Source organism: Shewanella sp. SP1S2-4 (assembly GCF_031932075.1).
GTDB classification, from domain to species: domain Bacteria; phylum Pseudomonadota; class Gammaproteobacteria; order Enterobacterales; family Shewanellaceae; genus Shewanella; species Shewanella baltica.
In genome coordinates this window covers 115,343-173,013 of the sequence record NZ_JAUOET010000006.1, presented here as the reverse complement: position 1 = coordinate 173,013, position 57,671 = coordinate 115,343, and the positions used below count along the sequence as shown (strand labels likewise).

The 57,671-nt window shown below is 46.3% G+C and carries 47 protein-coding genes (1 of these 47 cut by a window edge); 37 read left to right on the top strand and 10 right to left on the bottom strand.

What is annotated here, in order from left to right:
• From Q4Q52_RS08815 to Q4Q52_RS08715, 21 genes are all read left to right on the top strand, one after another.
• Positions 1–465 carry the end of a type II secretion system F family protein gene (locus tag Q4Q52_RS08815; RefSeq protein WP_259511419.1) on the top strand. 756 nt of this gene lie to the left of the window's left edge, so 465 of the gene's 1,221 nt are visible here — the last part of the coding sequence; its start codon lies off the left edge, out of view; it ends in the stop codon at positions 463–465.
• Positions 466–515: 50 nt separating this feature from the next.
• Positions 516–1,010: an MSHA biogenesis protein MshF gene (locus tag Q4Q52_RS08810; protein ID WP_311990395.1), complete on the top strand. Its 495-nt coding sequence runs from the start codon at positions 516–518 to the stop codon at positions 1,008–1,010.
• 75 nt (positions 1,011–1,085) lie between these two features.
• Positions 1,086–1,703: a prepilin-type N-terminal cleavage/methylation domain-containing protein gene (locus Q4Q52_RS08805; protein WP_063883339.1), complete on the top strand. Its 618-nt coding sequence runs from the start codon at positions 1,086–1,088 to the stop codon at positions 1,701–1,703.
• Positions 1,704–1,814: 111 nt separating this feature from the next.
• A complete protein-coding gene (locus tag Q4Q52_RS08800) occupies positions 1,815–2,333 on the top strand; it encodes a prepilin-type N-terminal cleavage/methylation domain-containing protein (RefSeq protein ID WP_063883340.1) in 519 nt (172 codons plus the stop codon).
• Between the two features lie 169 nt (positions 2,334–2,502).
• The gene (locus Q4Q52_RS08795; protein ID WP_311990394.1) at positions 2,503–2,991 is read left to right on the top strand and encodes a type II secretion system protein; all 489 of its coding nucleotides are present in this window, start codon (positions 2,503–2,505) and stop codon (positions 2,989–2,991) included.
• Positions 2,981–3,535, top strand: a complete 555-nt coding sequence (locus tag Q4Q52_RS08790; RefSeq protein ID WP_063883342.1) for a type II secretion system protein — start codon at positions 2,981–2,983, stop codon at positions 3,533–3,535. Before Q4Q52_RS08795 ends, Q4Q52_RS08790 begins: the two co-directional genes overlap by 11 nt.
• Positions 3,535–4,383: a type II secretion system protein gene (locus tag Q4Q52_RS08785; RefSeq protein ID WP_311990392.1), complete on the top strand. Its 849-nt coding sequence runs from the start codon at positions 3,535–3,537 to the stop codon at positions 4,381–4,383. Before Q4Q52_RS08790 ends, Q4Q52_RS08785 begins: the two co-directional genes overlap by 1 nt.
• The gene (locus Q4Q52_RS08780) at positions 4,373–4,852 is read left to right on the top strand and encodes an MSHA biogenesis protein MshP (RefSeq protein WP_311990391.1); all 480 of its coding nucleotides are present in this window, start codon (positions 4,373–4,375) and stop codon (positions 4,850–4,852) included. The genes Q4Q52_RS08785 and Q4Q52_RS08780 overlap by 11 nt, the downstream gene beginning before the upstream one ends.
• A complete protein-coding gene (locus Q4Q52_RS08775; protein WP_311990390.1) occupies positions 4,842–9,473 on the top strand; it encodes a DUF6701 domain-containing protein in 4,632 nt (1,543 codons plus the stop codon). The genes Q4Q52_RS08780 and Q4Q52_RS08775 overlap by 11 nt, the downstream gene beginning before the upstream one ends.
• A gap of 340 nt (positions 9,474–9,813) precedes the next feature.
• Positions 9,814–10,863 (top strand): rod shape-determining protein, encoded by a 1,050-nt coding sequence (locus tag Q4Q52_RS08770; RefSeq protein ID WP_105251284.1) that lies wholly within the window; start codon positions 9,814–9,816, stop codon positions 10,861–10,863.
• Between the two features lie 44 nt (positions 10,864–10,907).
• Positions 10,908–11,918, top strand: coding sequence for a rod shape-determining protein MreC (gene mreC, locus Q4Q52_RS08765; RefSeq protein ID WP_311990389.1), 1,011 nt, complete (start codon positions 10,908–10,910; stop codon positions 11,916–11,918).
• The gene (gene mreD, locus Q4Q52_RS08760) at positions 11,915–12,403 is read left to right on the top strand and encodes a rod shape-determining protein MreD (protein ID WP_226059500.1); all 489 of its coding nucleotides are present in this window, start codon (positions 11,915–11,917) and stop codon (positions 12,401–12,403) included. The genes mreC and mreD overlap by 4 nt, the downstream gene beginning before the upstream one ends.
• 2 nt (positions 12,404–12,405) lie before the next feature.
• Positions 12,406–13,008: a Maf family protein gene (locus tag Q4Q52_RS08755; RefSeq protein WP_311990388.1), complete on the top strand. Its 603-nt coding sequence runs from the start codon at positions 12,406–12,408 to the stop codon at positions 13,006–13,008.
• 235 nt (positions 13,009–13,243) lie between these two features.
• Positions 13,244–14,710: a ribonuclease G gene (gene rng, locus Q4Q52_RS08750; RefSeq protein ID WP_198555671.1), complete on the top strand. Its 1,467-nt coding sequence runs from the start codon at positions 13,244–13,246 to the stop codon at positions 14,708–14,710.
• Positions 14,710–18,966 carry a YhdP family protein gene (locus Q4Q52_RS08745; RefSeq protein ID WP_311990387.1) on the top strand — a complete coding sequence of 1,419 codons (4,257 nt, stop codon included), beginning with the start codon at positions 14,710–14,712 and terminating at the stop codon, positions 18,964–18,966. Before rng ends, Q4Q52_RS08745 begins: the two co-directional genes overlap by 1 nt.
• The gene (locus tag Q4Q52_RS08740; RefSeq protein ID WP_311990386.1) at positions 18,890–19,720 is read left to right on the top strand and encodes a carbon-nitrogen hydrolase family protein; all 831 of its coding nucleotides are present in this window, start codon (positions 18,890–18,892) and stop codon (positions 19,718–19,720) included. The genes Q4Q52_RS08745 and Q4Q52_RS08740 overlap by 77 nt, the downstream gene beginning before the upstream one ends.
• 113 nt (positions 19,721–19,833) lie before the next feature.
• Positions 19,834–21,282, top strand: coding sequence for a metalloprotease TldD (gene tldD / locus Q4Q52_RS08735; RefSeq protein WP_006083249.1), 1,449 nt, complete (start codon positions 19,834–19,836; stop codon positions 21,280–21,282).
• Between the two features lie 267 nt (positions 21,283–21,549).
• A complete protein-coding gene (locus Q4Q52_RS08730; RefSeq protein ID WP_311990385.1) occupies positions 21,550–22,971 on the top strand; it encodes a TolC family protein in 1,422 nt (473 codons plus the stop codon).
• Positions 22,961–23,935 (top strand): efflux RND transporter periplasmic adaptor subunit, encoded by a 975-nt coding sequence (locus Q4Q52_RS08725; protein WP_311990384.1) that lies wholly within the window; start codon positions 22,961–22,963, stop codon positions 23,933–23,935. The genes Q4Q52_RS08730 and Q4Q52_RS08725 overlap by 11 nt, the downstream gene beginning before the upstream one ends.
• Before the next feature lie 80 nt (positions 23,936–24,015).
• On the top strand, positions 24,016–25,233 hold the full coding sequence (locus Q4Q52_RS08720; protein ID WP_311990421.1) for an ABC transporter permease: 1,218 nt from the start codon (positions 24,016–24,018) through the stop codon (positions 25,231–25,233).
• A 1-nt stretch (position 25,234) separates the two neighbouring features.
• Complete coding sequence (locus Q4Q52_RS08715) at positions 25,235–26,386, top strand: ABC transporter permease (protein WP_311990383.1); 1,152 nt, start codon at positions 25,235–25,237, stop codon at positions 26,384–26,386.
• A gap of 84 nt (positions 26,387–26,470) precedes the next feature.
• Here Q4Q52_RS08715 and Q4Q52_RS08710 read toward each other — a convergent pair whose 3' ends face one another.
• Positions 26,471–26,872 carry a hypothetical protein gene (locus Q4Q52_RS08710; protein ID WP_220776333.1) on the bottom strand — a complete coding sequence of 134 codons (402 nt, stop codon included), beginning with the start codon at positions 26,870–26,872 and terminating at the stop codon, positions 26,471–26,473.
• 388 nt (positions 26,873–27,260) lie between these two features.
• On the opposite strand from Q4Q52_RS08710, the gene Q4Q52_RS08705 reads away from it, so the two are divergent.
• Both Q4Q52_RS08705 and Q4Q52_RS08700 read left to right on the top strand, forming a co-directional pair.
• Complete coding sequence (locus tag Q4Q52_RS08705) at positions 27,261–27,416, top strand: hypothetical protein (protein WP_012586678.1); 156 nt, start codon at positions 27,261–27,263, stop codon at positions 27,414–27,416.
• Entirely contained in the window at positions 27,413–28,744 is a 1,332-nt protein-coding gene (locus Q4Q52_RS08700) for an APC family permease (RefSeq protein ID WP_311890618.1), read from the top strand. Before Q4Q52_RS08705 ends, Q4Q52_RS08700 begins: the two co-directional genes overlap by 4 nt.
• 137 nt (positions 28,745–28,881) lie before the next feature.
• Here the strand turns inward: Q4Q52_RS08700 and Q4Q52_RS08695 are convergent, their stop codons facing one another.
• The gene (locus Q4Q52_RS08695) at positions 28,882–31,392 is read right to left on the bottom strand and encodes an Ig-like domain-containing protein (RefSeq protein ID WP_311990382.1); all 2,511 of its coding nucleotides are present in this window, start codon (positions 31,390–31,392) and stop codon (positions 28,882–28,884) included.
• Between the two features lie 29 nt (positions 31,393–31,421).
• Positions 31,422–31,958: a ribosome biogenesis factor YjgA gene (gene yjgA / locus Q4Q52_RS08690; RefSeq protein WP_006083240.1), complete on the bottom strand. Its 537-nt coding sequence runs from the start codon at positions 31,956–31,958 to the stop codon at positions 31,422–31,424.
• A gap of 174 nt (positions 31,959–32,132) precedes the next feature.
• On the opposite strand from yjgA, the gene pmbA reads away from it, so the two are divergent.
• On the top strand, positions 32,133–33,476 hold the full coding sequence (gene pmbA / locus Q4Q52_RS08685; protein WP_311990381.1) for a metalloprotease PmbA: 1,344 nt from the start codon (positions 32,133–32,135) through the stop codon (positions 33,474–33,476).
• Positions 33,477–33,718: 242 nt separating this feature from the next.
• Here pmbA and Q4Q52_RS08680 read toward each other — a convergent pair whose 3' ends face one another.
• Both Q4Q52_RS08680 and Q4Q52_RS08675 read right to left on the bottom strand, forming a co-directional pair.
• A complete protein-coding gene (locus Q4Q52_RS08680; RefSeq protein WP_311990380.1) occupies positions 33,719–35,845 on the bottom strand; it encodes a TonB-dependent receptor domain-containing protein in 2,127 nt (708 codons plus the stop codon).
• A 268-nt stretch (positions 35,846–36,113) separates the two neighbouring features.
• Positions 36,114–36,962 carry a transporter substrate-binding domain-containing protein gene (locus tag Q4Q52_RS08675; protein WP_311990379.1) on the bottom strand — a complete coding sequence of 283 codons (849 nt, stop codon included), beginning with the start codon at positions 36,960–36,962 and terminating at the stop codon, positions 36,114–36,116.
• A gap of 274 nt (positions 36,963–37,236) precedes the next feature.
• Here Q4Q52_RS08675 and Q4Q52_RS08670 point away from each other — a divergent pair, with 274 nt between their 5' ends.
• Together Q4Q52_RS08670 and fumC are read left to right on the top strand one after the other, a co-directional pair.
• Positions 37,237–37,461: a ribosome alternative rescue factor ArfA gene (locus Q4Q52_RS08670; RefSeq protein ID WP_006087026.1), complete on the top strand. Its 225-nt coding sequence runs from the start codon at positions 37,237–37,239 to the stop codon at positions 37,459–37,461.
• A gap of 216 nt (positions 37,462–37,677) precedes the next feature.
• The gene (gene fumC, locus Q4Q52_RS08665) at positions 37,678–39,081 is read left to right on the top strand and encodes a class II fumarate hydratase (protein WP_311990378.1); all 1,404 of its coding nucleotides are present in this window, start codon (positions 37,678–37,680) and stop codon (positions 39,079–39,081) included.
• Positions 39,082–39,333: 252 nt separating this feature from the next.
• Here fumC and rimO read toward each other — a convergent pair whose 3' ends face one another.
• On the bottom strand, positions 39,334–40,752 hold the full coding sequence (rimO, locus tag Q4Q52_RS08660; RefSeq protein WP_311990377.1) for a 30S ribosomal protein S12 methylthiotransferase RimO: 1,419 nt from the start codon (positions 40,750–40,752) through the stop codon (positions 39,334–39,336).
• A 417-nt stretch (positions 40,753–41,169) separates the two neighbouring features.
• Between rimO and Q4Q52_RS08655 the strand changes: the two genes are divergently transcribed.
• Entirely contained in the window at positions 41,170–41,883 is a 714-nt protein-coding gene (locus Q4Q52_RS08655; RefSeq protein WP_063884277.1) for an oxidative stress defense protein, read from the top strand.
• A gap of 71 nt (positions 41,884–41,954) precedes the next feature.
• On the opposite strand, the gene Q4Q52_RS08650 is transcribed toward Q4Q52_RS08655, so the two are convergent.
• Positions 41,955–44,108 carry a TonB-dependent siderophore receptor gene (locus tag Q4Q52_RS08650; RefSeq protein WP_311990376.1) on the bottom strand — a complete coding sequence of 718 codons (2,154 nt, stop codon included), beginning with the start codon at positions 44,106–44,108 and terminating at the stop codon, positions 41,955–41,957.
• A gap of 293 nt (positions 44,109–44,401) precedes the next feature.
• On the opposite strand from Q4Q52_RS08650, the gene Q4Q52_RS08645 reads away from it, so the two are divergent.
• From Q4Q52_RS08645 to Q4Q52_RS08610, 8 genes are all read left to right on the top strand, one after another.
• Entirely contained in the window at positions 44,402–45,175 is a 774-nt protein-coding gene (locus Q4Q52_RS08645) for an EAL domain-containing protein (protein WP_311990375.1), read from the top strand.
• A 122-nt stretch (positions 45,176–45,297) separates the two neighbouring features.
• Positions 45,298–45,759 carry a hypothetical protein gene (locus Q4Q52_RS08640; protein ID WP_006087020.1) on the top strand — a complete coding sequence of 154 codons (462 nt, stop codon included), beginning with the start codon at positions 45,298–45,300 and terminating at the stop codon, positions 45,757–45,759.
• Positions 45,760–46,013: 254 nt separating this feature from the next.
• Positions 46,014–46,871: a class I SAM-dependent methyltransferase gene (locus tag Q4Q52_RS08635; protein WP_107402705.1), complete on the top strand. Its 858-nt coding sequence runs from the start codon at positions 46,014–46,016 to the stop codon at positions 46,869–46,871.
• 567 nt (positions 46,872–47,438) lie between these two features.
• Entirely contained in the window at positions 47,439–48,173 is a 735-nt protein-coding gene (gene pnuC, locus Q4Q52_RS08630) for a nicotinamide riboside transporter PnuC (protein ID WP_311990374.1), read from the top strand.
• On the top strand, positions 48,170–48,904 hold the full coding sequence (locus tag Q4Q52_RS08625) for a nucleoside phosphorylase (protein WP_311990373.1): 735 nt from the start codon (positions 48,170–48,172) through the stop codon (positions 48,902–48,904). Before pnuC ends, Q4Q52_RS08625 begins: the two co-directional genes overlap by 4 nt.
• Positions 48,905–49,030: 126 nt before the next feature.
• Positions 49,031–49,723: a Crp/Fnr family transcriptional regulator gene (locus Q4Q52_RS08620; protein ID WP_006083227.1), complete on the top strand. Its 693-nt coding sequence runs from the start codon at positions 49,031–49,033 to the stop codon at positions 49,721–49,723.
• 435 nt (positions 49,724–50,158) lie between these two features.
• The gene (locus Q4Q52_RS08615) at positions 50,159–50,854 is read left to right on the top strand and encodes a DUF4336 domain-containing protein (protein WP_259524327.1); all 696 of its coding nucleotides are present in this window, start codon (positions 50,159–50,161) and stop codon (positions 50,852–50,854) included.
• A 461-nt stretch (positions 50,855–51,315) separates the two neighbouring features.
• On the top strand, positions 51,316–51,894 hold the full coding sequence (locus Q4Q52_RS08610) for a porin family protein (protein ID WP_012088141.1): 579 nt from the start codon (positions 51,316–51,318) through the stop codon (positions 51,892–51,894).
• 463 nt (positions 51,895–52,357) lie between these two features.
• On the opposite strand, the gene Q4Q52_RS08605 is transcribed toward Q4Q52_RS08610, so the two are convergent.
• The 3 genes from Q4Q52_RS08605 to Q4Q52_RS08595 all read right to left on the bottom strand — a co-directional run bounded on the left by Q4Q52_RS08605 (position 52,358) and on the right by Q4Q52_RS08595 (position 56,315).
• Positions 52,358–54,346: an ATP-binding protein gene (locus tag Q4Q52_RS08605; RefSeq protein WP_311990372.1), complete on the bottom strand. Its 1,989-nt coding sequence runs from the start codon at positions 54,344–54,346 to the stop codon at positions 52,358–52,360.
• A gap of 450 nt (positions 54,347–54,796) precedes the next feature.
• Positions 54,797–55,900, bottom strand: coding sequence for a phosphoribosylaminoimidazolesuccinocarboxamide synthase (locus Q4Q52_RS08600; RefSeq protein ID WP_311990371.1), 1,104 nt, complete (start codon positions 55,898–55,900; stop codon positions 54,797–54,799).
• Positions 55,887–56,315: a hypothetical protein gene (locus tag Q4Q52_RS08595; protein ID WP_081248443.1), complete on the bottom strand. Its 429-nt coding sequence runs from the start codon at positions 56,313–56,315 to the stop codon at positions 55,887–55,889. Before Q4Q52_RS08595 ends, Q4Q52_RS08600 begins: the two co-directional genes overlap by 14 nt.
• A 78-nt stretch (positions 56,316–56,393) precedes the next feature.
• On the opposite strand from Q4Q52_RS08595, the gene Q4Q52_RS08590 reads away from it, so the two are divergent.
• Entirely contained in the window at positions 56,394–56,873 is a 480-nt protein-coding gene (locus Q4Q52_RS08590; RefSeq protein WP_063883875.1) for an SRPBCC family protein, read from the top strand.
• Between the two features lie 96 nt (positions 56,874–56,969).
• A complete protein-coding gene (locus Q4Q52_RS08585; RefSeq protein WP_212600083.1) occupies positions 56,970–57,632 on the top strand; it encodes a pentapeptide repeat-containing protein in 663 nt (220 codons plus the stop codon).
• Positions 57,633–57,671: the final 39 nt, after the last annotated feature.

Here is a 57,671-nt window from a genome sequence, read left to right as displayed (position 1 = left end):
TGGAAGTTACACATCCCTGCCGTGGGATCGATTATCGAGCGCTCGACGTTAGCTCGTTATTGTCGCAGTTTCTCTATGATGCTCAGCGCTGGCGTGCCGATGACGCAGGCCCTAAGTTTAGTGGCTGATGCGGTAGATAATGCCTACATGCACGACAAAATAGTCGGTATGCGCCGTGGGATTGAGTCTGGTGACTCTATGTTAAGGGTATCGAATCAGAGCAAGTTATTTACGCCACTAGTGCTGCAAATGGTGGCCGTGGGCGAAGAAACAGGGCAAATCGATCAATTACTCAATGATGCGGCAGACTTCTATGAGGGCGAAGTAGACTATGATTTAAAGAACCTCACCGCTAAATTGGAGCCTATTTTGATCGGTTTTGTGGCCGTGATTGTCCTCGTGTTGGCCTTAGGGATATACCTGCCCATGTGGGATATGCTCAATGTGGTCAAGGGCGGTAAATAATCGATATGGAAAATGTTTATCTCCTCTCTTATGTGTGGGGCTGAGGTTAAATGCAGACTCAGCAAAAGGCAGAAAGCGATCTATTACGCCTCTATGGGCGTATGATAACCATAGGGTTAGTGTTGGTTATCATGGCGGTGATTGGAGCTAAGTACTTTTTTACCCTACCGCAAATTGCGGCCCGTGGATTAGAAGTTGATCATGCGCGTTTTTTAAATGTGCTGGTGATGGCGCGCTCCCAATGGTTATCTTTGGGTAAGCCGCCGCAGATGCAGTTGAATTGGGAGGCGTTTGACAATTCCGCCAAGGAAACTGAGCCAAGTGTCGTTGATGTGAATGGTTTAGGTTGGCCGCAACCTAAACAGTTAAACGGCCAAGGTTGCCAAGATTTATGGCAGCAACTTATGGGCGCAGAAGTGGATAACGCAGGGCTGGTTGCAGATTACTTAGTTAAAGATAACAGCTGCCACTATCGGTCGCACAATGGCGATAGTTTAGGCTATCAACTGAACTCTGGCAGGGTCATTTTTTTGACTGCACCCTAAAATATTGTTAACTCAAAGGCTTTTTAAAATTGATTTAGCTGTTAGAATAAAATTTCTTAAGTATGGGGCATATATATGAAAACTAAGCAAACAGGTTTCTCATTAATAGAGCTTGTGATTGTGATTGTGATTTTAGGGCTACTCGCCGCAACCGCGATCCCACGATTTTTAAATGTCACCGATGATGCTGAAGACGCCAGTGTTGATGGTGTCGCGGGTGGTTTATCGACTGCCGTTAGCTTTGTGCGTTCACAGTGGGAAGTCGATGGACGCCAAAATAGCAGCGTGATCCTCGACGGCAACACAGTTAATGTCGATACACGTTTTGGCTATCCGACAGGAACTTCAGTAACGGATGTGACTGCTATGACGGATGCGAGTTGCCAACAAGTATTTAATACCGTGCTGCAGAGCGCTCCTCGTAATGTGCTCTACACTCAAGATGCACGTAATCAACGTTATACCGTGCGCGTGATTGATGGCGCAGGTGGTAGCGCTAATTCGATTACAGGTACTGTCGTTGCTGGTTTAGATTTATGTGTTTATCACCAAGTGGCTTCACTGGTGCTAAATCAAACAACTGGCGTACCGACTCCAACACCGGATTTATCAACAGCTGGTGCGAAAGGAATCGTGTATAACCCAGGTACAGGTAAGGTGCTAAGCTTTACTCAAACGCCATTTGTGCCATAGGCTGTAATTAACAGTTTTATTTTGTTCATGTTTTAAGTAACTTAGTTCAGAAGTGACTTAACTTAATTAGTACTCACACGAGTACTCACTGATAAAGAAAGGTAGTTTGATATGAAAAGACAACAAGGTTTTACCTTAATTGAATTAGTCGTAGTGATCATTATCTTAGGTATTCTTGCTGTCACAGCGGCACCTAAGTTTATTAATTTGCAAGGTGATGCGCGTGTTTCTGCATTGAATGGCTTAAAAGCATCAATCCAAGGTGCAAATAGCTTAGTTTATTCAAAAGCTGCATTAGCTGGTGAAGAAAAAAAAGCATTTGACGCAACAATTCCTCCTTCTGTAGATATAGGTACCGAAACCCCAGCGGTTACACATTTTGGTTATTTACAAGCTGACGAAGCAGAGCTTGAAAATGCTATCGATATTTCTTTCGATGCAGGAACCAGTGCTACAGATCCAACAGTTGTTACTAGTACTGGTGCAGATTGGATTATATTTGAAGGCACTGGTATTGTGACTATGTGGCAAAAAGGTGCTCCAGCAGAATGTCGTATCACCTATACACAAGCAACGAGTGCGACAGTAGCTCCTGTTTTATCCGCAGTTCCTGATGCTTCAGATTGTTAATATTAGTAAAATAAAAGGCCTGCCTAGCAGGCCTTTTTTTTAGGTAAAATGCGGTTCTTACAGGATTTCAAAAATGAGTCAGCCAAGAATTTACCGACATTTATTTGCGTTAATCATATCGTTGGCAGAAACTGAACCTAGCACTTGAAATCAGCAATTAACCCGAGCGATGCTTAACTTCTCTATGTCAAAACAGGCCGGATTTACCTTAGTTGAATTAGTGACGACCATCATCTTGATTTCAATTCTTGCTGTGGTTGTGCTGCCTCGCCTGTTTACCCAATCTTCTTACAGTGCCTATAGTTTACGTAATGAGTTCATTAGCGAGCTGCGTCAAGTACAGCAAAAAGCGCTCAATAATACTGACAGGTGTTTTCGTGTAACTGTTTCTGGCACTGGCTATCAAGTGAGTCAATTCCCTGCCCGAAATGGGGCGGTTTGTTCTGGTACTGCATTATCGCCAAACCCGCTTTATACCCAAGCTTTTCAAGGCGGTGCTCAATTAGTGTTAGTGAGCACTAACAGTAGCAACTTCAGCCTCGATTTCGATATCAATGGCCGACTTTTTCCAAGCTGTAATGGTGATTGTATTAGTGTGATTGCTAATGACACTGTGATGATTAATGTCTCTAGCGAGGGTTATATTTATGCGAATTAATCCTTTGCTGTTTTCAATAAAAAAATCAATAAAAGCATCCAAAAAAGCCAAACCACAGCAAGGTTTTACCCTTATCGAATTAGTGATTGGCATGCTGGTGATGGCCATTGCGATTGTGATGCTAACCAGCATGTTATTTCCACAGGCGGATCGTGCGGCTAAGACTTTGCATAGAGTGAAGAGTGCCGAGCTTGCTCATTCGGTGATGAATGAGATCTGGGGCAAGCGTTACGATCAAAACACTAATGCCAATGGTGGTACGCCAGCCTGCGGTAGTCCACTTGGAAGCAATTGTTCCATTTCCTTGGGTCCTGAGGTGGGTGAGAGTCGTAACGACTTTAACGATGTGGACGATTACAACGGCTTAAATGAAACCGCGACTATGCTCAACTCAACCCAAACCTATGCCGCTGCTTATCCTAACTATAGTTTAAGTGTCACTGTCGCCTATGGGCCTGCGCCCAATACTAAGCTAGTCACGATTAATGTGACGACGCCGGACAATGAAGTAATTACTTACAATCTGGTGAGGAGCAATTACTAATGAGCTCTTTTTCAGCCAAGCGTATGCAAACATCCAAACGGGGTTTTACCTTAGTCGAGATGGTCACAGTTATCTTGATTCTGGGGATTCTTGTGGTCGGGGTGAGTAGTTTTATTATTTTTGGTACGCGGATTTTTGTTGAGTCGAGTTCAGTCGATCAAGTACTAAGCCAGAGCCGTTTTGCCGTTGAGCGAATGACCCGTGAGCTGCGTAGTGCTTTGCCTAATAGTGTACGTCTAAATAGCGATTCGCTGACCTATCAATGTGTTGAATTTGTGCCGATCGAGGCCAGCACGACTTATCTTACTATGCCAATCATCCCCGCTGCGGCCGCGAGTACTGGGATAGTTATTCTAGATAATACCGCGAGTGCGATTCGCGTGAATCAATTCGCTTGGATCTATCCTTTGGTTGACGCCGATGTGTATAGCAGCGCGAGACAAAAACGGGCACAGGTTAAAACGATTGCTATCTCGGGTAATCAAGTGACACTGACTTTTACTGCGCCAACACGTTTTTCCGAAGCATCACCACGACAAAGGATCTATTTTGGTTCGAGTCCTGTGAGCTATTGCTTTGAAAAGGGTGCAAGCGGTAATGATTTACAAATAGTGCGTTATGCTGGTTATAACTTTAATACCGTTCAACCAAATCCAGCCACTATGGGTACGGGCGTGCTAATGGCGCAAAGTGTGGCGAATCGTCTCGATAATAGTAATGACTTGCCGTTGATCTTAACGCCATCGAGTTTAGTCAATAATGCCATGGTGCACTTGCAGCCAAGATTTAATGTCAATGGTGAGACGTTCCAATATCGACATCAAGTGCAGGTAATCAATGTTCCTTAATTCACAGCGTCGCTCGATAGGGCGTAATTCAGCATCCAGATCATCACTATCAAGATCGTCCTCTCACGCTCTGCCTGAGCGGCAGCGTGGCAGTGCGTTAATCATTGGCGTGTTTGTGATTACCGTGATGTTTCTGCTGGCATCGGCACTGATCAATATTGTGGAAGACGGTGATGTTGGGCTCACCCAAGAAGTATGGGGAACCCGTGCCTTTGCTGCGGCGAACAGTGGCGCCGATGCGTCGCTGGCTAAGTTGTTTCCATTGAATGGCAATGTTGGAACGTGTTTAGCATCAGATGTTTGGACACCGCCCGATGTAACTGGTTTTCATGCCTGTAGTGTGACGTTGACTTGTACAGCATATGCGGTAGACACAGTCACTCAATATCGAATCAGCAGTAAAGCGGTATGCGAAAGCGGCGAAACGCGCGTCAGCCGACAAGTTGAGGTAGAAGCCCGTGGGAATTAATCTTTTTCATCGTGCCATATTGGCAGTACTTATCTTGAGTTTCCCTTCTGCTGTGATGGCATTCGACCCTATTGACCAGAGTGTTATTTTTGCCAAGGTTGCTCAAGGGCATCATGGCGATAACTCTAACGTATGCCATCAGATATCATCGCCACAGCTGATGATAAACGGTAATGGCATTATTAATGGTACTGGTGGTGCTGCATTAGATTATTGTTCGAGTAACGATGGCAGCGGGCTTGCTAATAACAGTTGTGATAACGGTTCTGGTGGAGTGCGTAAATGTACTATCGATGGCAGTGATATTCGAGGGTTAAAATTAACTGGGAGCAATGCTTTTTTATCGAGTAGCGGCGCTGGTGGCGGTTATGGTTCTTGTAATAGTGGCGAGCAATTAACACTTGGTGCTAATGGGCAAAATCAGTTTAGCAATGTTTCGCTTTATTCTGCTTGTACTCTGACTCTATCGGCAACTCAAAATGAGTATCGATTTAACACTATCGCTATTGGGGGCGGGGCGACGCTCGTTTTATCCGAGGGGGACTATTGGGTAGATAGTTTTACCTTGAACCAAAATGCTAAGGTGATTTTGCAAGGTAATGTCCGCATTTTTACCAAACAAAAATTTGAGTTAAATGGCGGTAAATTTAATGAAAATAATACGGCTTCTGCACTTATTATCGGTTATAGCGATATTCAGCTAAATAGTGATGCTTTACTCAATGGGCGAGTTTATAGCGATGCAACATTAAGTTTAAATAATAACTCGATTATTAATGGTCGTGTCACGAGTCGTTATTTAGTCATGAGTGGTGGCAGTATTAATGAAGATTTGCCTGTTGCACCGCTACAATTACAGTTTGGTAAAGCGACCACTACTTCAGTGACGTTTGCCAATGCTTTCCCTGTTGGCGTGAAACCACTTATTTTCCTTATGCCGACAATATCAACGGCGAATACTAGCAACGATGGACCTGCATCAACCTTTGTATCATCTGTGACTAATACCGGATTTACTTGGGTGCAAAGTGAACCAACGAGTCCCTCAAACCGCTATATCGCTTCGAATAGTATGCCGGAAGTGCATTGGATTGCTGTGACGGCAGGTTCACATGTTTTATCCGATGGCAGTCAACTTGAAGCAGGTAGAATCTCTACCGTTAACGCATTGAACATGAGTAACTCTGCCTGGACGAATGTGCCGCTGAATACGTCTCTGAATGTCGTATTGAATCAGTTGCAGACGCGCAATAATTCTTCCTGCTGGCTGACAAGCGTGGCACAGTTAAATTCGAGTGGTATTCAACTCAATTTAGATACCTCTGAGGTCCGTTCTGGAACTCAATGTAAACCTGGTAATCTGCGAAGTTTACAATCAGAAACGATTGGTTATTTAGCGGTAAAATCCAGTGTTGGCACAGTCATACTGAATGGTGAGGATGTTCACTATCAATTCGGTACTGCACTTACCCACACAGGCGGGGGAAATACTAAAACGCTGGCTGAGCAATGTGCTTACAACACGAGTTTGACTGGATTTGTTAATCCTCCGACTTTAGTCGCGGGGAAAGATTCTCGTCGAGGTGGCGATGGTGGCTGGCTAAGACGCTGTAATTTGAGTGCAACTCAAGTCAGTATGGTGAACGACGAAGATACCTATGGCGATAGTGATCGTAGTCATCTTGCTGAAGACTATGGCTTTGTTGCGCTGGAGAAAGTCGCGCCAGTTGAAGAGTGTTTTACTGATGACTTTTCCCGCAGCAGCTTAGGTAACGATTGGGCAACGAAAGTGCTGGGTTCTTCTACTCCGCCGGCTATCAACGGGGGGCGATTAAGAATCACGCCAGCATTGGGTAATCAGGCCACTGCAAGTACTTACCAGCGGTTATTTCCTGCTGAAGGCAATCTCGTCACGATAGAGTTTGATTATTATGCTTGGTCACCTACATCTGGAACGGGAGGTGATGGGGTTGCGGTTATTTTATCGGACGCTTCTGTTACACCGCAACCTGGCAGCTTTGGCGGTTCACTCGGATATGCACAACGTGATGATGGTACGCCGGGCTTTGCGGGAGGTTGGATTGGTGTCGGTTTGGATGAGTATGGTAATTTTTCCAATCCGAATGAGGGGAAGAACGGTGGCCCTGGATTTAGATCTCAATCGGTAACATTACGCGGTTCTGTGGCGGCAAATTATCAGTATTTGGCTGGTACCGCGGCGAATTTGAATCCTAGAATTGATGTTCGTAGTACGTCAACCGCAGCACCAAATCATAAGTATCGGATTAGAGTTGATTCAACTATCACAGGTCAAGCTTGGGTATCGTTAGACAGAGATGTGCGTGATGGTAATGGATATCAGGTACTTGTCCCTCGATTTAATGCGAGAGCGATATCAGGTCAAGATTCTGTTCCTGCCGATTTTTATCTGTCATTTACGGGTTCTACTGGTGGCGCCAATAACAACCACGAAATCGATAATTTTAAAGTTTGTGCAATAAAATCCAAACCGATTGGCTTACAAGTACATCATTTTGAATTTGATTACTCATCATCACCGCTCACCTGTAAGGCAGAGCCTATGCAGATCAGAGCGTGTGCTGATGGAAATATTCCTTGTACCCTGTTTACTGATCCAGTTAGTGCGCAATTGTCACTGAATCCTGCTAGTAATGGCGGTTGGTACCAAAATGGCAGTAGTGTTAGTAATGTCGGTTTCATCAACGGAATCGCCTCTGTTGACTTACGTCATAATGTCACCACCCCAGTCACAATCGGAGTATCGAGTTCAAATCCTGCCACCGTCCCTGGTAGTAATACCTTGTGCCGCAGTGGCGCTGGCGCGTTATCAACCGCGGCTTGTACGCTGTCATTTGCAGATAGCGGCTTTTTAATTGATATGCCAGATAAATTGGCCAATAAAGCCCAAAATGCGACTATTTCTGCGGTCAGGAAGTCAAACGACAACCTAGAGTGCGTGCCGACGTTTGCTGGTCAAACAAAAAGGGTCGATTTATGGAGTCAATATATTTCGCCTGTCGCTGCATCTATGTTTACCCCAACAGCCGTTAGCGTTAACTCAACGCCTATCAGCGGTTCGAGTTCGTCACCTTCTCCCCTGAATTTATCCTTTGATGCCAGCGGTAAAGCAACAATAGCTGTTAATTATAGCGACGCTGGTAAAGTTGGGCTAAACGCCAAATATACTGGTGTCGCAGGCACTCCCGATGAAGGGCTGGTGATGATAGGTAGCGATCCCTTCGTCAGTTTTCCAGTTGGTCTGTGTGTTACGCCCAAAGACAGCGGTGCTTTGTGCCCTGCGGGAGACGTTAGCTGCGCTGTGTATAAAAAAGCCGGTGAGAGTTTTAATTTGCAGATTGCTGCTAAAGCCTGGGTTGCAGATAACGACACTAATTATTGCGATAACCCAAGTACGCCTAATTACGTTCAATCCAGTATTGTATTGTCGAGTCAATTGGTGGCGCCAAGCTCTGGTGTTCAGGGGGGAGTAGGTATTGCCAGTTACGATCAAGTGGCTGCGACAAATAATCTTAATACAATTGTCCAAAGCATCAGTGAAGTCGGGGTGTTTACATTTAGCGCCGCACCTCCAGCGAGTTACTTGGGATCGAGTTTTTACTCATTACCCCTGGCAAAGAGTGCCAATATCGGCCGTTTTGTGCCTGACAGATTTTTAGTCAGTGACATATCTGTCATACCTGCCTGTGGCGGCTTTAACTATATGGATCAGCTGTTTCCTATGTCGATGAAGCTCAGTGCTTTAAATATCGCGGGGGATATAACGAAAAACTATTTCCCGCCATTCTCCCTGGCTACTGCCAAATTAGTGGGAGAAAACAACAATAATGGTGTCGATTTACAGAGTCGCTTAAGTGCCTTACCTATAAAGACTGATAGTTGGGATCAAGGCGTGGCGATGGTTGATGCTTCTTACCGAGCTAACTTTAGTCGGGTGACCCCAAATGTGGCGACGAATTTGTATCAAGATGGTCCTTTCGAGCTGCTTGATATTGGCGTGCAATTGATGGATAACGATCCTCATCCCAATAGCATTTATTCCTATGTCGCTTCGCCAGATATGGATGCGGCAACGACGGGCAATTGCACTAACTGTAGTGCTAAGAAAATCAGCACTCAAATCTTGCGTCACGGCCGTGTGGTGATGGATAACACCTATGGTCCTGAGACAGAAATACTGCGTATGCCGACTCGGGCCGAATATTGGGATGGCAGTCGTTGGGTACTGAATACCAACGATAGCTGCACAACGGCTGTGTATGGTTTGGGTTCGCAGGTGGACAATGCTGGCCTTGGCTACAACTTTGATCCCGACTTAGTGGTGGGGCAAAGTGTTGTACGTTCTGGCGGGACTGCTACATTCCAAGCTGGCCAATTTGAGTTGCTCTGGCAAGCGGTCACCTCAAGTGGTGCGCCATACCGCGGTCAAGTGACGGCGCCCTTGGATGTGCCGCCATGGCTAGAATGGTACTGGAATTGGAATGGCGTATCACCAAGCATTCTCACAGAACCGCGGGCGAGCGCGTATTTTGGCCGTTATCGTGGCCATGACAAAATCATCTATTGGCGTGAGGTAAACTAATCTGAGTGATTTCAGCTATTGAATTAAACTGAGCCTTTCGTATGAAATGCGCATCAGTTTCATTTATTGAAGGTTGATGAAAACCCTAGTGACAGATTTTAAATGCAATTTCTGAGTTTGACATTTGTTGCTTATTTGTATGTTTCTTCGTTTTAAGTTGTCGATATTTTCGTCAATAAACAGTATTTTCCGCTTAAATACTGTTTTTTAGAGGACGATTTGAAAAAAAATCACTCCATTAGCGATTGTTAACCTCAACGGTCTTGTGGAATCAGGGTGGCATTGATAAAGTTAGCTGATTTTTCTTTTCTTCTGACTCCACAGAATACAGGCTAGTTACATGTTTAAGAAGCTACGCGGCATTTTTTCTAATGATCTATCGATCGATTTGGGTACAGCTAACACATTAATTTATGTTCGTGGCGAAGGCATAGTCCTCAATGAGCCTTCTGTTGTTGCTATACGTGGTGAGCGTAGTGGCTCCGGTCAGAAATCTGTTGCCGCGGTTGGCACAGAAGCTAAACAAATGCTAGGTAGAACGCCTGGCAATATCCAAGCTATCCGCCCAATGAAGGACGGTGTAATTGCAGACTTTTATGTGACTGAGAAAATGCTGCAGCACTTTATCAAACAAGTGCACAACAATAGTTTTTTTCGTCCAAGTCCACGGGTTCTAGTGTGTGTGCCGGTAGGTGCTACTCAAGTTGAACGCCGTGCGATCCGTGAATCAGCCATGGGTGCTGGTGCTCGCGAAGTGTATTTAATTGAAGAACCTATGGCTGCAGCTATTGGTGCGGGTTTACCTGTATCTGAAGCGACAGGTTCTATGGTGGTGGACATCGGTGGCGGTACCACTGAGGTCGCGATTATCTCGCTAAATGGCGTAGTGTATTCGTCTTCTGTGCGTATCGGTGGTGATAAGTTTGATGATGCCATTATCAATTATGTTCGCCGTAACTACGGTAGTTTGATTGGTGAAGCCACGGCCGAGCGTATCAAGCACACTATCGGTACCGCTTATCCTGGCGATGAAGTGCTAGAAATTGAAGTCCGCGGCCGTAACTTGGCGGAAGGTGTACCTCGTAGCTTTACACTGAATAGCAACGAAATTTTAGAAGCCTTACAAGAGCCATTATCAGGTATCGTAAGTGCTGTGATGGTGGCGTTAGAGCAATCTCCACCAGAATTAGCTTCAGATATTTCTGAGCGCGGTATGGTGTTAACCGGCGGTGGTGCGTTATTGCGAGATTTAGACCGTTTATTAATGCAAGAAACCGGAATTCCGGTCATGGTGGCGGACGATCCATTGACCTGCGTAGCTCGCGGCGGTGGTAAAGCCCTCGAAATGATTGATATGCACGGCGGCGATCTGTTCTCCGAAGAAACCTAATTTAACTTCGGTATAGGGCGGTTAATCACCGCCTTAGCTTTCCTATGAAGCCAATTTTTGTTCGTGGTATTTCAAACCAATTCCGTCTGACACTGGCAATTATTTTGTCGGTGGCTTTGCTCGTGGCTAATCATCGCCTCGATCCTGTTCGGCAAAACCTCTCATCTGTCTTTAGTCCATTACAGTATTTAGCCAGTATGCCGGGCGCAGCGCTTGACTGGTCATCTGAAAGTTTTGCCACCCGTAATATGTTGGCACTGCAGAATAAAGAGCTGCTCAGACAACAACTGCTAATGAGTGAACGCTTACAGCGTTTCGAACATTTACGCCAAGAAAATGAGCGTTTGCGGGCATTGTTAGGCTCACCCGCCTATCTGGATTCGCGCAAGATGGTGGCCGAAGTGCTAGAGGTCGCCAGCGATCCTTTCCATCACTACGTGGTGTTGAATCACGGTTCTCGTAGCGGTGTATTTGTCGGCCAGCCAGTGGTGGATGCGCAAGGTGTTGTCGGCCAAGTGGTGCAGGTCAGTGAAATGACCAGTAGGGTGCTATTGCTCTCCGACGTATCACACGGTTTACCTGTGCGTATTACCCGTAATGATGTGCGCCTGGTCGCCAATGGTACGGGTGAGCTTGATGAGATAGAACTGCGCCATGTGGCCAAGAGTACCGACATTCGTGTCGGCGATTTATTGGTGACTTCAGGCTTAGGCAATCGCTTCCCCGAAGGTTATCCCGTCGCACGGGTATTGGAAGTCTTGACTGAAGACGGCCAAAGCTATGCTCGAGTCACTGCTCAACCACTCGCAGCGTTAGATCGTATTCGTTATGTGTTGTTGATTTGGCCGTCTCCCGATTCAGGTGTGACCTTGCCAAATCAGCCCACAGTTCCTGCTGCGGATCAATCGCTTAGCGAAGAGGCATCAAAAATCGGCAGTGCGAGTCCAGCGGAAGGCACATCTGCAGAGACGACTAAGCCTGTGACGACACCCGCAGCCACTGTGGCCAAACCGGCAACGGAAACCACTTCTCCAGCGACAGAGGTGCATCGATGAGCTTTCAAGCTGCCAATGGGCGCTTTATTGTTTGGGTGACATTATTTATCGGCGTGATCAGCCAGATCATGCCTTTACCGAGTGCGGTCGATGCTTGGCGTCCCGACTGGTTGTTGATGATTGTGCTCTACTGGTCTATCGCATTACCCCATAGATACAACATCTTAACCGCTTGGGTGTTAGGCCTAGTGTTAGATATTTTATTGGGCGCTACCTTAGGCGTGCGCTCTTTAGCTATGTCTTTGGTGATTTATGTCGCCATCTTGCATTGCCAGCGATTGCGAAATTTCCCTAAATGGCAACAGTCGTTGGTGATCATGCTGCTCATTTGTATGTATCACTTAGTGATTTACTGGGTCGAGTTTGTCATGCAAGAGGCGGTGTTCGATACCGATCTATTCTTACCTGCGATTTCGGGACTCGTGATCTGGCCTTGGATATTTTGGATTCTACGTCGGGTTCGACGTCATTATAAGGTTCGCTAACTGTGGATTTAGTTTTAGCTTCGACTTCACCACGTCGTAAAGAATTATTGGCCCACCTTGGGCTCGGTCGTCCAGAGTTTTGTTTCACGCCAGTGGCGCCGGATATCGATGAAACCGTGCAGCAAGGTGAAGCGCCAAGGGATTATGTGCGACGTTTAGCTGCCGAAAAAGCCCAAGCTGGACTGGCATTATGTGCAGATATGTCACAGCCTGCTGTATTAGGTTCTGATACTATCGTTGTGCTTGAAAACCAAATATTAGGCAAACCGCTGGATGTGGCCGATGCTAAGCGTACGCTCAGTGAATTGTCTGGCCGAATGCATACAGTAATGACCGCTGTGGCGCTGACTTACCAAGCGGATGCCGATTTAAGCTTCAAAACCTCAGTGCGTTTGGTCGAAACACAAGTGCGTTTTTGCGTCTTATCGGCCGCCGATATTGATGCTTATGTCGCTTCAAAAGAGCCAATGGATAAAGCCGGTAGTTACGGTATCCAAGGGCTTGGAGGTTGCTTTGTGGCTGCGATTGAAGGCAGTTATTCTGGCGTTGTGGGTTTACCTTTGGTTGAAACCCGTGAGTTGTTAGCCGAGGTTGGGCTGATTTAACGGCTTGTGGCTGGTATTGCGACTTAGGCTTGAGGTTAGAATGAACCTTGTGGAGGTTTTAGGCTCTTAATCGAGTATCTCCATGAAGTTACCCTTAGCCTTGTTCCTTTATTCGGTTTTCATGCTTAGATAGTGGGTAACTTCTAGTTTGTAACTTCGATTAATTAATCTAGTTTCCCGAATGGGGTGAGTCGTGAATACCAGTCGCTTAAATCCAAATAAAATACAGCGCAAGATGGGTTCAGAATTACTGATCAACGTAACCCCCTCTGAGGCGCGCGTAGCCTTAGTTGAGCATGGCGTGCTGCAAGAAGTACACATTGAACGCCGCATGAAACGGGGTTTAGTTGGCAATATTTACAAAGGTAAAATCAGCCGTGTGTTGCCCGGTATGCAAGCCGCCTTTGTCGATATTGGCTTAGATAAAGCCGCTTTTCTACATGCTTCCGACATAGTGCCGCACACTGAATGCGTTGCCGATGTTGAGAAAGGTCATTTTGTTGTCCGTGATATCGCCGAATTAGTCCGTCAAGGACAAGACATTATGGTGCAAGTGGTTAAAGATCCGCTGGGCACTAAGGGCGCGCGCCTGACTACCGATATCACTTTGCCTTCCCGCTATTTAGTCTTTATGCCTGGCTCTAGCCACGTTGGCGTTTCCCAGCGTATCGAGCTTGAAGAAGAACGCAGTCGCCTTAAGCAAATCACTTTGCCCTATGTCGATGATGACGGTGGTTTTATTATCCGCACCGCCGCCGAAGGCGTGGGTGAAGACGAATTATCTCAAGATGCGGCGTTTTTAAGGCGTGTCTGGTCAAAGGTGAGTGAGCGACGTAAGCGCAGCGGCGTGTCTTTGTTATATCAAGATTTAGCCTTACCTGTGCGGATTGTGCGTGACTTTGTCGGTACTGAACTTGACCGTATTCAGGTCGATTCTCGCCGTACCTTTGCCGAGTTACAGTCCTTTGCCCAAGAGTTTATGCCTGAAATTGCCGAGAAGATTGAGCATTATTCAGGGCCTGCGCCAATTTTCGATCTCTACGATGTGGAGAACGAAATTCAACGCGCGCTTGGTCGTAAGGTTGAGCTCAAGTCTGGCGGCTATTTGATTATCGATCAGACCGAAGCCATGACGACTGTGGATATCAATACCGGCGCCTTTGTTGGGCACAGAAATCTTGAAGAAACCATTTTTAATACCAATCTCGAAGCGACCCAAGCGATAGCAAGGCAGTTACGTCTGCGTAATCTCGGCGGCATCATTATTATCGATTTTATCGACATGATGACGGCGGATCATAAGGCTCGGGTGCTCAGCAGCCTAACCAGTGCCTTGTCTAAGGACAGAGTGAAAACCAATGTAAGTGGTTTTTCTGGCTTAGGTTTAGTTGAAATGACCCGCAAACGAACTCGTGAGAGCTTAGAGCACGTGGTTTGCGGCGAATGTCCCGCTTGCCATGGCACGGGTAGCATGAAGACGGTGGAGACGGTTTCTTATGAGGTATTTCGCGAAATCATCCGCTTAAACCGCGCCTATGATGCCGATGAATTCCTGTTGTACTGTTCGCCTGCCGTGTATCAAAGCTTACATACTGATGAAAATCATCTGATTGCTGAGCTTGAGGTTTATATAGGTAAGCGTATCCGTTTGCAAAATGAGCCTATGTACTCACAGAACAAATACGATGTGGTGATGATGTAGTGGCGGCACCTTTTACTGCAAAAAAACTAAGTCGTTTTTGTTGGCAATTTATCGCGCTAATCTTAGTGCTATTTGCGCTTGCAGTGAGTTTGATCCGTGGCTTATTGCCACAGGTTGATGGGGTGCGCCAGCAACTGGTTGATTACGTAAAAAGCGAATATAAGGTTGATGTGCAAGTGGGGGAATTATCCGCCCACTGGCAAGCGTTTGGTCCGGCAATTAACATAGATAATCTAGTTATCCCGCCGCAGGAGCAGCTGCCTGTTACCCTGATTATCAAGAATGTACAAGTGAAGTTAGATTTTTGGCAATCGCTGCTGACCTTCACGCCGCGTATCGAAGATGTCAATTTTGATGGTGTCCATATCGCGTTAAATATGGACAAGCTGACCGAAAATAATCCCGCCGCAACCAATAAAGCGCCGCAAGTTGATTGGCTCTATGCATTATTGCTCAAGCAACTCGACAGATTTTCGTTAACTCATGCCACAGTGCAGCTGCTCAGCTTGCGCCAAGAGTTTCGCCCGATCCATATTCGCCAGCTAAATTGGCGCAATAACGGCGAGCGTCACCGCGGTGCAGGGGAACTGTATCTTGATGATAATGCCTCTGAGCATGAATCTCTGGGATTGCAGTTAGATCTCAATGGCGATGGCGCGAATCCCGACAGCTTAACGGGGCAGATTTATCTGGCGGCTAACTCATTAGACTTAGGTGAGTGGGCATCGCGTCAGCCTAATCCCTATGATGCGAGCAAAAAATTACCCTTAGAAGGGGTCGTCAATCTTAAGGCTTGGCTTACGTTTGCCGATCGCAGCATCAGCTCTGCCATGGTGCATTTTGAGCCGAGTTGGTTGCAATGGACCTTAAAGGAAGTGCCACAACGATTTGAAATCCAAGCGGGTGATATCGTTTGGCAGCCAAAGGACTCTGGCTGGGAAGTACAGAGCTCAGGGCTCGACTTTGTCACTAACGGTGAGCATTGGCCGCAGTTAACGCTGGCGGCTAAGCGTCAACATGACGAATTCTTTGCCTATGTGAATCAAGTTAACACTCAAAACCTATTACCCCTGTTACCGCTATTCCCCGGAGTCGATAAAACCGTATTACATCAATGGCATGCTTTAGCGCCTGAAGCCAGCATTGGGCCCATTCGACTGTATCAAAAGGCCGATCAGCCTTTGCTCGCCACTACTGAAGTGAAACAGCTACATTGGCAGAAGGTCGACGGTATCCCCAATACCCATCCTTTAGATCTGAACTTACATTGGCAAGACAAGACGCTGTATTTCTCTTTGCCAGCACAAGTTTATAGCGTGGATTTTGGGGATGAATTTTCGGCGCCACTCGTCTTTAACGGTGCGGCAATTGATGGTCAGTTCAATACTGCAGAGTTGAGTTTAAACGTGCCGCAGTTGCAGCTTGAGAACGATGACATAGGCTTAGATGCTGCGCTTAAATTGGATTTCAGTGCTGCGGCGCATATGGCGCTGGCCGCTAATGTTCATATCAATAATGTCGCCAATGCCGACAAGTATTTCCCCAATAAGGCGATGGGCGAATCGCTGGCTGAATATTTGGATACAGGGCTTAAATCGGGTCAGACTCAAGATGCACAGGTCGTTTGGCGTGGTCCGTTAAACGGTTTCCCCTTCGATGACAATAGCGGCGTGTTTCAAGCGGCATTTACTTTAACGGATGCCCAATTCCAGTTTCAACCCGATTGGCCTGCGGTCACAGACTTATCCCTTAATGCTTTGTTTGAAAATGCTCGTATGGATCTTTGGCTCAACCAAGGCAAGCTAATGAACGTGGATGCCACGGGTGCCCATGTATTTATTCCCGCGATTGGCGAGCACACGCTGCTGAGGATTGAAGCTGAACTTGCCACCCAAGGCAGTGCGGCAACTAAAGTATTACAAGCTTCACCTTTGGCGGGGTCAGTGGGTAAAACCTTAGATGTCGTGCAAGTACAAGGCGCTGTGACTGGCAATTTGGATATCAGTATTCCGCTGTATGACGGAGGCGCAGAAGATATTCGTGGTCAAATTAGTTTTGATAACACGCCGGTGTATATTGCCCAGCCCGGACTGCAGCTCAATGGCGTAACGGGTATCGTCGACTTTGCAAATGAGGTGGTGACAGGTAAAGGGATTAAAGCGCGTTTGTTCGAACAGCCGCTCAACTTAACCTTTGATACTCAGCCTAAAGGCAAAGATTTTAGCCTTAATCTTTCACTCAAAAGTCGTTGGGATCTGAATCGTCTCCCCGAAGCATTGCATAATCCTTTGAGTGATTTCTATCAGGGTAAAATCAGTTGGGACGGCGCTATGACTATGCTGTTTACTGAAAAAGGTTATCAAATTCAAGCCAAAGTAACTTCGGATATGGTTGGCACTCAACTGTCATTCCCGGGATATTTTGCCAAACCCGAAGATGAGCCGCGGCCTTTAGTCGCTGAGTTTATTGGCGATCAAAATGATGCGACCTTAGATGTCAAACTGGCGAGTCATGCCGAGTTTATCGGTGGGTTTGATGCTGAAAAAGGTGCTAATTTCAGTTATTTTGATTTGTTATTGGGGCGTTTATTCGATGAGGATGAAGCCCGAAATACTGAGAAAGGTCATATTCAAATTGACCTTGGTAAGGCGAAACTAGCCGACTGGTTACCTGTGATTAATGCCTTTGTTGGCCAAGAGAAATTACCTAAAACCGGCATCCTCGTCGACGATATCGCCCATGACAGTTTATTCCCTGCGGTGGCGAGTATCGATTCCCATATTGGCCGCCTCGACCTTTTAGGACAACAGCTGACCGAGCTTAGGCTCAATGCGAAACCCAATGAAACGGGCTGGCGTTTTAATACCGTTGCCAACGAATTTGACGGCTGGGTCGATTTCTATCCCAACTGGCGAACCCAAGGCCTCAAAGTTGTGGCGAGCAAATTCTATTTTTCACCTGAGGTTAAGCCGGATACCGATGCCGATTTTGCCAGTGATCAAGTGCTGACGAACTTGCCACCCGTGGCCGTGAATGTGGAAGATTTTCGTTTCTTCGATAAACCTTTTGGCAAGCTAGTCTTGCAGGCGGGCCCCCAAGCGGCAGGCTATAAAATCCAAACCCTGTCGTTGACTACGCCCAATGTGACCTTGCAGGGCCGTGGTATTTGGCAACAACAGGCAGGGCAGAATAAAACTGATCTGAGTGTTGAATTGAACGCCACTCAGTTTAATTATCTCTCGGCTCAGTTGGGCATAGATCCCGGCGTCAATGAAGCGCCATTAAAGGTTAACGCGGATTTATCTTGGCAAGGTGCGCCTTATGCTTTCTCCCTTGAAACCTTAAATGGCAAGGTGAAATTTGACTTAGGCAAAGGGCATTTATCTCAGGTGAGTGATAAGGGCGCACGCATTTTCTCCCTGTTCAGCTTAGATTCTCTGGTGCGTAAACTGTCGCTGGATTTCACCGATGTCTTCGGTCAGGGAATGTATTTCAACTCCTTCAATGGCAATCTGCAAATTGATAACGGTGTGGTGAAAACCACTGATACCGAAATGGATGCGATTGCGGGCAATATGAAGGTCCGTGGCTATACGGATCTCACCACTGAAAGTTTGAATTACGATATCCGCTTTGTGCCGCAATTGGCCTCGAGTGTGCCGACTGTGGTATTGCTCAGTACCAGTGCGTGGACACTCGGCCTGGGCGCATTTGCCCTGACAAAAGTGCTTGAGCCTGTGATTGAAGTAATTTCAGAAATTCGTTTTCGGGTGACCGGCACTATGGCTGAACCTGTGGTTGAAGAGCTGGAACGTAAGAGTAAAGAGATTGAAATTCCAGAGGCTATTCTACCTGTTGTCGGAGTTGAGCGCCCAGCGGCGCCGACCGAAGCCGCGAGTCATAATACCGATATCACTCAGCCGGTAGAGACGAAATCTGAGCCACAGCTTCAAGAAGCACAATCAGAAGCGCTTGAGCTACAAGACATTAAGCCTGAAGAGGCCAGAACTGAAGAATCAAAGTCAGAAGAGCCAAAGCCAGCCACAGATCAAATTAAAGCGCCCGATTTAAAGTTGGTGCAACCTCAAGCAACGCCTTCGCTTGAAGTACCGAGCACGCCCGCCACACCAGAGAGTCAGCCAGCAGTAGAACCGATTAAGCAAATTCAGGGAGATCAGAATGCACATCAGCCTGTTGCAATGTCAGAGCAGTCGCGACGTCAGCGCCAATCTGCTGTTTATCGAATCGCAGCTTAACGAACTCAAACGGGATGCCGATGTGCCCCATTTAGTCGTGTTGCCCGAATGCAGTTTACTGTTTGGTGGCCACGAAAGTCAGCAACTCGCCTATGCGGGTGATGCTCATCAGAGTCCGCTCAAATCGGCGTTAAGTGCACTGGCAGCCAAATATCAGGTCTTTATGGTGGCAGGCACTATTCCGGCGCTGGCTGAGGATGGCCGCGTCTATAGCCGCAGTTATCTGTTTGATGATAAAGGTGATACTTTAGGGTATTACGATAAGCTGCATCTCTTTGATGTGGATGTTGCCGATGGTACAAAACAATATCGTGAGAGCGAAACCTTCTGCCCCGGTGATCACATTAGCGTTATCGATACACCTTTTGGCAAAATTGGCCTAGCCATCTGTTATGATTTACGCTTTCCCGACTTATTTAGGGCGATGCGTCTTGCGGGTGCCGAGATCATTACCTTGCCGTCGGCCTTCACTAAAGTTACCGGTGAAGCCCATTGGCAAGTATTGCTACAGGCCAGAGCGATTGAAACCCAATGCGTTATTCTCGCCGCCGCTCAGTGGGGACAGCATAACGAAGGCAGTCGTGAAACCTGGGGGCAGAGCATGATAGTCGGTCCTTGGGGCAACATTTTGGCTGAACGTAAAACGGGTACGGGTTGGGTGCAGGCTGAGGTCGATTTAACCGAACTGCACAGTATTCGCCGTAAAATGCCCGTGATGCAGCATAATCGTTTCCTTGAGCCAAGCTTGAAATAACCGCCCGCACTGGCGAGCGGCAATACCGAATTAGACAGCGATTTACGTACAGAATTAGTACAGCGAATTTACACTCAGAATATCAAGATCCCTTGGGGTCAAAGAGAGCATAGATGCCATTTTTAGCACAAGTAGAGCAAAGTTTATTGAAGAATGGGTTAGCGTTAGAGGGTCTGCAAACCTATCTAAACACCATACATCAGCACAAAATCGATTATTCCGATCTCTATTTTCAAGGTAGTCGCCACGAGTCTTGGGTGCTGGAAGACGGCATCATTAAAGACGGTAGTTTCCATATCGAACGCGGTGTGGGCGTGCGTGCGATCAGCGGTGAAAAAACCGGTTTCGCCTATGCCGATGATATTACGCCAGCAGCCCTAAGCGCTGCCGCTCAGGCCGCACGCGGCATTGCCAGTGCCGGTGAGCAAACTCAGGTTCAAGCCTTTAAACGTCAAAAAGCCTTGGCATTATACGACAGCTTAGATCCGATTGCGGCGATGGAAGAAGTCAAAAAAATCAATCTGCTGAAAGAAGCCGATGCTTTTATTCGCAGTTTAGATAGCCGCATTATTCAAGTCGTTGTTAGCCTTGCGGGCGTGCATGAAGAAATCCTTATCGCTGCTAGCGATGGCACTTTAGCGGCCGATATTCGTCCTTTGGTGCGCTTTAACTGTAGCGTGATCTTAGAAGAAAATGGTAAGCGTGAACGTGGCGGCGCCGGTGGCGGTGGTCGTCATGACTACGGCGTGTTAATGGCAAGCGATGACACTGGTTTACCTATGTGTTTTGCCTTTGCCCGCGAAGCCGTGCGTCAAGCGCAGGTCAATCTTAATGCTATCGATGCACCAGCGGGCGAAATGCCAGTGGTGTTAGGCAATGGCTGGCCGGGCGTATTACTCCATGAAGCAGTTGGACATGGTTTAGAGGGCGACTTTAACCGTAAGGGCAGCAGTGCTTTCAGCGGTAAGATGGGTCAGTTAGTCGCCTCTAAGTTAGTGACTGTGGTCGATGATGGCACCTTGCCTAATCGTCGCGGTTCACTCAGCATCGACGATGAAGGTGTGCCGACCCAAAGAACCGTACTGATTGAAGACGGTATTTTAAAGGGTTACATCCAAGACAAACTCAATGCTCGTTTGATGGGCGTTGCGCCAACGGGTAACGGTCGTCGCGAATCTTACGCGCATTTACCTATGCCACGTATGACTAACACCTATATGACGGCGGGTGAGTCGGATCCAAGCGAGATTATTAAGTCAGTCAAGAAGGGCATTTACGCCCCGAACTTTGGCGGTGGCCAAGTGGATATCACTTCGGGTAAATTTGTGTTCTCCGCATCCGAGGCCTATTTGATTGAGAATGGTGAAGTCACACAAGCCATTAAAGGCGCCACTTTAATCGGTAACGGCCCTGAGGCTATGAGCCAGATTTCTATGGTCGGTAACGATATGGCTTTAGATCAAGGTGTTGGCGTTTGCGGTAAAGACGGTCAAAGTGTCCCCGTAGGCGTAGGCCAACCCACCTTGAAGTTAGATCGCTTAACAGTGGGTGGTACGGCTTAGTATTCGTTGAGCTTGTAGATGCGCGATGGCAATAAGTTTTAACTGGCAGGCTTTGTTCGGCTTTAGGCTTATATTGAAATGTAGCTCATGCTTATTTTCAAGCGCATGAGCATGTTGAGCGCTAAGGAGCAAAACTGAGATAAATCGCCTTAGTCGCTCGGTCGAAGAGTACTAGGTTCGATCCTCTGTGATCGTCCTTCTAGCCGCTTACCATGATGGATGTTATCATTCACAAAGGAAATTAGAGTAACTACTCTAGAGGTGTTAATGAAACTATCACGTGTGGCTTGGCTGTGTTTACTGCCCTTGCCTTGTTTATTGCCTTTGGCTGGTCATGCCCAGCCTACGAGCTTCACCGACGCTTGGCAACAAGTGCTGAAGGTGAGCGATAAGTTGCAAGCGCAATCCCAGGAAGTGAATCGCGCTAAAGGTGAAGAAGAGGCGGGCGAGAGCTTAAATCTGCCCTCCTTGAGCATTAATGGCAGTTATACCCACCTCGAAAAACCGATTGAACTGGATCTTCGGGATCTCAATCCCTTGGCCTCCCTTGATCCCGCGACTTTACCACCCGCCCTTGGCGGTGCTCTGGCGAGTATTCCGGGATCAATGTTTGTCACGCCTTTTACCGAGCAAGAGATCTTCCGCGCGAGCTTACAAGCCATGTGGCCGATTTATACGGGCGGGCAGATCACCGCAGCCCAAGGTATACACGCGGCTATGGTGGCTGAGAAGCAACAAGAGTTACAGCTTGCCACCCGTGATTTATTTACCCTATTGGTCGACAGATATTACGCCGTTGATGTCACGCTTGCGCTGGTGAATACCCAAACCGATCTTGTTGGCTCTTTAACTAAGCATGTTGATCATGCGCTAGCGTTAGAGCGAGAAGGCCAAATCGCTAAGGTTGAACGCCTCAATGCGCAGGTCGCCTTAGACAATGCCAAAGTCAATTTAGGCAGCGCTCGCCGTCAACATGAAATGGCAGTTATTGCTCTGTCTCGCATGTTGCAGCAAAGCGATGTTGGCACTGAGTCACCTCTATTTGTCTTGCCGCATGCGCCGTCTTTAGGTCAGCTCACTCAAGTGACGTTGAGCCAACATCCAGCGCTCAAATTGCTCGAAGCGAAGGAAGCGCAGGCCAATGGTTTGGTTTCATTAGAACAGGGCAAGTATTACCCCACAGTATTCCTCTTTGGTAATTACACACTTTACGAAGACGACAGCCTGTTTTCTCAGGTAGAGCCTGATTGGATGGTCGGTGTCGGCGTTAAAGTGCCTATTCTCAGCCGCGACGGTCGCAGTGGTAAGGTCGAAGCCGCCAAGAGTGCACTCTTGCAAGCCCGTTATACCAAGGCACAAACTAGGCAAGACTTGAGTCTGTTACTGGACCAAAGCTATCGCCAATTATTACAGGCCGAAGAAGAAGTGAAGGCGCTCGATACCTCACTTGAACTCGCCACCGAAAACCTGCGCTTACGTGACATCGCCTTTAATCAAGGGCTTTCAACTTCTATCGACAGAGTCGATGCCGAGCTGAAACTCAGCGCAGTTAAAACTCAACAACTGGCCGCCCGTTATCGTTATGTGCAAGCCTATGCCAGATTAATGGCCATCAGTGGTCAATTAGATGAATTTATCGGTCGTACCATAGCCCTTACCCAAGTGCAGGAGACAAACAATGCGCGCTAACAGAATACTTGCCCTTGTGGCGTTGGTCGCATTAGGCCTTATCTTGGCCTATGGCCTCAAGCTGGCTTACAGTCCGCAGCCGAGCCTGTTGCAGGGCCAGATTGAAGCCCGCGAATACAATGTCTCCTCTAAGGTGCCTGGCCGTGTTGAGCAAGTGCTGGTGCGCCGTGGTGACAGTGTGGCCGAAGGTGATTTGCTGTTCGCCATCAACAGCCCTGAGTTGGATGCTAAGTTGATGCAAGCCGAAGGTGGCCGCGATGCCGCTAAAGCGATGCAGCTTGAAGCTAACAACGGTGCCCGCAGCCAAGAAGTGATGGCGGCCAAAGAGCAATGGCTCAAGGCACAGGCAGCGGCAACGCTGGCTAAAACCACTTATACCCGCGTCGAAAATCTCTTCAACGAAGGTGTGGCCGCGAGACAAAAACGCGATGAAGCCTTTACCCAATGGCAAGCGGCGAAATACACAGAGCAAGCGGCATTAGCCATGTATCAAATGGCCGAGGAAGGTGCGCGGGCGGAAACCAAAGTGGCTGCTGCAGGTAATGCCCGTAAGGCTGAAGGTGCAGTGAAAGAAGTTAGCGCCATTATGGAAGATAGCCAAATGCGCGCACCTAAATCGGGTGAGATCAGCGACGTGCTGTTACAGGCGGGTGAATTGGCTCCCAGTGGTTTTCCGATTGTTAGTTTGATTGATATGCAGGATGCTTGGGCCGTGTTCCAAGTGCGTGAAGATCAACTTAAGCGCTTCAAGCAAGGCCAAAAAGTTCAGCTGAATATTCCAGCACTCGGGCAGGATGTGGACTTTACTGTGTCCCATATCAGCGTCATGGGCGATTTTGCTACTTGGCGCTCGACCGAAAGTGGTCATGATTTTGATATGCGCACCTTCGAGGTGGAATTGCGTCCAAGCCAGCCGATTGCCGATTTGCGTGTCGGTATGTCTGTGTTGCTGCGCAGTGAGTAAAAGCCGTGACTGAACGCACGCCCAACGCCAACACGGTCGACAAGACTAAGAGTGAATCACAGCCATCAAGCAGAAGCTTTATGGCCTTGCTCATTGCGTTAATTCGCCGTGAGCTCAGTGCGCTGTGGCGCGACCCTTGGCAGTTGGCGCTGATCAGTTATATTCCGCTGATCGGGATTTTCTGCCTGTGGTGGCTGTTCAGTGCAGGCTTACCAAGGCAACTGCCAGTGGCGATTGTCGATCAAGACCACAGTCAATTAAGCCGTATGCTGACCCGTCAGCTGAAGGCTAATCCTGTGACTGATCCACAAAACTTCACCGATTTAGCAGCGGCGGTGTCGGCGATGCAGCAGGCGAAAGTCTACGCTATCGTGGTCTTTCCCTATGATATGAAAAAAGATTTGCTCACTGGCCACAAGCCCACCATAGATGTGCGCTACAACAGTCAATTTTTGCTGGTGGGTAAGTTACTCTCAAGCCAAATTCAGTTGAGTCTGGGTGATGGTTTGTTGCAAGTAGCGGGCTTAAAACAGCTCGCCAACGGTACACCTAAATCCCAAGTGGCAGTCAATTTAAGCCCAGTCAAAAGTCAAACCACGGCTTTTTTTAACCGTAATAACAACTACATAGGTTTCTTAGTGCCGCCAGTGCTCGTTGCGCTATGGCAGCTGGTATCTATGTTAGTTATGGCCAACAGCTTAAATCGAGAGTTGCATCTCGCGCCCACGACTCAGGTCAATGGTATATCGAATACCTTAACCGAGCATTTTTGGCCTAAGGTGCTGGCGAAAGTGGTGTTGTTTACGCCGATATTGATGCTGCAGGGCGGATTTATTTTAACTTGGCTGTATTTGTATCTCGCGTTGCCGATGGCGGGTAGTTTAGCCCTATTGCTGTTAGCGCAATTAGTGATGTTGCTGGCGGTCTGGAGTCTGGTGTTATTAATCTTTGTGGTAATGCGTGACAGTGCGCGGGTCATCAGTTTTTGCACAGCCTTATTTGCGCCCGCTTTTGCCTTTATGGGGATCACTTTCCCCACCCATGATATGCCGCAATTGGCGCAGTGGTGGCGACAGATAATGCCGTCGAGCCACTATATTGAGTCCCATGTGAGCGTCGTCAGTTACGGCGCCGCTTGGCCTAATGTGGCGAGCCAGCTCAGCAGTTATTGGGGCTTTATCTGTTTGCTGCCTTTGATCTATTTGTTATCGCGTAAATTACTGCCCATCACGATCACCGCCAATACTATCGTGACAGCATATGACTCGGATGCTGTCTTACCTGGGAAGGGGCAATAGGATGAACATGTGGCGACTGATATTAACTGAACTTAAGGCCATTATTAGCGATAAAGCGATCGCAGTGACCTTGTTTGGTGGCGTGCTGTTTTATTCGATTTTGTATCCATTACCCTATTTAAACCAAGTGCCGACCGAGCAACAACTGATCGTGGTAGATTTAGATCATTCCTCCCTAAGCCGCCAGTTGATCCGCCATGCTGACGCTAGTGCAAAAATCCAAGTCATAGGCCAAGTGGGTTCGATTACCGAGGCGAAGCGTTTTATTGAGACGCGCAAGGCCCACGGTTTACTGGTGATCCCAGAAGGTTTCCGCCGCGACTTAATGCTGGGTAAGGGAGTGACGTTAAGTTATGGCGGCGATGCCAGTTATTTCCTGATTTACTCCGCGGTTGTCGAAGGTTTAGTGAGCGCGGGTATGGACGCGGGTAAGCAAGTGCAATTGATTGGAATGTTGGCCCAAGGCACAAATCCTAAACAGGCTGAGCAGAGTGTCAACTCAATTCACCTCAATAGCGTGCCCGCCTTTAACCCAAGCCTAGGTTATACGCCCTATGTAGTACCTGGACTATTTTTGCTGATCTTGCATCAAACCTTGCTCATAGGCACAGGTATTTTAGGGGCAGGGCAATGGCGCCAGAAAGGCTATTGGCAGCAGGTCTCGCCCATACAACTTTTATGTGGGCGAATACTCGCCTTCATGTTGATTTATCTTTTCTTTACTAGTTTTTACGTCGGCTATTGTTATCACTGGTATCACGTCAGCATTCAGGCAAGTCTGGGTGTTGTCGCGTTATGGTTGTTACCTTTTTTATTGGCTACCGCCGCTGCTGGGGTCGCCATGAGCACCTTGTTTACCCGCCGCGATTTACCGACCCAAGTATTGTTGTTGATTTCAATGCCAATCCTATTCGTGTCGGGTTTTGTCTGGCCGATAGCGCTCATCCCCGAACCGTTAGTATTAGGTTCGCAGTTTATCCCCGCCGTACCCGCGATTATGGGGATGTTAGAACTCAATCAAATGGGCGCAAGTTGGGCGAGTGTGATGCCCAAGTGGCTACAACTCTGGGGCTTATTTGCGGTTTTTTTCGGCTTAGCTATCTTAGGTATTAAGCGCAGAGTGAGATTGTTGGCTGAAGCTAATCAGCTTTGATGGACTCGCGGGACAGAGCATCTCGCGAGTATTTACTGGGCTTGAACTTTACAGGGGCTGTTTAGGTACTTCTGGAATTAATCTTTAGAAGTAAAGACTTTCTACAATTTTACCATCGACGAGCATATCGCACTTATCGCCTGAGCTCGACTTAGTCGCTTGAATGACGCCAGCAATCGCGCCAAATGCGCCACCTTGGCTGCTGAGCACTGAGCCGAAATAGCATTGGCTAGAAATCTTGAAATCCTTGTATTTGCCGCTCAAATTTTGGGTCGGAGTATAAGGAGGGAAAGTGCCTTTCATAACAGAGTCGCCATTCACTGAGAGTGAAATGTTTTTGCGTTCTGTATCAAAACTGCCACCAAAAACTAAGTTAATACCATCGATTTCAACAGTTTTTTCTTGAGCGATAATAGGTGGTTTTGCGGCGCAGGCGGCGAGAAAACAGCTGCCAATGGCCAGAGAGATTAAAGTAATTTTACGCATTTCATCTTCCTTTTGATGCGATAAAACAAATGAAGCAGTCGCTTCGCAAATTAAACGGCCCCTGTTTAATTTTTTGCCGAACGATTATATCTATATCTGCTTCATTTCCAATAACAAATTTAATACAAATGAAAAATTATCCTGTCTTGAGCTTATCCCTGCTTATTCCGTTAAGTTAATTCTCATCGCGCAGATAGCCAGCAAAGTGCCCTTGTTGGGTTGTCTTCTTATTGGTTTTGGGGGAGAATGCGCGCCGAAAAAATGGCCGATGTACTCAGTATCTCGGTTATTTTTATTTAGAGAGTATGCGTTTTAAAACAATTGAGGCCGGTAAACATCCGGAAATGATATGAGGTTCGGCTGAACCTATTTTAATGAGGACAAATCAATGGGGCTGTTGTGCGCCGAATTTTCGGTCATTGCCGTAAATCAAGTTGTTGAGTTAGCCATTAAGCCTAAAGTGCTGATGGTGAGTGACATGCCAAAACCAATTGCAGATGCATGGTTAGCTGTTCAACCCTGTGTGATGGGGGCGTGCTCATGAGTCAACACAAACCGGGTTTGAAGCAGACCCTCAATTTATGGCAAGTGGTAGTGATGGGGCTCGCCTATCTCACGCCTATGGCTGTTTTTGACACCTTTGGTATTGTTTCCGAGATTACCTCTGGCCATGTGGCTACGTCTTATCTATTCGCGCTGGCGGGAATTTTGTTTACCGCGTTCAGTTATGGCCACTTAGTGCGTAAATATCCCTACGCGGGATCAGCCTACACCTACGCCCAGAAAACCTTTAGTCCGAATGTCGGCTTTATGGTGGGCTGGTCGTCACTGCTTGATTATATGTTTATGCCAATGATCAACATGTTGTTGGCAAAAATCTATTTAACGGCCATGTTCCCCACTGTCGAACCTTGGATCTTCATTTTCGCACTCGTGACCATAATGACCCTGCTCAATCTTAAAGGGATTGATTTGGTGGCTAACTTTAATGGGGTGATAGTGTTTGTGCAGATCGCCATTATCCTCGTGTTTATAGCATTAATGGCCTATAGCATTTCCCTTGGTGAAGGCGAAGGTGCGATTGCGAGCGTACGACCTTTTTATACCGATAATATGGCGATTGTGCCGTTATTTACTGGCGCCACTATTTTGTGTTTTTCCTTCCTCGGCTTTGACGGTTTGAGCTCGCTGACCGAAGAAACGAAGGATGCGCAGCGTGTTATTCCTCGCGCTATCGTGTTGACCGCCTTGATTGGTGGGGTGATTTTTGTCGGCGTGTCTTATTTCCTTCAGCTTTATTTCCCCGATATTTCCCGCTTCCAGCAGCTTGATGCGGTATTGCCCGAAATCGCACTCTACGTTGGAGGAAACCTATTTCAGTCCATCGTATTAGTGGCGACTACAGTGGCCGTGTTGGCATCCGGCATGGCTGCCCACGCTGGCGTTGCACGGATTTTGTATGTGATGGGGCGAGATAACATGCTGCCACGTAAAGGGTTTGCTTATATCCACCCTAAGTGGCGTACTCCTGCATTTAATGTCTTGTTGGTGGGAGCGCTGGCGCTGTCTGCGGTATCATTTGATTTGGAAATGGCCTTAGCCTTAGTGAATTTTGGCGCCTTAGTGGCGTTCACCTTCGTGAACTTAGCCGTCATAGTGCAGTTTTATGTGAGGGAGCGACGTAATCAATCCTTTAAAGATCACCTGCAATACTTAGTCTTGCCCCTGTGTGGCGCTGGCACTATTGGCGTGCTTTGGGCAAACTTAGAGCCACAGTCATTAGAATTGGGATTAATTTGGGCTGCCGCGGGAGCTTTATATTTGGCCCTGCGTAGCATACGTTTACGCCGAGCAGTAGAGTTACAAAATTAGTTGCTGCATAGGATCATAGCGTTGCAGCTATTGTTAATAACTGACAAGGGTTTGATTGAGGCAGCATAGCCTTCTAATCAAACGCCCAATTGAAAAGACCCGCATTCGCGGGTCTTTTCAGTTTGCTTAATCGAGTTTTAAAGCGATGGCACTGTGAAACCTAAGTTGTCAGTGACCACATTTTTAGGGGTTGTGACTTTCAGCGATACACTAGCATTGGCCGATGCCGTAAATTTCAGCGGCGAACCTAGACTGCCTTTCGCATACACAGTATTGGGCACTTCGAAGGTTTTAGGCGCTCCAGCACAATCCACGCAAAGTTCGATACTTGTCTGAGCAGGCATGATTTGATTCGCGCTGTCGTGGACAAATACTACAAACTCAGAACTCGCACCAACGGCTACAGGTTTGATGTTATTCACACTCGGCAATAACACACCGTCTTGCATCACACTGATATAAGCCTGTGAGCCTGACATGCTCATTACTAAAGCTTTGCGGATATAGGTTTTGTTGGCTTGGTCTTTGCCACAGAGTGTGCTTTCGCATTGTGGACCGTTAAATTTACCATCGGCAAAACTATATTCTTTTGCTTGAGTATTCCAAAATGGTTCGGCTGAATTCCTAATGCCATCTTCATTGTCATCCCTAAACGCATCACCTAGATCACTAAAACCACTAGGAAGATAGGCTTCGATGTCCATACCATTGCCTGTGCATTTTTTTGCAACGCCTGAATTCGTTAAACAAGCCAAGTCAGTCACAGGCGTGCCATTGATGTCTTTACTGATATCGGCATCATCAAAGATGTTATTGCCATTGGTATCGAAGAAGGTTTCGTGACCTAAGGCATAAGCGAGAATCGTGATGCGGTGATCGGGTACGCGTGCCGTTTGTGAAGTCCAAACAACGCTACAAGTCCCTTTTTTAGTTAAACATGGAGAGGTTATGCCGCCACCTTCTGTCGTGAAGTTGACAGCAGTATCATCGGGTGCTGGATTGCCAAAACTATCTGAGGCTCGAATGGTGATCGTTGCGGTTTCACCATTAAAGTCACCCGCTTCTGGATTGAATACTGTCGTTGATAGACTAAACCCAAGCTGTTGCGGTAGACCAGTATTGACAGTTAATTGTTCAGATTGGCTAGTGATGACTTCTTTAGTATCAGCATCCACCGCTGTAGCGACCACACGCACAGGTGTGGGGACAGTGCCGGATAATACGCGCACACTGGCGATACCTTGGGAGTTAGTCAGGCTTTGCGCATTCGCAGTGCCATTAGCAAAACTTAAACCACCAACCACAGTGTCTAAGGTAAAGCTGACTTCTTGTTGTGCTGCGGGTTGACCGTTGGCGCTGGTGACTTTGAAGCTAACTAAAGAGGATTCGCTTGCACCTGTGCCGCCCGCACCTTTGATGCGAATTTGTGCTGGCTCTGCTGATTCAAAACTTAAGCTGGCCAGCGTTTGGCGTTGCAGGGTAAAGGGCAGACTGGCCGTTAAGGTCTGATTGCCCGCCACTGTGGTGGCGATGATTTGGTCGCTATGCTCGCTATTGCCACTGCAACTTGTGTCTTGGAAGGTTGAGCTCGCATTACCCGATAAGGTCGTCACTGGGGTATCGAGTGTCGCACTATTGCTGTTGGTGCAATCTGAGCTAAAGCTGATGGAAGAGGGGGTTTGCACTCGGGTAATAGTACCGTCATTGGCCTCTAAGACTAAACTTGCGGTCACCCCAAAGCTGCCACCTGCGCTGATCTTATATGCGCCATTGGCATCGGCCGTTAAGGTGCTCGCCAGTTTACCTTCGGTAAAGACGGCGCCATTGAATGAGCCGAGTTTCAGCGTACCTTCTTGATTGACCGCATCTTTACTCAAGACTTCATACAGACTGCTGGTTTGCAGTGATTGACCTTGGTAGTCCACTGTGACCGTGAGGGAGTTTGCCCCTAATTCAGTTGCACTTGGCGTATAAGGCACCTGGGCAATACCTTGATTGTCGGTTAATGCACTTGCAGGATTTAGCGCTGCAGAGCCGGCGCTGAACGTCACTTTCGCGCCTTCGATGCCGTTGCTTTCGCTATCGAGCAATATGGCTTGCAGTTGTACCGACTCATCGACTTTGAAGCGAGTCACTAAGGCTGAGCTATTTAAAATACTGGCGCTGAGTTTAGGAACGGCAGGAGAGGTACCATCGCTAACACCTAAAAACTCAAAATTGCGGGTAGCTGTTAGCGCCGTTGTGGAATCATTTGGGGTTGTCGTTGCAGTAATTATCCCTGCATTGACAAGTAAATCAGGATTACTAACGATAATAATGGCTTCACCGTTATTGTCTGTTAGTTTGCTATTAGGTGTTAATACACCAAGGTCTGTCGTAAAGTCGACTTTCTGATTGCTCACTGTAGCTGAGCCTTTCTTTAACTTCGCGACTGCGCAAAAACCTGTGTCTTTAGGGAAACTTTGGAGTGAAGTAACACTGCCGCATTCAGAACCCGATAAGGTCTTAAAGTCGATAGACAGTTTATAGATACCGTCAGTGGCATCTGTGCCACCGTTATCTTCGTCCGCAGGGCCGTTACAGGCCCCGAGTCCAAATAGTCCAATAAAAAGCAAAGCTAGGCTACATAACGTTTTGCTAAGTCGCATAAGCAACATCCTTGTGGGGCTGAAGTTAATTAGTCTTGGATTTCGCTGCGTAGATATTTAAACAGCTCTTTAGATGATTTTGATTCTGGACCTTTGGCCAGTTCTTTGGTCGCTTGACGCACCAAAGTACGCAGTTTCTGTCTGTCTAATTGCGGATAATGCTCAACTAAGGTTTGAATTTCAGCATCACCTTGGCTGAGTAAGCGTTCACGCATTTTTTCGAACATCTGCAACTTCGCAGTTTCGTTGTTGTTTTTATTCAACACGATAGCGAGTGAAGCCTTAATAGGCTCGATATCAAAATTACGCATCAATTTGCCGATATACTGCATGTGGCGACGATACGCCTCAGTATTAACCTTGATTTTGCGTGTTTGCAGGATAGCGTCGTACAAAAACTCATCCAGCTCGATTTTATCTAGCTGAGTCTTGCTCAGTGAAACAAGCTCCATACCGACTTTTTGCACGGCTTCGCTGTCGCGCTTGTCCGTTGTTTTGCTGCTGACATAATCTTCATCTATGTCGTAGGGCTGTTTAAAATGTTCTGAATCACCAACAATCTTCATATCGATAAAACCTCAAGTAAATAACTGGCTAATAATAACATCTCCAGCCAAAAATCGCCTAGGTGAATGTGCTTAGGATACGCGCTCAAGCCTAAGTCGGCGGTGAATAATTAATGTGAATGGGATTTGTGTTTGTTATGCTACGGCAATTGCCGACAACGAAAGAGTAGCTTTGTGTCTTTGAACAGAATCGATAGTGAATTGGGCGCGCTGAAAGATGCGGTGGCCGTGGCGCTGGAATATGCCAACAAATTAGGAACGAATGCTGCCGAAGTGGCAATCAGTAAACAACAAGGTTTGTCGGTTTCTACCCGTTTAAAAGAAGTCGAAACCGTTGAATTTAATAAAGATGGTGCCTTAGGGATTACGGTTTACCGCGATGGTTGCAAGGGCAGTTCATCGACGTCGGATTTAAGTCCAGAGGCTATCGCCTTAGCGGTGAAAGCGGCTGACGATATTGCCCGTTACACTTCGCCCGATCCTTTCAGTGGTCTTGCCGATAAAGCCTTGATGGCAACTCAGATCCGCGATCTTCAGCTGTATTATCCAGAAGATATTTCCCCCGATGAGTTAGCCCAACTGGCGATCCGCGCCGAAACTGCGGCACTCGATGCCGATCCGCGCATTAATAATTCCGACGGCGCCAGTGCCAATGCCCACACTGCGGTTAAAGTGTATGGCAACAGCCACGGTTTCTTAAACGGGTATTGCAGCTCGCGTTATAGCTTAAGTTGCAGCGTGATCGGTGAAGATAGTGAAGGCAATATGCAACGGGATTACGATTACACTATCGCCCGTAAATTCAGCGAGATGCTTGCACCTGAAACGGTCGGTTTAAAAACAGCCGAGAAGACAGTAAGCCGCCTCGGTGCGCGTAAGATCGCGACGACGCGTTTACCTATTTTATTAGCGCCAGATATCGCCACAGGGTTAATCGGCCACTTTATCGGTGCGATCAGCGGTGGCAGTTTATACCGTAAATCCAGTTTCTTATTGGATTCGATCAACACCCAAATCTTCCCCGATTGGTTCAATATCGAAGAGCAGCCGCATTTACTGGGCGCACTGGCGAGCGCGAACTACGACAGTGAAGGTGTGGCGACTCAAGACAGACGCATTATCGACCGCGGTATGTTAGAAACCTATTTGCTGACCAGCTACTCGGCGCGCAAGTTGGGCCTCACTAACACAGGTCATGCGGGCGGTATCTATAACTGGACGCTCGGCCACACAGGCCAAACCTTTGACGAATTGGTAAGAGACATGGGCACAGGTTTGATTGTGACCGAAGTTATGGGCCAAGGCGTGAACATGGTAACGGGGGATTATTCCCGTGGTGCGGCGGGTTTCTACGTTGAAAACGGTGAGATCCAATATCCAGTGGAAGAGATCACTATCGCGGGTAACTTGAAAGAGATGTTCCGTGGCGTGCAAGCCGTGAGTCAGGATTTTGATCTGCGCTCATCGATTCGTACCGGCGGTATCTTGTTATCTGAAATGAAGATTGCGGGTAACTAATCCATAGTTTTACTCTTTGTGCATAGTGCTTAAGTCGTCTTAGAGCTTTAGTGCCTGTACTCTAGTGTCAGTGGCATGAACGTGGTTTGAGCATAAAAAAGGGCAAGCGATTAATCACTTAATCTGCTTGCCCTTTTTGTTTAACGTTTGGATTAGAGTTATTCGCCCTAAAAAACCGTGTCGTTAAAAAGCCATGTGGTTAAAAACGATGTTATTAAAAACAGTGTCTTTAAAATCGGTCGTTAAAACGCATAGCTTGCGCTGAGTTCGAACGAGCGGCCTGCGCCGGCAATCTGGTTAAAGCCATTGGTATTATCGGCCTTAAATTCCGCCACACTCACGCCGCCCAACGGCAGCTCATAGTAACTGTCGAACAGGTTATTCACGGCGAAGGTAACAGTCAGATCCTGCCACTTCATGCTGCTGTTCAAATTAAGCAAGGAGTAGCTATCGGTCTCATTTTCAAGGCGGCGGTCATCTACACGATCTTTGGTCGCAACCCATTGCCATGAAAGACTGTTTTCCCAGTTACCGAGTTGATGTTGCAGTGCCAGTTCGGTTTGCAACGGCTTGATTTGATATAAAGGCTCATTGCCTTCATCTCGCTCACCACGGGTTACATTCACTTTGCCTAACACTTGCCATTTACCTGTGCTGGTTTCAGCAAACTGATAGAGCGCATTAAAGCGTGCACCATAGAGATTGGCATCTAAGTTAGTGAATTGAAGAATATTGCGTTTACCATCAGGTGAACTGGTGCGATTAAAACTGCCAATCACTTCGGCATCGACATAGTCAGTCACCGCTGTGTACCAAGCTGTGGTCGAGACTTGCCAGCTATCACTGTTATATTTGTAGGCCGCGCTCAGGGTATGGGCGGTTTCTGGTTTAAGATCCGGATTACCCACATAACCATTTCCATCGCCATACCAACCTATCATAGTGGTCGCCATAGTGCCGCGGCCCCAGCTGTAACGTTCGTACAGATTGGGGGCACGATTCTTGCGGGCAAGGCCAAACTCAAGTTGTTGATTGGCAGATAATTGATAGCGCGCCAGTAAGGTGGCGTCGATCAGATCATCATTACGCTCTCTGTCCATCTCATTAAAGGCCTGCGCCGCAGCGGCATCCATATTCGGCATGCCCATCATTGGCATGTCACTATAAGCTTGGACTTCACCAGTATTGGTGGTGACATACTCAAAGCGAACACCCGCCGATAACCACCAGCTAGGGCTCAAATCTTGCTGCCATTCGCCATAAACGGCGGCGCGGCGACGTTCGCCATCATTGATGTTGATGTAATCATTCGGCGCCATCATAGTGCCTGGCACTGCAGGCCACACATCGTCGAGCTGGTAGCTATAGAATTCTTGGCCGACCAGCAAGGTGCTGTCATCGCCCATTGGTAAGCGCCAGTGCAGTTGATAGCTGTAGTCATCACCTTCAGTGTTCATTGGCATCTTGCCGGTTTTTTCTGGGGTGAAAAAGCCCATCTCGTGCTTCACGCCGTGCCAATTGAATTGGGCGCTGAACTCGCCGTCATCGTCGAGTTTAAGTTGATAACGGGCGAGGGCACCGTAACTCTTGTTATCTGTCATATCCATGTATTGGTTAGCAAAACCTTGAAATGGAATATTCTGATGGGTCAGTTTGATGGCAACTTCTTGAGTGTCGTCACGCCATGCGGCGGTCAATGCGTGGTTTTGTGCGCGGTACAGAGTATCGATGACTTTATCGCCATTGCCATCTTTATAGCTGTTGGCATCTTCATAGGCGCCTTGATAGCTTAGGCTGATATTTTTGCTGGCGACTGTGGCGTTGGTGCCGAGTAATAAGGTGTCGCTCACGCTGCGGTATCCCGTTGAGATATCGCCGCTATTCCACTTGATGCTATCGCTTTCGCCAAATTTAGGATTAAGGCTGCTGACTTTGATCACCCCCGCGATATTGTCGCCACCCGCGCTGACTGGCGATACACCCGCAATCACTTCGGCTGTGGTGATTTGATTGGCGGAAATATAGGACAGCGGTGGATTCATTTGATTGGCGCAGGAAGCGGTAATGTCCGCACCATCAACTAACACTTTAATGCGATCGCCCATCATGCCATTGAGAATAGGTAGAGCCGATACGCCACCCGCTTCGGAGAAATCTACTCCTTGTCCTTTCAGCAGGTTTTCAGCCGAACCTAGCGTGTTACGGTTTTCGGTCTGTTGGCCGTGGACTTCTAAGCGTTCAATATTGGCTAATTCGCTGTCATCGGCCATTGCCTGTGGCGCTAGCGATAAGCCCATGGCGATTGCGAGGGATGAGGAAATTACTGAAGTTTTAAACGGGTGAGATAAATACGCAGAATTTGCAGCCATCTTATTGTCTTCCATTCACTTGGATTAATTGCGCTGCATTATAAAGAGCATCTAAGAGTGACAGGTGCGGCATATTGTCGCAGAGGGCAACAAAGCGGGTTAAAAACAGAATTGAGCTTGAGCAGAAGGTAAATTCCTCGCACGTTAATCACTTAGACCATGATTTTCTTTGACTCTTTAAACATTGTGCTCATCAATCATCGATAAGCGTATCAATGGAACCTGCGTTATCGGCCGTCAAAGGTGGGATGAGTTTTTAAGATGCGAGCTAACCAAAATACTTGCTATACAGCCGCTGAGTTTCGCCTTGGGAATCCATGGCAGCGAGTGCTTTGGCAAACTGGAAAGCTTTAGAATCAGGCGCTAACACTGTGGGATTATTATCTGGGCTGATGGGGTTTTCGGCGTGATAGTTAGGGTTGTGTCTACCGCGGAAGTGACGGCTTTTTTTCGAGAAACCGAGGTACATTTCCTGCGCAGATTGGCAGCAGTTATAGTGGAGTTTGAACTGAGTGGGGTCGCGATCGTTAAGGTAATAATGCAGTGTGGTTTGATCGTAGATGAAAAAATCCCCTTGGTTTGAAAGCAAATAATCCAAGGCTTTAGACACATTGAGTTCAGGCGGTTTACGTACTTGTATTTTGTCCGGCAGGCCGCCAAAGTCGTAACTGCCGGGGGCGATTAAGAGGGTCATCTTGTTACTGGCTAATTGCTCAATCGAGCGAATATCAGCGGCGCCTGCACGGCTAATGCCTATGGCGCGTTCTGAAAGTCCATTAGGGATAAAGTGCGCGTATTTAGCCCGATCTTCGGTGAAGTTAAGCCCGGGATAAAAGTCGATATTGCCGAGTTTGAGATCCCGCAGTATGCGTAATTTAGGTGCGCGCACTATATTGAGTTTGCAGCCAATCTTGTCCGCCGCGGCTTGGTAAAGGTCGTGATAAAATCCCGTATTATTGTGTTCGTCTCCGATAAAAGGTAAGCGTTCGCTGGTGCGATACCCCATAGTAATCACGCAGGCGTCGGAACTGGAAAAGGCATTGGCGAGCGGGGTTTGGAGTGTCATCAGCAAGAGCAGTGCGCCGAGCCAAGGTTGAGCGACTAACGTGGATTTCAAATTGATCTCCTTATCTGTCGATTACAAAGCGTAACCTGAGTGCCAATAAAGGTTATGGCAAAATCCGTAAACTAAACCTGAAAACCTATTAACTAAATCTTATTGATTATTAAGCTAATATATTATTTTTGTTTGAATAATCTATCATACTTTCCTACTAGTCAACGCCATTTTTTATGTTGGAGTGCACAAACTCTGTACATCTGATTTGATTGCGTTATAGTTTGCGCTGTTAGGCCATGGGCTTAACTTTCATTAAGCAGTGAGGCATAAAATGACTAAACAAAAACCGCAAAATATGACCTTAGAACACGAAAGTGGCCGAGGCACCATTACCGACAACGCACTTAAAGCGTTAGTGACGAGTCCCCTGTTTAGGACCCGCACCGAGAAAGCCAAAAAGGGCAAAGGGTCATATGACCGTAAGGCACAAAACCGAAAGGGGCATCAGCATAAGGGCGATGCCCCTTTTGACTTTCTAGGTCTGCGCTTTTGCTAATCTGTTGTTTCCCCTGTTTTAGCCCACTGGCTTTAATCCCTCGTTAGTCCTGCCCGTTCCTGCTACTTCCCCAGCCTCAACATCCGTCTTTACGCTTAAATCAGCCTTATTGTCGATAGTCGCTTTCCTTCTGAGAGCTTAGCTTGGAATGAATTGGTACTTTTACCCTGAGCGAGTATGGTGAATGCTTAGAGGGTTCTAGCGAAGGAGATGCGCATGGCACAGCAATATCGAATCGAACACGACACTATGGGTGAGGTAAACGTCCCCGCAGACTGTTATTGGGGGGCGCAGACCGAGCGTTCACGACAGCACTTTCGTATCGGTGTCGAAGCGTCAATGCCGATTGAAGTGATCCACGCATTTGGCTATCTCAAAAAGGCCGCCGCCATTACCAATCAACAACTTGGCGCTTTGACTCAAGCTAAAGCCCAACTGATTGCCCAAGTGTGCGATGAGCTGATCGCAGGTGAACTCGATACGCAATTTCCCTTGGTTATTTGGCAAACAGGCTCGGGCACGCAAACCAATATGAACGTCAATGAAGTGATTGCCTATCGCGGCCATGTGCTTTCGGGTGGGCAACTCACGGATACGGTTAAATGTTTACATCCCAATGACGATGTTAACCGCTCGCAATCTTCCAACGATACCTTTCCTACCGCCATGCACATTGCTGCTTATCGTCAAGCCGTTGAGCTGGTTTTGCCCTGCATGAAGTCACTACAGCAGAGCTTGCAGCACAAGGCCGAGGAATTTGCGCATCTAGTTAAAATCGGCCGCACGCATTTTATGGATGCCACACCGTTAACCTTGGGCCAAGAGTTTTCGGGTTACGCCGCGCAGTTAAGTCATGGCATCGAAGGCATTGAGCACAGTCTCAAGCGGGTGGCCGAGTTAGCCTTAGGTGCGACCGCCGTGGGCACTGGGCTGAATACGCATAAGGATTACGCCGTTAAGGTGGCGGACAATATCGCAAAGCTCACAGGCTTGCCCTTAGTGACGGCGCCGAATAAGTTTGCCGTCCTTGCTGCCCACGATGAATTAGTCGCCCTGTCGGCGGCCTATAAAGTCGCGGCGGTAGGTTTAATGAAGATCGCAAATGATATTAGGATGTTAGGTTCTGGCCCACGCTGCGGCATCGCTGAGTTATTCCTGCCTGAAAATGAACCGGGTTCGTCGATTATGCCGGGCAAAGTGAACCCGACTCAGGTTGAAGCCATGACTATGGTGTGCGCGCAAATCATGGGCAATGATGTCGCCGTTGGCATTGGTGGCAGCAATGGTCAGTTTGAGCTCAATGTGTTTAAGCCGATGATTATCGCCAATGTGCTGCAATCGGGGCGCTTATTGGGGGATGCTTGCCAATCGTTTAATGATCACTGCGTGGTCGGCATAGTGGCAAATGAACCACAGATTGCTAAGCATGTGGAAAACTCACTCATGCTAGTGACGGCGCTGAATCAACATATCGGTTATGAAAAGGCCGCTAAAATAGCTAAAAAAGCCCATAGCGAGCACAAGACACTGCGCCAAGCGGCATTAGAACTTGAGTTAGTCACGGAGGAAGAGTTCGAGCTTTGGGTTGATGCTAATAAGATGTTGGGGCCAGATGCTTAATGCTCAATTCATAACGTCTTATCCTAGATGCTGATAAATCAGCGAAATTGAGGCTGGCAATGAATCAAGATCGTGAGCCGAGATAATGAAAAGAAATAGTGTGATGAGATAGCGAGAAGAAATAGTGTGAGGCGAAGCAGTGGAGTAAGGAGGGTGAAGCATTCGCAGTGTTAATGCTTACGAAATGTTAAAAACAAAAAGCGAACCAGAGGTTCGCTTTTTGAGTCATAGCCTGTCCTGTATCAGAACGGCTTAGTCTTGGGTGTCAGCATCTACTACTTCAGCCCACAGATCGTGTTCGTCTGAATGGGTGATGCGAGCACGAACCAACATACCAGGTTCCAACTCAGTTTCACCATTGATAAACACCATACCGTCGATTTCAGGTGCATCGGCGAAGCTGCGGCCAATGGCGCCTTCTTCGTCTACATCATCAATCAGAATGTCTAAGGTACGGCCAACGAAACGGGCTAAACGCTCGGCGCTGATCTCGGCTTGGACTTCCATAAATCTGTGGTATCTGTCTTCTTTCACTTCTTCGCTGATAAGTTCGGCGATGGTGTTGGCGACAGCTCCATCCACTTCTGAATACTTAAAGCAACCGACGCGATCAAGACGTGCTTCTTTTAAGAAATCGAGCAGGATTTGGAAATCCTCTTCGGTTTCACCTGGGAAGCCGACGATGAAGGTCGAGCGGATCACTAGATCGGGACAAATTTCACGCCAGCGTTGAATCGCTTCTAACTGACGGTCAACACGGCCTGGACGCTTCATCATCTTCAGGATGCGCGGGCTTGCATGCTGCATTGGAATATCCAGATACGGCAGGATTATACCTTCGGCCATCAGCGGGATCAGATCGTCAACCCATGGGTATGGATAGATGTAATGCAGACGCACCCAAGCGCCCATTTTACCCAGTTGGCGCGCTAGGCTAGTAATGTCTTGCTTGACTGGCATACCGTTCCAAAAATCGGTACGACCGCCTTTGTCTTTGCCGTAGGCCGAGGTATCTTGGCTCACGACTAGAATTTCTTGTACGCCTGACTCCACTAAACGCTTAGCTTCATCTAAGATACTGCCCGCTGGACGGCTGTCGAGATCGCCACGTAGCGAAGGAATAATGCAGAAAGTACAACGGTTGTCGCAACCTTCTGAAATCTTTAAATAAGCGTAATGCTTAGGCGTTAACTTAACCCCAGTTTGTGGGATTAATGATGTGAAAGGGTTGTGCTCTGGCTTAGGTACATATTTGTGAACGTGCTTCAACACGGCTTCATAGCTGTGTGGGCCAGTGATTTCTAACACATCTGGATGCACTTCGCGGATTTGGTTTTCTTTGGCGCCAAGGCAGCCAGTGACGATCACTTTGCCGTTTTCTTCTAAGGCTTCACGCACAGCGTCCAGAGATTCTTCAACCGCAGCATCGATAAAGCCGCAGGTGTTGACGATAACCAGATCGGCATTGGCGTAGCTGTTAGTCACTTCGTAGCCGTCGATGCGTAACTGAGTCAGAATACGCTCTGAATCCACGAGGTTTTTTGGGCAGCCCAAAGACACGAAACCGATGCGATTCCCAGTGGTAACAGCATTAGTGCTTGCTGCTTCTAATGTTTTTACTGGGATATCAAGCGTGGTCGTTTGCTTGGGTTTAAAAGTTTCAACTGTCATGGTTTCTCGCTGAGGTTAGAGCAGCCTTAAAAAAGATGGCGGATTATACCTGAAGTGGTTAAAAGGTACAGTAGCTTTGGCTGAAAAGTGTACAACTGGGGCGCTGAATATGCCAGTTAACCCTAAGGCCTATTTTGGGTGTGGATATAGATATATCCGCTAGAGATCCGCAGTCGAACTCATAGGGATAAAAAGAGCTAAATATTTTTCAGAAAAATTAACCCTTTTTAAAATCCGCCGCGTTTATAGCGAGCAAGAGACAGTTTGTTGATGCTGTTACATATTGGTACAAGTATTGGCACTTTTTACTGATAGCCTAAGCGCTAAATAAGCGACACAGTCGTGTTAGCCGTCTCGTTTGAATATGCGTTCTATTTGAAGTGGTTTAGCTATAAGCACATTATTTTGGAGTAAGTTATGAAAAATTCTCTTTTAGCGGTATTGGTAGCGGGTGGTCTTTTTTCGAGTACGTTTATGGCGCCAGCAGTGCTCGCCGCTGAGGTCGATTTCCCCCACATTGAAACCATGGGGGTCAGCCAAATCCAAGTCGAGCCCGATATGGCGGATGTGAATGTGGAAGTGGCCGTGACCGAAAAAACCGCTAAAGCCGCCAAGGATAATTCCGATGCCGCCGTGGCTAAGTTTATCGCCCGTCTCACCGCAGCGGGAGTGACTAAAGACCAGATCCAGAGCGCGAATTTAAATCTTCAACCGCAATACGTGTATGTGCAGGATAAGGCGCCAGAGCTGACGGGTTACACCGCCAGTCGTCAAATTACCGTGACGGTAACAGACTTAAGCCGCTTAAATGCAATCTTAGATTCGGCTTTGGAAGAGGGCATGAATCGGGTGAATAACATCGCCCTTAAATCGAGCAAAGAAGCGGAATATGTCGCCAAGGCACGCCAAGCTGCAATTGTGGATGCCAAACAAAAAGCCGAGTCTTTGGCTAAAGGTTTTGGGGAGAACCTAGGTAAGATCTGGCAGATCCGTTATTACGATCAACGCCCCGTGCAACCTGTCATGTTACGCATGAGCGCCAAAGCCGATGCCATGGGCGCCGCCGAGAGCTATCAGTACGGCCAAGTGAGCATAGAAGATAGAGTCGAAGTGATTTATAAGTTGAAGTAACAAGTGTTGAAGAATAGGAAAGGGCAGACTTAAATCGAGTCTGCCCTTTTTATTAGGATCTGAAATTAGCGTTACATCTTCCAGCTCACAGTCGCACTATAGTTGGCTGGTGCGCCGTAGAAACCTTGGGCCCAGTATAAGCTGTTGAGGTATTTCTCGTCGGTGATGTTGTTGGCGTTAACGGTCAGGCTAACGTTGTCGGTAAATGCATAACGCGCCATCAAATCGACAACGGCATAGGCATCTTGTTTTGTGATAATAGGGTCACCCGCATTGGTAAAACTATCAGCGACTACGTCATCTTGTGTGCGAGAGATATCATCCTGCCAGCGCATGTTAACACCAAAGCTTAAACCTTCGAGCTGCTCAAATTCATAGACAGCGCTTAACTTAAATAACTTACTTGGCGTGTATTCTTTTACCAGTTTGGCAACATCATCGCGGCCATTAATGTTGAAGTCGGTATAACCTAAGCTCACTTGTAAGCCCGGATAAACTTCCCCCGCGATATCCAATTCGTAACCTTTGCTATTGATCCCATCACCAGCAATAAAAATCGTGTTATCAGGATTGCTGTTGAGTGGAACAGCCAAGTTCACTTGTTCTACATCGAAGTAGGCGAGGCTGGCGATTAACTTACCATCAAATAATTCGCTCTTTAAACCGACCTCACGGCTTTCGCCTGTCACTGGGTCAATTAATTGATTGTTAATGTCTCTTTTAATTTGTGCGAGGAAGGTTTCAGTATAGCTAGCGTAGGCGACCAGTTCGGGCATAAAACGATAGACAAGCCCTAGGTAAGGGATGAAATCTTGTGCATCGGTATCCCGTGATTCACCGTAGGACTCACCTTCTGCTTCCCATTGGTTAAAGCGGCCACCAGCAATTAAGTGCATGTCTTCAAACAAATTAAATCGTCCAGTGAAATAAGCGGCTTTTTGGGTTGAGTTAACATCGCTCCCCAATGGACTGTCGGCAAAGGTGGGATAGGGCGTATTGCCCTCCCACGTATTGAGGTCTGGCATGGCAGGGAAACCATTGCCTGTGGTGTAGTCGTAGAGTGAGTGTTCTTGTTTGTCTGAAGTCGAGTAGTTAAGGCCAAAAACTAACAGGTGATCACGGCCAAACAGATTGATATCGCCCTTAACGTACACATCGGCCAAATCGCTGCTTTCTGTTGCATCATATTCACTGCCGTAACCGGTTAGACCTCGCTCTGTGGTTTTATCTGGTGTGCCATAAACATAAAAAAGCTGGGTGTCTTCATCGGTTGATTTATGCGAGTAAGTCGCACGCAGGTGCCAGTCATCGTTAAAGTAATGACTTAGCTCAACCACAGTGTTTTGCTTCTCAACTAGCCATGATGACCAATTGGCCGAGGTGCTAGTAGAGCGATCATAATTGGTCGCGCTACCGTCGGTATAATACAGCGGCAGTGCACCCCATAGGCCACCATCTGTGTCATTTTTAATGTAAGCATGGCTGAGTGAAAGAGTCGTGTTATCGGATAATTGTGCCTCAAGCATGGCATACAGGACATTCTTGTCTTGTTGATAGCGATCAAGATAGGAGTCTTGAACTTGCTTCACCGCCACCGCTCTGGCCGCGACTTTTTCGCCCAGATTCACAGTGCCATCGAGTTCAAGGCGAGCATTGTCAAAACTGCCGTAGCTGGCATTAATATTAAGTTGATTGTCTGCCGTTGGGCGCTTACGAATAAAGTTTACCGTAGCAGAGGGATTGCCTACTCCTGTCATTAAACCATTGGCGCCGCGGATCACTTCGACGCGGTCATAAATGGCGGTATCTTCGTCAGAATGGTTACTGCCGGAACTTAATGGTAGGCCGATACCATCAATCTGGAAATTAGTGATATCAAAGCCGCGGGCCGTGTAATAAGTACGGTCAGTCTCGATACGTTCAACATTGACACCCGTCGCTGTATCTAAAACTGTGTTGATATTAGTGAGTTGGAAGTCGCTCATTTGCGCGCTGGTAATCACAGAGACAGATTGCGGAATATCACTGATTGGCAATTCTAATTTTGAAGCACCACTGGCGGTACTGGCGTTGTAACCTGCAATATAACTGCCTTTGACTTCTATTTTTTCAATTTTTTTATCGGCATTTTCATTGGGGGCGGCATCATCGGCATAGCTTGGCATAGCTGTAGATAGCGCAATGATTATTGCTGAATAGAGTGTGGACAAGCGCAGTGTGTTCATCATTAAGCCTGATATTTGGGGGGGTGGGATGGAAAAGTGAGCACAATATAACGTAAGCGTACGGTTAAGTTAATGATATTCGTTATCATTTACATTTGTTAAATTTTGCAGGTTAAACTCGCGAATACTACTTAAGCCTGATTTACCTTGTGGTCTGCGTGGGTGAGGTAAGTGCTCATGATGAAATACCAACACCTTGTGGTGAAAGATTTTATTAACATGATGAACAGTAAAAACTGGCAAATTTAACCATTTATCCTCACACTAGTAAGGTGATGTTTAGGAGGCCGTTTATGGATTTTCCCGCTCAAATAAAGCAACAAACTTGCATGGATTGCTTAAGTGGTAAGTCATTAGGATTTGAAATTCGAATGGCATTTCAACCTATCATTCATTGGCCTAGTCGTGAGAACCACGGGTATGAGGCACTTGTCCGTGGGCCCAATGGAGAGGGCGCTGGATGGGTGTTTGAGCGGATTAACGAAAGCAACAAATACTATTTCGATCAGGCCTGCCGAGTTAAAGCGATAGAAACCGCCTCCAAACTGGGACTCGATAAGATGCTCAGTATCAACTTTTTACCTAACGCCGTATATAACCCTGAGACCTGTATCCGCGCGACGATTGAAGCCGCCGACATGTATGGGTTTGATATTCACAAAATCATGTTCGAAGTGACAGAGGGTGAGCAAATTGTCGATCGGGCGAAATTAGTCCGCATCTTCGAGAGTTATGCTAAGCGTGGTTTTATCACCGCAATCGATGATTTTGGCAGTGGTTTTGCTGATTTAAGTTGGTTGGATGCCCTGCGCCCTCAAGTATTAAAACTCGATATGACGTTGATCCGTGATATCGATGTCGATAAAGAAAAACAGCTGGCGGTGGATGAAATACTGCGTATTTGCCTAGAACTTAATACAAGAGTCTTGGCCGAAGGCGTTGAGAGCGAAGCCGAACTGAATTATCTCGCGGCTATCGGGATTGAGTATTTTCAGGGTTACTACTTTGCTAAACCTAAGCTCGAACATTTAAGCACCTTCGAAGAGCTGAACTTTCATGCACCATAGCCGCGCTCGTTCGACGTCTTAAACTATCTGGATCTTCTGCTTTGTGTGTTCACCATAGAATCTAAAATGGCGATATCGACACATCTGACTAAGCTTACTCTGACTCAAACAAAGGAGGTGTTATGAAACAATTTACAGCTTTAACCCTATTAGTATCTTGTTCCTTACTGCTAGCTAGCCCAGTATTTGCCCACGGTGAAATCGGTGAACCCTCGGATGGCGCCAAGGGAATGGCGGGTGCCATGGGCACCATAGAATTTAAACCCTCAGATTGGCAAGAGAATAAACAGAGCTGGTGGAAGGACAGTGATGGTGTTGCACCCGGTGTTGCCGGTTGCCATGTCGGTACCGATGCACAAGGTGTGCCTAATGGCAGAATGTTTGGCGAGGCGTGTTTGCCCGATGGCTTATTAGTCGAATCCAATCCTGGCAAAGATGTGATACACGGTCACAGTGACGACTTAGGTCATCCTGATACCTTTGACTGTAATGCTTGGTGTGTTGGCGAAGGTAAAACTGCGGGTATGTGTGAAGTGGCCGCTGCGCCACCTTGCGAGCAATCCGCGAGATGCGCCTGCAAGTAGTTAATTGCGAGTGTGAGCTCGATGTGTGTTGTGAGTTCACTGCGATTTCATTTCTTTGGCTAACATATTATTCTATCTGCGATTATCGCGCTTAGCGGCTCTCCTACCCAACATACTTATTTGAATCCTTGAGTGCACAATTGGCCGCTTTAGCTTTAGCCGTACTGAGCTGTGGGGCAATTGTTTGTTTCTGATATCGGCTAACTGATATATCATGCGCCACCTAAAATTGCCCTTGTTACCTATTCGCTACTATGTCTTCCAACGCGCTCTATACCGATTTATCCGGCTATTACGATTTAATGTGTTCTGATATTAACTACCAGCAACAGAGTGCGAGCATCCATCGTCTGCATCAGTTCCTTGGCAATAACGGTAAACAACACCTTGATTTAGCTTGTGGTACGGGTCCGCATGTGCGGCATTTTATCGATCTTGGTTATCAATGCAGTGGCCTAGATATCAATCAGCCGATGCTCGACATGGCCATGCGCCGTTGTCCCGAAGCCCAGTTTAACCTGCAAGATATGACAGCTTTTTATTTAGAAGAGCGTGTCGACTTGATCACCTGTTTTTTATATTCCATCCATTACAGTGCTTGTATCGAACGCCTTAAAAGCTGCATCGCCAGTGTGCACAGTGCGCTCAATGATGGCGGACTGTTTTGTTTTAATACGGTCGATAAACACAGAATTGATAATACGGCCTCGGTTAAGCATTTTGCCGAGTTTGATGGTAGTCATTTTGCCTTCGAATCCGGTTGGCATTACAGTGGTCAAGGCGAGAAACAGTCCTTAAAGCTGAGTATTGCCAAAAGCAGTCTGCCGTTTACTGAGGTGTCAGCTTCGCCTTTACCAGTCTCTGATATGAAAGGTTTAGGCTCGCTGGAAGCGGGGTTACACGCCGCAGGTTTACAGGAAGTTGGCTTACAAGAACTACACAGCATTGAGCAATGGCAAGATCAACATGCCATGGTCGCGACCAGCTTCACAGAACTTCAAGAACTGTTAGCCCCCTATTTTGAAGTACATGTTTTCGAACACGATTATGAAAGAATCGTCCCGTGGGATTTAGCATCCGGCAACGCGCTGTTTGTCTGCGTGAAGATTTAACCTTCTGTTGAAGGTTCGGCAATTGGGCAATCGTCTTCGAACTTCGTTTGAACTTTCATTCTTTTAACAAGAGTCAAAGTCGTTGGGCTCCATCCGTGATTATTCATTAAGCGCAGACCAAAAGGGGAGAAGTACCTGTTCTCCTTTTGGCTTATTTGTAAAATATGGCCGGCATTCTCAACGGATTTGAAAGCCTCTTTTACTCATGGCCAAAGGGGCTATGGCTTTCGAAGTCCTCGCTTTACATCCATGTAAAATACTCCTGTTCGGCAATCCTCGTCTCGCTCACAAGCCAGAAAAACACTGATTTTCATTCATCCTGCGGTAACTCTGAGGGAAGGTGTATTTCTGGGTGCTAAGTACTGATGTTTAAATATATTAGATATAAAAGCCCTACTTGTCCGATCATTTTGTCCCCTTAAGCAAACCGCATTTAAACTAGCCAAAAGCGGGATTGGATCACGAAATCAAACCATCGCCAATGAAAGGGACAAAAGTCCGTTTCTTAGCCTTGATTATTGAGTATTTTCATTATCTCGATGTTTAACGGATAAAAAGGATCGCTATATGGACATTATTTCATGGTTTAGTATCAATAATACCTTTGTTAATATTCCCCTGGGCAGTGGCTATGCCATGTCATGGATTGAAATGGTTGGCACTGTATTTGGTTTATTGTGTATTTGGTGTGCAAGCAAAGAGAAAACGATTAACTATTTTTTTGGTTTAATTAATGTGACTTTGTTTGCAATCATCTTTTACCAAATCCAGCTATATGGATTATTAATTCTGCAATTATTCTTTTTTGTCGCCAATATCTACGGCTGGTATGCGTGGACTCGTCCCAATACTATTGATGGCGAATCACTACAAGTGCGTTGGCTATCTAAACAAAAACTGCTCATTACTGGCGTGGTCAGTATTGTCGCTATTTTTTTGATGACTATCTTCATTGACCCTTTCTTTGCAGCGTTAGCTAAAATCGCCACTAACACACTCAACGCCTTCGGCAATGATATCGTCCTTAAACCTTTAGATCCTGATGCCTTCCCGTTTTGGGATGCCACAATGACTGTATTGTCAGTGGTCGCGCAAATTCTCATGACCCGCAAGTATGTTGAAAACTGGATTCTGTGGGTTGTGATAAACGTGATTAGTGTTGGTGTGTATGCTGCGCAAGGGGTTTACGCCATGTCTATCGAATACGCAATTCTGCTGTTCATCGCATTGAATGGCACGCGAGTATGGATGGCAACCGCAAAGTCTAACCAAGCTAAATCCTCAAAGCAGGCGGTGCTATGAATCTACAACCACACATTGCTGTCAGTGCTGACGATATAGCTTCTAGAGTGATTGTGTGTGGTGATCCTGCTCGTGCAGCGCGTATCGCGGGTTGGTGTGAAAACGGCAAACAAGTTGCCAGTAATCGTGAGTTTCAGTTATTTAATGCACGATTTAACGGTATAGATGTCACGATTTGTAGTACAGGCATAGGCGCTGCTTCAATGCTGATCGCATTAGAGGAGCTTAAACAGTGCGGAGTTACTACCATCATTCGTGTTGGATCTGCAGGAGCGTTGCAACACAATATTGGCCTAGGAGAATTGATTATTGCCGAAGGGGCAGTTCGTGACGAAGGGGGCTCCTTGAGCTACCTTCCAGCATCCTACCCTGCTGTAGCCGATCATGCCTTAGTTGCGTCCTTACTTAGTGCAGCTAAGCAACTTCAAAGTAAATATTACTTAGGCTTAGTGCGTTCCCATGACAGTTTTTATACCGACCAAGAGACGGAAATTTGTGAGTTTTGGCACCAGCGTGGTGTACTTGCTGCTGACATGGAAACCTCTGCACTGTTAACGGTTGGGCGTTTCCGTGGTTTGCAGGTTGCATCCATTCTTAACAACGTTGTTCTATTTGAGCAGGAAGTTAAAGAAGGTATAGGTCTGTTTAAACAAGTTAACGGCAGTATGATTGAGGGGGAAAAGCGTTCAGCAATGATTGCGTTGCAAGCGCTAACAAGCCATAGGAGTTAACTTCAATAATCGTAGTCAATGGCGCGCTACTCTATCGATGGAATCTATTTTATGTGCCTCGAATGAGTGGACGCGTTATTGCTGCGGCATGTAAAGTGATGCCATCACAATGATTGGTCACAACAAATGCAGATCGAGCCAAACCCGAATACTCGCTTTTATCCATTCCTTAAAGCACACAGTGAGCAATTTCGTCAGAAATTAATGCACTGTGCAGTCGCTACTCGTCACCTCATTAAAGGTTCTGCTCTGCTAACCCAAGGGCAAGTTGTAGACCATTTATACCTAGTGCCTCACGGCCGAGTCTCTATGAATATTACTGTCGCTAGTGGTAAGCGTTTTCAGCTTGGTGAGGTGCAGTGTACTGAACAAATCTTTGGTGAAATGGAGTTTTTAAATCAAAATCTTTGTCAGTGGAGTGTAGTCGCTGAACAAGATATTGATGTAACGGCTATTTCCGTGGCAAAACTCACGAGATCTTTACAGGCTCATCCTGAAATGGCGATGTTTTTTGCCAGTGCTTTAGCTGATGATTATCAAGACTCCATGGATATCTATACCCAACGATTATTACGCCCCATAGTGTATAACATTGCCTATGATCTATGGATACGAGATAGCAATACTGTTGTCCTTGGTGGTTTTGCTAAAATCGACCCTGAAGCTGAACGTTTTGGTACTATTAGCCGCGTTTATCGACGAGCAGTGAAAGAGTTAGTTGTTCGTGGCTTAGTCCGGAAACAAGGGGCACATTTGGAAATTTTAGATCGCCAAGGTTTAAAAGCATTTCTTGATGACAGTAGCCATAATGATTTGTAGTCAGATTATATGTGCCTGTGAGTGTGGTAAAACGAATTTATATTAGTAAATAAGTTAGACATTAATTTTGATAACGTTACTTCGCGATAATTATTCCCATAATAGATAATGCTTAAGTTTTCTAAGTTAAGTTAATTTTAGCCGTATCGTTTAAGTCCTATTTATAAAGGAAAATGTATTTTCCTTTATACTGTTTCATCATCCATGATATCTCAATGGTATTCTTATTCGAGCACGACTACTTCGCAGGGGAAGATGCATTGCTTGAATTTAGGTGTTGTTAGCTCCTAAAAACAAAATGAGTCTTAGATGCTCTGGCTTTTCTATTCTCTTTTCATACTTTTGTGATGATGGCTGGCGGCTGATTTCGTGCTTCAATGTACGGTAAAGCGAACGCTATTATTGATGGAGTGACTGGCAGTATGGAGAGTTGATATGAAGCAACTAGCAGAAAACCTGTGGATTTTTGATGGTGAAGCCGTACCATTTTTTACCTTGCCCTATACCACTCGGATGACAGTGATCCGCTTAAATAATGGCGCTTTGTGGGTACATAGCCCAATCAAACTCACCCCTGAACTTCAGGCACTGGTCGAAGCGTTAGGCGAAGTTCGTTATCTTATTGCGCCTAACCACTTGCACCACCTATTTTTAAAGGACTGGCAGCAACGTTATCCGCAGGCCCAAAGCTTTGGCACTGCAGAAGTTCAAACAAAGCGGCCAGATCTCCATTTTGACGGGCTGTTCACCGCTCAATTTCATGCCATGTGGGCGACTGATATTGACCAAATATTATTTACGGGCTCTCATTTCATGCAGGAATGTGTGTTCCTTCATAAAGCATCGCGTACTTTGATTGTGACGGATCTTATCGAGAACTTTTCACCCGAATCTTTTAATGCCTTACAGCGATTATTGGCTCGCGGAGCGGGAATACTCGCTCCAAACGGTAAAATGCCCTTAGATTGGCGCTTAAGTTTTATGTTTGCTAAGACACAAGCGCGCAGTCATATTGATAAAATATTAGCTTGGGAGCCCAAAGCCATCATCATGGCCCATGGTCTTATTATCGAGAATGATGCAACGGCATTTTTGGAAAAATCATTTTCTTGGGTAAATAGGGAGGGATAATATTATTATTTTCCCCCAATATCATTTTAGCGTTTAAACCGATATACATTATCAGCGAATAAAAGGCGGACACTTTATAGTTGAATTCGGGAGTTAACTATCTGCAATATTATTTAAAATTAACCCATGTGACATGAATGATGGCTAATTTGTGAGGGGTAGTAGGTTGATGGAATGTAGCGTGGTTGTGAATTTATCCCTTATCTATGAAATAGTTACAATGCAATAGGCAATAAATACATTCGCCAGAGTGAGTGCAACTTACAGCTATTAATATATAAGTGATTTTAGCTGTTATTTTAGACGGTTTTTCTTCATTTTAAATTATCTTGATTAAGCTATAGCATTGATAGTAATGTTTTTTATTAACTTTCTTAAATCTATTTAGCTTGAGTTCGGTAAGTCTGGCATTACTTTTGTAATGTACTTAGCGTATTTAAATAATTAACTAGGAGTACATTATGAAAAATACCATTCTTACTTTGGCCGCCATTATTTCTTTAGCCTCTGTTAGTGTTTACTCTCATGCGGAGAACATGAAAAATAATGATGTCGCAGAAAATGGCATTTATGTTGGTGCTAACTATGGTTATTTAAAAGTTGATGGTAAAGATGACTTCGATGATAATAGCGATGTTATTCAAGGGCTTGTTGGTTATCGCTTCAACCAATATTTAGCTATCGAAGGCGGATACGTTAACTTCGGTGATTATGGTAATAGCTTATCTAATGCAGAAACAGATGGTTATACCGCTGCGCTAAAAGTCTCATATCCCATTGTCGATCGCGTTGAGTTGTACGCTAAAGGTGGGCAACTATGGTATTCCACTGATTATGATGTGTTAGGTTTTTCTGGAAATAAAGATGATGAAGGTGTGTTCGCCGGTGCCGGTGTTGCATTTAAAGTCACAGATCGATTCTTAATTAATGCCGAGTACACTTGGTATGATGCAGGAATTACCGTTGAGAATGTTAGCAACGGTGCAGATACAGACACAGACTTTAAACAAGCCAGTTTAGGTGTTGAATATCGCTTCTAATTATTCTTTTTTGATATTTATAATTTAAAAATTGATTATCTAGGTGTGACACGCTAAGTGTCACACCTTTTTTATATGATTAATATGTCACTCATAGTTTTTTAAGCAAAGTCAAAATCAAGGTCGTGGGGCTTCACCCCACGCCCGACCAAGAGGGGATCAATAGCAATTCCCTCTTGGATCTCCCTTGCCGCTCCCTAACTGAGTTGAAAGCCCCTTGGGCATTAAGCGTTCTTTTGCTATCGCGTCAGACGCTCGTCCCTGATTCGACTGATGCTATCTCGGCATCCATACCTCGCTCACGCAACGAACGCAAATGCCCTGCGGCAACTCAGAGGGGAGGTGAACTTCTGTAGCCACTTTGTTGGCTGTTAATCCTCGGAGATTTGTAACTGTCCCATCTTTGCACTTAAAAACAAAAATATCAGCCTGTCCCATTTTTAGATTAACTTTACGTAATTACTTACTTTTCAGCTACAAGCTCGTTATCAAAAATCACATCCTGCGTAAAGTTAGCATAATTTGATTTTAAAAATTGGAGTCCTTCAGTTGTAGTAACATCTAAGTCTAGATGTGAGCGAATAAACTCCAATCTATACTTACATTCTTTAATTAGCTGGCCCCAGGTTTTTACTTTAATGGTCATGTAATCAGTCTGATGAATAATACCTTGCCCTGTTTTATCTGCTTTAAGTCTATGGTCTGTGTATTCATTTGTGTCATTTGAAACAATCCAGAAGTTCCATTTAACATCAAGTTTATTAAACCTTTCATCACTAGCAACCGCGAATGCATAGGACTCAATTTGTTGTATTTCTTTAGGTCCAATAGGAACCTTCGGAGCTTTAAGCTCTATAACTAAATGCTCAAGTTGATCGGCATGGTTTTGGGGGACAGATTGAGTGAGCATTAAATCAACAATTCCTCTTGATTTATCAATCCTAGTTACCGGCTCATCTGGAATCAGATCTATCTTCATAGCCTTTAGATGCTTTTTAAGAACTTCGCTGAGAGATTGGTCATTTACAGACATTGAAAATGCATCGCCAAAAACCCATGTATTATCTGCAAGAATTTTGTGGAGTTGACTACGCTCTTTAAGTACCTGTTTCTTTTCAGGATCAAAAATAATGTGCTCCAAACCGGCTATAAATTTTAATCGATCAGATATTGTTTTTGATGCATTGATAATCGATGTAAGACTTATATCTTCAAGTAGTTCAGCTAGTTCTTTTTGTTTCTTCAATGATAAACTTAGAACTTCTTCAAAAATAATTTGTAGATCATTCGGGTTTGACGACACTATTTGTTTAAGTAGTCGAAATTGAAGACGTTTGACTTTAATGGGAGACTTTTCAAACTCTGGAAGTTCTTGACTAATATTTATTGCCAAAATATCAAACATCTGTCTCTCAACTTCGTCCATCACGTCAATATACCCGCCTTTATATGGGTATATATCTTCTTCTTTCCATTTCTGGATGATGTTAGCTGATTTAGCTAGTTTACGAAGAAATAGGTGATGCTTTAATTTGTCAATTGCATTACGAATAGTTTCTGATAAAGAAGATTCTAGTCCACCAAGCTCAAGGACTCCTTTAGAGGATAGTTTACTTATATGTTCAGATATCAAGTATGCTGTAAATTCAAATTCGTTAGTGCCTCTAATTTGTTTATCGTAAGTATGTAAAGGAAAACCATTTGTATCACAGAAATGAAGCTCGTTTTTAGTATCACATTTCCACTCAATAACTTTCATATAGTAATTAAAAGATTCTCCTTCAAACTCGACAGGAGGGAGTTCAAGTGTCTCTTGATGAAAAATCTGCGAGCTAGGGTCAATCTTAATATCGTTTATATACATTTGAACTGCTGGGTACTTAGATAAGTAGATAGCAAATGCACAGGATATATAGTTGGAGAGTGCTTTTTCTGAGACGCTGATACCTTTCTTACTAAGTTCAGAGATACGAACAGTGGTACCAGATCGCTTAACTTTAGTCGGCTCTGTATCGGTAACCCTAAAGTTGCCAATATCGTCGGCCATCCCTGTTATAGAGAAAGACTTTGATATACCTTCTTGTTCGTCAAAGTACACGGTCTCCCAATCTATAACTTTACCGAGAGAAAAAGGTTTAAAGCGGCCCTGTCCTTCCTGTCCATGAAGGAAACGCCCAGAGAGTGTCTTATTTTTGAACTTTTTCCATGAACCACCAAGTTTACTAAAATGTTTATCTGCTATGTCTTCTGTGATACCGAATCCGTCATCCGTCACTTCGATATTTTTTAAACCTCCATACAATGCGTCCTCGTTCAGTTTTACTGAAACTTTGTTTGCATCTGCATCTAGCGCATTCCATATAAGTTCAGATATAGCAACATAAGCTGAGGCATTTGATACTTTACCTAAGAAGTCGCTCTCGACTTCAACTTTTAACGTTCGAGCAGCCATGAAGTCAGTTTTCCAGTCTTATGTTATTGTTGGCATAATCTAGCATTTATTAGATCTTAATATCCAACAGATATCAAACAATGAAAACTCACTCATCTACCCATTTGGGTAAAGTTTTGCCGCTAAAATTACATGTCTGTTCTTAGCATGGCTTTGTCGGTCTATTTCCTGCAAAATTTAACGAGCCACCTATTGTTAAATTTGCAAAGTGTATGCTTGTAAAAAGGCATACAGATTACTAGATGGGTTGGCGGGATTAAGCATTGGCATGGAAGTGACCGTTGACGGCATGGATGCCGTCGTCGAGCCCTCATGGATGAGTTCATGGCGTGTCACTGGAATGACAGTGCTTAATTATCAGCGATGTATTGGTTAAGTTTGTGAATGACTTAAACAAAAAGGCGCCTAAGCGCCTTTTCTATTTAAGTTTTGATAAAAACCAAAATCTGATTAAACAATCAAATCATACTCATCTTTGAGTATCTTAATAATATCTGCCTTTGGATTCGCTGGCAGTGGAATCGCCGCGCCAGTCACTTTCTCGGCAACGCCAGTGTAAGTACGTGACACTTGCATCATGGCCTCAAGTGGCAGGTCATTGTCGCGGGCGAGGGCTTCACGCTCTGGCATTCTGTCTTTGTTGAGCAGCACATCAGGATCGGGGAAATGATTCAGCAAGAACTGGCGGAAACCTTCTTTAGAGTTTTCCAAAATCTTGCCATCGCGGTAGGCGCCGCCGTCCCATATACGTGATGAATCTGGGGTGCCGACTTCATCCATGTAAATCAGTTTTGAATTACCATTTTTGTCAGTCACATAGCCGAACTCAAACTTAGTGTCGACAAACACTTGGTCAATGTCGGCCAGTGCTTTTGAAATCACTTTAAAGCCATCTTTTAACAGCTTCTCGTACAGGTCGATATCTTCTAACTTTTCAAAGCCAAAGGCTTGGTAGTTGGCTTCGATATCGCTGCGGCTGATGTTCACGTCATCTTGGGCGGGCACGCCTGGGATGCCGGTTAAAATACCCTTAGTCGATGGGGTGATTAACAGCTCAGGGAGCTTTTGATCTTTTTCTAAGCCTTCTGGCAGTGTGATGCCACAGAATACTCGCTCGCCTTTTGAGTAAGCGCGCCACATTGAGCCTGTGATGTACTGGCGACAAATAGCTTCGACTTTAATAGGGCGAGCTTTTTGGACTATCCATACGAATGGGTGCGGGATATCCAAAATATGGCTGTCGGCTAGGCCGTTTTCGGCGAACAGTTTAAACCAATGGTTAGAAATCGCGTTTAATGCCGCGCCTTTACCGGGAATGCCTTTGAGGCCGCCTTCACCGTGGAAGATACAGTCGAAGGCCGAGATACGGTCGCTGATCACCATGATGGCGAGCGGGGTATCTTCGGGGACGTTATAACCTTTAGTGGTAATTAAACGGCGGCTGTCGGCATCGGTTAGCCAGTAAACGCTGCGAACCTTGCCGCTGTGGACTGGGCTGTCGGTGCGGATAGGCAAATCGTTATTGATGGCAAGTACGGAATCAGCAAGACTCATGACGAGTATTCCTTAGGATAGAGAGTGTAGGGATAAGGTTTTTATAAGTGTCGGTTTGCAGATGGACTATGGCGTTAGCAACAGCCAGATTCATTGCAACCGCTTTATTATTCGCGCGTGGCTTAGGGCGTAAAGCGCTCAGCCAGTTTGCGGGATTTGATGTTAAATCTTGAACAGTAAAAGGGGTATTTTCGGGCGGTGTTTGAATTGTGTCAGCAGGAGATGATGCAAGGGATGGAACAAACGCAGGGCAAGGTTGGCACCACAGTGAAAGTGGTCTGTAAAAGCGGGCTGGGCCCGTGCCATTTTGCTCGAAAATGCTAACCATTAATCCGAGAGAACCTTGTGCTAGACTGCCGCGAAAAAGTGGCGACATTTTACCTTTATTGACAAAATTTGCCACGGCTATTTGCATTGTTCTTTGCTGATGTGCGAGCTTATGACACAGTTGCACCCCACAAGACCATCAAGCTAAATATCCAATGGAGGGAATATGAGCACAAGTCATCCACATCTAGATAGCGACAGAGAATTGATATTAGAGCGGATTATCGACGCGCCGCCGGAAAAATTGTTCCGCGCGTGGACCGAGCCTGAGCTTCTCAAAATTTGGTTTACGCCAAGGCCGTGGACTGTGGCTAGCGCGACCTTAGATGTGCGTGCTGGTGGTACTAACGTGATTGTGATGCGCAGCCCTGAGGGGCAAGATTTCCCGAATCGCGGCGTGTATCTCGAGGTGGTTGAGAATGAGCGTATCGTATTTACCGATGCCTTTACCGAGGCTTGGGTGCCGTCCGATAAAGCCTTTATGACGGCAACCATCACGTTTGAACCTGTGGACGGTAAGACCAAGTACACAGCGCGGGTGCAGCATTGGAATACCGAAGATAGGCAGAATCATGAGGATATGGGGTTTCATCAGGGTTGGTCTAAGGCGACCGATCAGCTTGAGGAACTCGTCGCGAGTCTCTAGCAGGCATCCCGTATCAGAGAGTCAACATTAGGTCGTACCTAGCCCAATTGCCCTGCATTATCATATTGTTGGGGATTGGGCAGGATTAGAGGTGTTATGTCGTCACAGAAAGAAGTGCCAGTGCTTAAACAATCAGTGCTTGCGCCATCACAACTGGCGCAAAGCGCGGTTTTGCAGGGCAATAGTTTTTTATCAAAACAGTTCAATGGTTTGTCGGAATTAGCCCAAGAGCTACAGGGCATCGAGTTCGAGGATTGCTGCTTTCAAGACTGTCATTTTAGCGAGAGCGTTTTTCGTAAATGTAAGTTTATCGATTGTCGCTTTGTACGCTGCAACTTGAGCTTAGTGAAAGTGCCCCAGTGTCAGTTCAGCGGGGTCGAGTTTGAAGAGTGTAAGTTAGTCGGTATCGATTGGACCCGCGCCGCGTGGTCGCGTTTATCCTTTGCCGCGCCCTTTTCCTTTAAGCAATGCATTCTAAACGACTGCTCATTTTTAGGCTTGTCCCTCGATGAAATCATCATCGAAGAGTGTAAGGCCCACGATGTGGATTTTCGCGAGGGCAGTTTCAACCAAGCCAATTTCACCTACACGGATTTTAGCCATAGTCTGTTTGGTCGAACTCAATTATTGGAGGCGGATTTTAGCGAGGCCTCCAATTACGATATCGACATTTTTAACAATAAAATCAAAGGCGCTAAGTTTAGCCGCGACGAAGCGATTCGCCTGCTCAACTGCCTCGATATAGAGCTAATGGATTAATGCGATTGTAATCAGTTTGCGCCCGCTAGCACGATGCTC

Coding starts and splice junctions, on each gene's coding strand:
- Q4Q52_RS08810 (WP_311990395.1), top strand. CDS start 516: ATGCAGACTCAGCAAAAGGCAGAAAGCGATCTATTACGCCTCTATGGG.
- Q4Q52_RS08805 (WP_063883339.1), top strand. CDS start 1,086: ATGAAAACTAAGCAAACAGGTTTCTCATTAATAGAGCTTGTGATTGTG.
- Q4Q52_RS08800 (WP_063883340.1), top strand. CDS start 1,815: ATGAAAAGACAACAAGGTTTTACCTTAATTGAATTAGTCGTAGTGATC.
- Q4Q52_RS08795 (WP_311990394.1), top strand. CDS start 2,503: ATGCTTAACTTCTCTATGTCAAAACAGGCCGGATTTACCTTAGTTGAA.
- Q4Q52_RS08790 (WP_063883342.1), top strand. CDS start 2,981: ATGCGAATTAATCCTTTGCTGTTTTCAATAAAAAAATCAATAAAAGCA.
- Q4Q52_RS08785 (WP_311990392.1), top strand. CDS start 3,535: ATGAGCTCTTTTTCAGCCAAGCGTATGCAAACATCCAAACGGGGTTTT.
- Q4Q52_RS08780 (WP_311990391.1), top strand. CDS start 4,373: ATGTTCCTTAATTCACAGCGTCGCTCGATAGGGCGTAATTCAGCATCC.
- Q4Q52_RS08770 (WP_105251284.1), top strand. CDS start 9,814: ATGTTTAAGAAGCTACGCGGCATTTTTTCTAATGATCTATCGATCGAT.
- mreC (WP_311990389.1), top strand. CDS start 10,908: ATGAAGCCAATTTTTGTTCGTGGTATTTCAAACCAATTCCGTCTGACA.
- mreD (WP_226059500.1), top strand. CDS start 11,915: ATGAGCTTTCAAGCTGCCAATGGGCGCTTTATTGTTTGGGTGACATTA.
- rng (WP_198555671.1), top strand. CDS start 13,244: ATGGGTTCAGAATTACTGATCAACGTAACCCCCTCTGAGGCGCGCGTA.
- Q4Q52_RS08740 (WP_311990386.1), top strand. CDS start 18,890: ATGCACATCAGCCTGTTGCAATGTCAGAGCAGTCGCGACGTCAGCGCC.
- tldD (WP_006083249.1), top strand. CDS start 19,834: ATGCCATTTTTAGCACAAGTAGAGCAAAGTTTATTGAAGAATGGGTTA.
- Q4Q52_RS08730 (WP_311990385.1), top strand. CDS start 21,550: ATGAAACTATCACGTGTGGCTTGGCTGTGTTTACTGCCCTTGCCTTGT.
- Q4Q52_RS08725 (WP_311990384.1), top strand. CDS start 22,961: ATGCGCGCTAACAGAATACTTGCCCTTGTGGCGTTGGTCGCATTAGGC.
- Q4Q52_RS08720 (WP_311990421.1), top strand. CDS start 24,016: ATGGCCTTGCTCATTGCGTTAATTCGCCGTGAGCTCAGTGCGCTGTGG.
- Q4Q52_RS08715 (WP_311990383.1), top strand. CDS start 25,235: ATGAACATGTGGCGACTGATATTAACTGAACTTAAGGCCATTATTAGC.
- Q4Q52_RS08710 (WP_220776333.1), bottom strand. CDS start 26,872: ATGCGTAAAATTACTTTAATCTCTCTGGCCATTGGCAGCTGTTTTCTC.
- Q4Q52_RS08705 (WP_012586678.1), top strand. CDS start 27,261: ATGGGGCTGTTGTGCGCCGAATTTTCGGTCATTGCCGTAAATCAAGTT.
- Q4Q52_RS08700 (WP_311890618.1), top strand. CDS start 27,413: ATGAGTCAACACAAACCGGGTTTGAAGCAGACCCTCAATTTATGGCAA.
- Q4Q52_RS08695 (WP_311990382.1), bottom strand. CDS start 31,392: ATGCGACTTAGCAAAACGTTATGTAGCCTAGCTTTGCTTTTTATTGGA.
- yjgA (WP_006083240.1), bottom strand. CDS start 31,958: ATGAAGATTGTTGGTGATTCAGAACATTTTAAACAGCCCTACGACATA.
- Q4Q52_RS08680 (WP_311990380.1), bottom strand. CDS start 35,845: ATGGCTGCAAATTCTGCGTATTTATCTCACCCGTTTAAAACTTCAGTA.
- Q4Q52_RS08670 (WP_006087026.1), top strand. CDS start 37,237: ATGACTAAACAAAAACCGCAAAATATGACCTTAGAACACGAAAGTGGC.
- fumC (WP_311990378.1), top strand. CDS start 37,678: ATGGCACAGCAATATCGAATCGAACACGACACTATGGGTGAGGTAAAC.
- rimO (WP_311990377.1), bottom strand. CDS start 40,752: ATGACAGTTGAAACTTTTAAACCCAAGCAAACGACCACGCTTGATATC.
- Q4Q52_RS08655 (WP_063884277.1), top strand. CDS start 41,170: ATGAAAAATTCTCTTTTAGCGGTATTGGTAGCGGGTGGTCTTTTTTCG.
- Q4Q52_RS08650 (WP_311990376.1), bottom strand. CDS start 44,108: ATGAACACACTGCGCTTGTCCACACTCTATTCAGCAATAATCATTGCG.
- Q4Q52_RS08645 (WP_311990375.1), top strand. CDS start 44,402: ATGGATTTTCCCGCTCAAATAAAGCAACAAACTTGCATGGATTGCTTA.
- Q4Q52_RS08640 (WP_006087020.1), top strand. CDS start 45,298: ATGAAACAATTTACAGCTTTAACCCTATTAGTATCTTGTTCCTTACTG.
- Q4Q52_RS08635 (WP_107402705.1), top strand. CDS start 46,014: ATGTCTTCCAACGCGCTCTATACCGATTTATCCGGCTATTACGATTTA.
- pnuC (WP_311990374.1), top strand. CDS start 47,439: ATGGACATTATTTCATGGTTTAGTATCAATAATACCTTTGTTAATATT.
- Q4Q52_RS08625 (WP_311990373.1), top strand. CDS start 48,170: ATGAATCTACAACCACACATTGCTGTCAGTGCTGACGATATAGCTTCT.
- Q4Q52_RS08620 (WP_006083227.1), top strand. CDS start 49,031: ATGCAGATCGAGCCAAACCCGAATACTCGCTTTTATCCATTCCTTAAA.
- Q4Q52_RS08615 (WP_259524327.1), top strand. CDS start 50,159: ATGAAGCAACTAGCAGAAAACCTGTGGATTTTTGATGGTGAAGCCGTA.
- Q4Q52_RS08610 (WP_012088141.1), top strand. CDS start 51,316: ATGAAAAATACCATTCTTACTTTGGCCGCCATTATTTCTTTAGCCTCT.
- Q4Q52_RS08605 (WP_311990372.1), bottom strand. CDS start 54,346: ATGGCTGCTCGAACGTTAAAAGTTGAAGTCGAGAGCGACTTCTTAGGT.
- Q4Q52_RS08600 (WP_311990371.1), bottom strand. CDS start 55,900: ATGAGTCTTGCTGATTCCGTACTTGCCATCAATAACGATTTGCCTATC.
- Q4Q52_RS08595 (WP_081248443.1), bottom strand. CDS start 56,315: ATGCAAATAGCCGTGGCAAATTTTGTCAATAAAGGTAAAATGTCGCCA.
- Q4Q52_RS08590 (WP_063883875.1), top strand. CDS start 56,394: ATGAGCACAAGTCATCCACATCTAGATAGCGACAGAGAATTGATATTA.
- Q4Q52_RS08585 (WP_212600083.1), top strand. CDS start 56,970: ATGTCGTCACAGAAAGAAGTGCCAGTGCTTAAACAATCAGTGCTTGCG.